Source organism: Leeuwenhoekiella marinoflava DSM 3653, assembly GCF_900129005.1.
In the GTDB taxonomy this organism is placed as follows: Bacteria; Bacteroidota; Bacteroidia; order Flavobacteriales; family Flavobacteriaceae; genus Leeuwenhoekiella; species Leeuwenhoekiella marinoflava.
Genome location: NZ_FQUN01000016.1, coordinates 1 through 57,671, shown reverse-complemented (window position 1 = coordinate 57,671; position 57,671 = coordinate 1). Strand labels below are relative to the sequence as shown.

Below are 57,671 nucleotides of genomic sequence, written 5' to 3'. Positions count from 1 at the left end.
GCATCTGCAGGAATCATAAAAAGCAAGGTTGAATTACGCTCTATGTGTCTAAGAAAACGATAACCAAGCCCTTTACCTTCTGCCGCACCTTCAATAATTCCGGGAATATCTGCAATTACAAAGGTTTGAAAATCTCTGTACTGAACAATTCCTAAATTAGGTTTTAGCGTTGTAAACTCGTAATTGGCAATTTTAGGTTTTGCTGCTGTGATAACTGAAAGCAATGTTGATTTTCCTGCATTAGGAAAGCCAACTAAACCTACATCTGCAAGAACCTTAAGCTCTAACGTAACATCAACTTCTTTACCGCCTACACCAGGTTGCGCATAGCGAGGAGTTTGATTTGTAGAAGTCTTAAAATGTGAATTCCCTAAACCTCCCATACCACCTTCGGCAACAATAAATTCTTGCCCTTCTTCGGTGATCTCTTTAAGTATTTCTTGAGTTTCAGTATCGCGTATCACTGTTCCCAGTGGCACTTCAATATACATATCTTCACCATCTGCACCGGTACTGGTTTGTTTACTACCATTACCTCCGTGCCCGGCTTTAATATGTCTTTTAAATTTGAGATGTAATAACGTCCACAAATTAGGATTTGCACGCGCAATAATATGTCCTCCTCGACCACCATCTCCACCATCAGGACCACCTTTTGTGACGAATTTCTCGCGTCGCAAATGGGCAGATCCTGCACCTCCTTTTCCTGAAGACACATGCATTTTTACGTAATCAACAAAATTTCCTTCGGTCATCTTCTGTTTTTTTGTTTTGGGTTTCCTGTTTTAGTCTACTTTTTTAAACTTTGTCCCCCTGAATTCTGTAGTATTTAAATATTTAATAAAAGATCCTGACTTAGCATTGATATGATCACAGCTTGTTATTAGATCTTCGTAATCGGTTATAGTTATTAAATTCTTATCGTTGAGCGATATAGTTATGATTTCAATTCTGAACAAGAATCTTTAGCATATCCTAAAAAATTTCGAAACTCTAAATTTCCAGATCTTCCAAAACCTTCCGCTATATTATCCATTAATGAGCCAAAGCTTCTATCCATTTGATCCTGCAAAGAATAGCGTTTTGAAAGCTTTCCTGATACAAACTGCCGCTCAAATTTTATACAAAACTCTCGAGACAATTTTCAAACTTCTAAATTCTCAAATTTTTCAGTTGTTGCTAATATTCAATATTTAGAACTATATATTCAAAGCCCGCAAACTTTAAACGCTAAACACTTAAAGCTTATCTATAACGGAGCTTAAACGTGTTGTGATCTCATTAATTTCACCTACACCGTCCACTCCGTAATATTTATCTTGTTTCTGGTAATAGCCTTTTAAGATAGCAGTCTCATCATAATATACTTTAATTCGATTACGTATCACAGCCTCATCTGCGTCATCTTTTCTACCAGAAGTTTTACCGCGCTCTAAAAGACGCTTTACTAGGATCTCATCATCCACTTCAAGTGCAATCATTGCTGCGACCTGAGTTCCTTTTTCTTCTAAAAGTGCATCTAGAGCTTCAGCTTGTGCAGTTGTTCTTGGGAATCCGTCAAAAATGAATCCGTTAGCGTCTGGTGTTTTATCTACTTCGGCGCTAAGCATATCTATGGTAACCGTATCTGGCACTAACTGACCTTTATCAATGTATGATTTTGCCAGAGTACCCAGTTCGGTTGCATTTTTAATATTGTATCTAAAAACATCTCCTGTAGAAATGTGAATTAGGTTGTATTTTTCTTTTAAAAAAGAGGCTTGTGTACCCTTACCTGCTCCCGGAGGGCCGAACAATACCAGATTTGTCATTTTTGTGGTTTTAAGTTTATAAATCGCATTGAGGTTACGCCCCAAACCGTTATAATCTAAGCCATAACCTACGATAAAATCACTAGGAATCTCAAGGCCTACGTAATGTATTTTATATTCTTTTGTATAAGAACCTGGTTTAAAAAACAAACTCGCAATGCGGTATTTGTTAACCCCGGCAGTTACCATCATTTGGGTGATCTTCTCAATAGTATTACCACTATCTACGATATCTTCAATTACAACAACCTCACGCTCCTCAAGATCTGCCTCAAGCGGAATATGCGTTTGTACTTGTCCCGTACTTGCCGTACCATCATAAGAACTCATCTTAATGAATTCTATCTCACAGTCTCCTTCAAAACGGCTTAGAAGTTCGGTTGCAAATTTGTAAGCCCCATTGAGGACTACCAAAAAGACAGGTTGCTTACCTTTAAAGTCCCTATTGATGGCTACCGCAACCTCATCGATTGCATGGAGTAATTCTTTTTCAGAAATATACTCTTGAAATTGGAGTCCGTTTAATGTAATCATGGTTGGTATGATAGTCGTTTAAACTAAGCTGCAAAGATACATATTGTTAATGAATATCATTATGAGCCCCTTTCAATTACATAAGCAAGCTGAAAATAAAAATCTATTGGGTTTTAATCGAAGTATTTCGGTAAGCGCTTCGGCAATCTGTGTGTAAAAAGTTACTTTTGCAAGATAAATTTTAGACGGTAACCCCTTTATTATTTAAATCTCGAATACCGAGTAAAAAAGACACTATTTTAATGACATCTTATTTTTCTTCAGATTTTAAACTTGCCATTCTAGGCGGTGGTCAACTGGGCAAAATGCTCCTTTATGAAACACGCAAATTTGATATTCAAACTCTGGTTTTAGACCCGAATCCTGAAGCTCCTTCTCGACTTGCTGCAAATTATTTTGAGCAGGGAGATTTAATGGATTTTGAGACGGTCTATAATTTTGGAAAACAAGCCGATGTGGTCACTTTTGAGATTGAAGCTGTAAATGTAGATGCGCTTGAAAAGCTGGAAGCAGACGGAATTAAAGTGTATCCCAGCCCACAAACTTTGCGCAAAATTCAGGATAAAGGAATTCAAAAAGATTTTTACACTGAAAAAAATATACCAACTGCTCCCTACAAACATTTTGCTAAACTTGAAGACTTGAAGCTTGCCATTACTGCAAATCAAACGAGTTTTCCATTTGTATGGAAAAGCTGTCGCGGTGGTTACGATGGTAAAGGAGTTCAAGTTGTACGTTCTCAAGGAGACCTAGATAAACTTACAGACACCCCTTGCATTGCAGAGCACATGATTCCGTTTAAGAACGAACTGGCAGTTATTGTAGTTCGTAATACTAAAGGTGAAGTAAAAAGTTATCCGGTTGTAGAAATGGAATTTCATCCCGAAGCCAATCAGGTTGAATATGTGATTTGTCCGGGACGTATAGATGATAAAGTAGCAGCAAAAGCACGAGAAGTTGCCACTCAGGTTTCTGAAGCTTTTGAACACGTAGGTTTGCTGGCTGTTGAGTTGTTTCAGACCGAAGAGGATCAGATTCTGGTTAATGAAGTGGCTCCAAGGCCTCACAACAGTGGTCATTATAGCATAGAAGGAAGTTACACCAATCAGTTTGAGCAACATTTACGTGCGGTTTTAAATCTTCCGTTAGGAGAAACCGAAAGTAAAATTGGTGCAGTAATGGTAAATCTTGTAGGTGAAGAAGGTTTTACTGGAGATGTCTTCTATGAAAAAATAGAAGATATTATGGCGCTTAAAGGCGTTACTCCTCACATCTACGGAAAACGAGAGACTAGACCGTTTAGAAAAATGGGTCACGTTACCATAGTGAATAGTGATCTTAGCGAAGCACGCAAAATCGCTGAAGAAGTTAAAAAAACAATACGAGTAATTACAAAATAAAAAACAATGGTAGGAATCATAATGGGAAGCACCAGTGATATGCCGGTGATGCAAGCTGCAATAGATATTCTTGAAAACTTTGGTATAGCTACTGAGGTAGACATCGTCTCTGCTCACCGCACACCAGACAAACTTTTTGATTACGGCAAAAATGCACACCAGCGCGGTATTCAAGTAATTATTGCAGGTGCGGGTGGCGCAGCTCATCTTCCGGGAATGATCGCTTCGTTATCACCTTTACCGGTTATTGGAGTTCCTGTAAAATCTCGCAATTCTATAGACGGTTGGGATTCTGTACTTTCAATATTACAAATGCCAGGCGGCGTTCCTGTAGCAACTGTTGCTTTAGATGGTGCGCAAAATGCAGGTATTCTTGCTGCTCAGATTCTTGGAGCTTCAGATGCTGTCATTCGCGAGAAAGTGATTCAGTATAAAACCGGCTTAAAAGATAAGGTTATAGAAGGTGCCGCTTCGATTAAGAAATAAAAAAAGAGCAGCTAAAAGTAGCTCAATATAGAAGTGTCAAGGTAAATTAAAGTATTTATTAACCATTCTAAATAGTATTAATCAAACCCTTCTACAAATCTATTCTAGTTTTTCCTATATTAAATATTATAATATTCGACAAAAATAGCATCACTCCAGCTTAAATACTTATTCTTAAAAAAACTATAAGAAATTGAAAGATTCAGAAAATAGATTACTTAAAAATTTTGATATAGCACCTTTTGATGCAATTCAAGATGCTGACTATAAACCGGCTATTGAGCAAGCTATAAGAGAAGCTCGTGAGGAAATTGACCTAATTGCAAATTCTACTGAGCCTGCAACTTTTGAAAATACGATAGCTGCTTTAGACTATGCGGGCTATAAGTTAGATCGTGTCACCAGCGCTTTTTTTAATATAAACAGTGCTGAGACGAATGATACGATTCAAAAAACGGCTCAAGAAGTTTCTCCTTTATTATCAGAGTTTTCTAACGACATTACGTTAAACGAAACTTTATTCAAACGTGTAAAACACGTTTTTGACGCTAAAGATTCACTAAATCTAAACAGAGAACAACAGGTTCTTCTGGAAAAGAAATACAAAGGTTTTTCCCGTAATGGAGCAAATCTTCCTGAAGATAAAAAAGCACGCTTACGCGAAATAGACACTAAACTATCTAAACTGGCGCTTACTTTTGGCGAGAATATTTTAGCCGAAACCAACAAGTTCGAACTGCACATTACAGATGAAACTGATCTTGCAGGGTTGCCGGAAAGCACTGTAGAAAGTGCCGCACAAACTGCTGAAGAAAAGGAAAAAGAGGGTTGGGTTTTCACTCTGGAATACCCCAGCTATATTCCTTTTATGAAGTATGCTGAAAATCGCGAACTGCGTAAAAAAATGGCAATTGCTTTTGGTGCAAAAGGTTTTCATAATGATGAGTTAGACAATCAGGAGCATGTTTTAAATATTGTAAACCTGCGTCACGAACGTGCAAATTTGCTGGATTATAAAACACATGCACATTTTGTACTTGAGGAGCGTATGGCAAAAACTCCTGAGAATGTTGAGCGTTTTTTAGAAGAGCTACTTGAGAAAGCAAAACCTGCAGCAGAGCTAGAATTTAAACAGCTGGAGAACTTTGCTAAAGAACGAGATGGGATAGCGCAGTTGCAGAAATGGGACAGTGCTTTTTATTCTGAAAAGTTGAAACAACAGCTTTTTGAATTGGATGACGAATTGCTGAAACCGTATTTCAAGCTCGAAAATGTAATAAATGGGGTATTTACCGTTGCTAAAAAATTATACGGATTACGTTTTGTCGAGGTCTTTGATGTTCCTAAATATCATAAAGATGTAAAAACCTATCAGGTTTTTGACGAGAAAGACAATTTTGTAGCGCTTTTTTATGCTGATTTTCATCCGCGTGCCGGTAAACGTGGTGGTGCCTGGATGACACAGTTTAAAGGCCAATTTATAAAAGATGGTGTTAACGAAAGACCCCATGTTTCTAATGTGTGTAACTTCACCAAACCTACCCCATCAAAACCTTCTTTACTTACGTTTAATGAGGTAACTACTTTGTTTCACGAGTTTGGTCACGGCTTGCACGGGATGTTAGCAAACACTACGTATCCTAGTTTATCTGGTCCGTCTGTGTTTTGGGATTTTGTAGAATTGCCGAGTCAGGTTTTAGAAAACTGGTGTTATGAGCCTGAAGCCTTAGCGCTTTTTGCAAAGCATTACGAAACCGGAGAAACCATCCCGATGGTTCTGATTGATAAAATTAAAAAGGCTGCCAACTTTCAGGAAGGCATGCAAACCTTGCGTCAATTGAGTTTTGGTCTGCTAGATATGTCTTGGCATGCAACAGACCCTAGCGGAATTACAAATGTGAAAGCTCACGAAGCTGCGGCTTTTGAGGGAACAAAACTATATCCTGATGTAGCTGAAAACTGTATGAGTGTAGCGTTTTCTCACATTTTTCAAGGTGGATACTCTAGCGGGTATTACTCCTATAAATGGGCTGAAGTTCTGGATGCAGACGCATTTGCATACTTTAAAGAAAATGGTATTTTTAATAAAGAAGTTGCAGACCAATTTAAAAACCATATACTTTCTCAAGGTGGCACCGAAGACCCGATGGTCTTATATAAGCGCTTCCGCGGAAAAGAACCCAATCCTGAAGCTTTATTAAAAAGAGCGGGATTGATTAAATCGTAAAGAATGGCTCAATGTCCTAATTGCAATAACAAATTGAACTCAAAAAGCATCTACAAAAGTTTTCTGAGTTATAAAGGTTATCCATATATTGAATGTAAAAGCTGCGGAGCTTCAGTTTTTCATAAGAGCAAAAACAGACTTTACGGCGGTTTAACAGCTGCGATCTCAATACTTGTAGCCTGTCTATACTTTAATTTTAAAAATCCAAGTGTAGAAAATGTATTAATAGGAATTGCTCTGGCTGCTGTTGCACTTTTATTGAGTTCTATTCTTATAATTTCTCTTTTGCAATTTGCAAAAAAACTAAAAAAACCTCCTAAGAGCAATTCTTTTAGGAGGTTTATTTATTCTTCTCTTCAATCCATTTACTCATAAATTTTGAAGCTTGTAGCGATTGATGCCAAAGTATAGCTCCGGTAAAATTCGACTGGCGATTCTGTTCTAAATGCTCCAACAACTCCGTTATTTTTGAATGAAAAACGCGTAGCCAATAACTTTGTTGAAAACGTTTATTTACAATTTCAACTCCATTTTGCTGGGCTTTTGACCAGGCTTCGGGGTCTTTATAAAGGCTGACTGCAGCATCAGCAAAATCACTAAAATCATCAGTTACGTTTCCATTAAATTCTAAATTACCGTGCATGCCCTCAGCTCCCACTTTTGTCGTCACCGCAGGAGTTCCACACTGCATCGCATCAAGCAGTTTTCCTTTTAAACCGGCTCCTGTTAACAATGGAGCTAGTAAAACACGTGCATCTTCAATAACCTTGTGCGCACTTTCGGCTCTACCTAACACGTAGAAATTTTCTTTAGGATTGTGTAATTGGGTATGTTTTTCTGCTGGATACGAACCGTAAATACACATTTCGGCTTCAGGTAGTTGTTTACGAATTAAGGGCCAAATTTCAGTTTTTAAATACCGTACCGAAAGCCAATTGGGTTCATGTCTAAAATTACCAATGGTCACAAAATGCTTTCGTTTCTCAAAAGGCTTCCAATTTGAGACAATCTCATCAGAAATAGGGTAAACTAGAAAAGGCAAATAGAACACTTGTTGATCCGGAACTTTAAAAAACTCCTTCAGCAGCTTCATTTCAAATCCCGAAATAACTAACGTCAAATCACAGCGATAGATACTCGCCAGTTCGCGCTTTGCAAAATCATTGTGCGAATACTTTTCAGAAAAAGGTTTGCCTGCTTTTAAGGCGGCTTCACGACCTTTTCTAAGTCCGTGTAAGTCTATTGTTTCTAAAATTCGTATTGCATCGGGACACTGCTCTTTAACCCGCCAGCCAAATTGTTCTTCTATTACGAACTTATCAAAAACCACAATCTGAGGATTTAAATCCCTTATGTACGCATCAAAACTGCTGTTATTGAGTTGGATAATTTGTTCTGCTACATTATTTTTCGACAGGTCTTCCGATAACGGTGTTTTACGTGCTGCGCAGGCAAAATGTACCTCAGCATTCATATTTTGAAAGGCTTGGATCAATTGCATAATACGGGTTCCTGCTGCAGAAGAAACCGGCTCTGGCCAGAGATTGCCTAAGAAGAGTACTTTCATAACGCAAATATAGCTTTACCTCACGAATTAAAATAAGTTTCAATAAATATTGAAACTTTAAAAATAAATACTATATTTGAAATATGGAATTCAAAGAAGCAAAAGATCAGTTTTTACAAACCTGGGGAGCATTAGGTTCTCAGTGGGGAATTAATAAAACGATGGCTCAGATTCACGCACTTTTGATGATATCACCAGACTCCCTTTCTATGGAAGAGGTAATGGAAGAGCTACAGATATCTCGTGGAAATGCCAGTATGAACTTACGCGGTCTGATAGACTGGGGCATTGTTTACAAAGAGTATAAGCCCGGGGAACGCAAAGAGTATTTTAAAGCAGATCAAGATATTGACTCGCTTGCTCGTAAAATTGCTATCGAACGTAGTAAACGAGAAATTAAACCCGCTTTACGTGTGCTCGCTGATGTAAAAAACTTTGACGACAACCCAAGTAATGAAGCTCAAAAGTTTAAAATGAAAACCGAAGAGCTTTATGAATTTGTTAGTAAGGCAGATACCATGCTTGGTAAAATAGTAAATCAAAAAGAGAATTGGATTACTAAAACCATCATGAAACTCATGAGTTAGTATATTTTTTTAAATATTAATTTCAATATTTTCTGAAAGTTTAAAAATAACAAAATGAATTATAATCTTCTATCCTATAGTATTTACACAATTCTGATGGTGATCATTATCTACAGCATCGGCAAGACGTGCTATACTTACGGTAAAGCTTTCATTTTAAATGCTATTCAAAACGAAGAGCTTACGAACAGAATCAATAAATCGCTTTTGGCAGGTTACTATTTACTAAACATTGGATTTGTAATATTTACTATACAGGGTTGGCCGGAAATTGTGAGCCCTTTAGACATCACAAATAAGATAAGCATATACGTTGGCTCTTTATTATTCGCACTCGCGTTACTTCACTATTTCAACATTTATTTTATAACCCATTTACTCAAAAAAATTATCAATCATTAATTCAATTACTTATGGAAACTTCAAAAATTCTAGTCGGTTATTTTATCTACCTATCACAATTGCGCTAACTCTTTTTGTATCAAACATACTTTTCAAAAATGGCAGCTTGTTTATGATAGATATTTTTAAAGGGAAGGAAGAAATTGCTTTAGCTACAAACAAACTCTTTAAAGTAGGATTCTATCTTTTAAACATAGGTTTTGCTCTGCTAATTATGGAGATTCATGACTATGGCTTTGATGACACCTATCAAAATTTAGCCGAAGTTTTAAGTTCTAAAATTGGCGGATTTACGATCTATTTAGGCTTAATGCTATTCTTCAATATGTTCTTATTCTTTAGAGGAAGAAAAAAATCAAGAAAAACCTTGAAAACTCAACAGTTATGAAACTCCGAGAAAAAGCTGCAAAAGGAGGGATTTTACTGGCTACATTTGGTCTCATATCGTTTTTAGCTATAATGCATTTCTTATTTGATTCTTTCGATTATGTTTTTAAAAAGGAAATTATAGGCTTCTTTTTGATAGCTTGTATAATTAACTACACGGTAAGTATTATTGTAAGTAACTGGTGCTTAACAGCTATATTGAATGGTAAAAATTCAAAATTGATGGGCTTAGCTTTTACATTGTTGTCTTTAGGAATATTTTCTCTGCTATTCAATATTCCTTATTTTATATATGAATGTATTACTAATACCAAATACATTACAGATCACTTAACCATTCTATGGGCCTCTCCTGTCTATTGTTTTATTATGGGTTTTATTCCCGCAGTTATAATTGGAATACCATACGGACTTTATCTTGATGACGATCTGTTATAAAACAAAAAACCCCGCATTTGCGGGGTTTTATCATGCTTATCTTAATAAATTATGCTTCCATATATTCTTCAATAGGAGCACACGTACAAATTAAATTACGATCGCCATACGCATCGTCAACACGACGTACTGTAGGCCAGAATTTATTATCTGCAACGTATTCTAAAGGATACGCAGCTTGCTGACGGCTATATGGGAAATCCCAAGTCTCTGCCGTAAGCATATGCATGGTGTGTGGTGCATTTTTTAGCACATTATTTTCATCATCTGCAGTAGCCTTATCAATCTCTTTTCTGATGCTAATCATCGCATCACAAAAGCGATCTAATTCCTGCTTGCTTTCACTTTCGGTAGGCTCAATCATCATTGTACCTGCAACCGGGAAAGAAACTGTAGGTGAATGGAAACCATAGTCAATTAAACGCTTAGCGATATCAACCACTTCTATTCCATTTTCTTTAAAGGGACGACAGTCTATAATCATCTCGTGAGCTGCACGACCTTTTTCACCAGAATACAATACTTCAAAAGCTCCTTTTAAACGCTCTTTAATATAGTTTGCGTTGAGAATAGCTGCTTCGGTAGACTCTTTTAAACCAGCTGCTCCAAGCATTTTGATATACGCATAACTGATCAAACAAACCAAAGAAGAACCCCAAGGTGCTGCAGAAATCGCAGAAATCGCTTGCTTCCCTCCTGTCTTAATCACCGGGTTTGTAGGTAAGAACGGCACCAATTGTTCTGCCACACAAATAGGCCCTACACCAGGACCACCACCTCCGTGAGGAATAGCAAAAGTCTTGTGTAAATTTAAATGACAAACATCTGCACCAATTTGTCCAGGATTGGTTAAACCTACCTGAGCATTCATATTAGCCCCGTCCATATAAACCTGACCACCGTTATCATGAATGATTCCGGTGATTTCCTGAATTGCACTTTCATAAACTCCGTGAGTTGATGGATAGGTTACCATCAATGCAGCTAAATTAGCTTTATGCTTTTCGGCTTTTTCACGTAAATCAGCTACGTCAATATTACCGGTCTCTGTTGCTTTAGTTACTACAACCTGCATACCCGCCATTACAGCACTTGCAGGATTGGTTCCGTGTGCAGAAGAAGGAATCAAGCAAATGTTACGATGTGCTTCTCCTCTACTTTCGTGATATGCCTTGATCACCATCAAACCGGCATATTCGCCTTGCGCACCCGAGTTAGGTTGCAACGATGTTCCAGCAAAACCAGTGATCTCGGTAAGTTGGTCTTCTAATTTCTTCAGCACTTCCTGATAACCGCCTGCTTGTTCTACCGGTACAAATGGGTGAATACCGCCCCAGCGTGCATCACTTAACGGAAGCATTTCTGCAGCAGCATTCAATTTCATCGTACAAGATCCTAAGGAAATCATACTGTGATTGAGCGATAAATCTTTACGTTCTAAACGCTTGATGTAACGCATCAGTTCCGTTTCTGAATGATAGCTGTTAAACACCGGATTGGTCATAAAATCAGTTTTACGACTTAAAGCTTCCGGGATTGCTTTGTTTTCAGCTAAACCTTCTAAATGCGTAAACTCTTTACCCAAAGCTTCAGCAAAAACAGCAATAATCTTATTCAGATCAGCTAGACTAGTTGTTTCATTTATAGAAACTGAAACCGTATCTGCATCCGGATAATAAAAATTGATCTCATTAGCCTCTGCAAACTTGCGTACATTTTCAGCATCTGTCTTCACTCTGATGGTATCAAAGTAGGCAGAATTCAATTGATATAAACCTAGATTTTCTAAAGCATCTGCAAGTGTTGCTGCTGTTCTATGAATTTTAGTAGCGATATATTCCAAACCTTTAGGACCGTGATATACGGTATACATACCAGCCATAACAGCTAATAAAACCTGTGCGGTGCAAATATTTGATGTTGCTTTATCTCTCTTAATATGTTGTTCACGAGTTTGAAGCGCCATACGCAACGCACGGTTTCCATTACGATCTTTGGTTACCCCAATGATTCGCCCCGGAATGTTTCTTTTAAATTCTTCACGTGTTGCAAAATAAGCTGCGTGTGGCCCACCGTAGCCTAACGGAATACCAAAACGCTGTGTAGTACCAACAACAACATCTGCGCCTAAATGACCCGGTGCTTCTAACAGCACCAAACTCATAATATCTGCAGCAACGGCTACTTTAATATCTGCTTCTTTTGCTTTGGAAATAAATCCTGCGTAATCGGGAATCTCTCCTGAAGCTGAAGGATATTGCACTAAAGCACCAAAAAAGTCAGAACCAAATTCAAACTCTTGCGCATTACCAATAACCAACTCGACACCTACAGGAAGTGCTCTGGTTTCTAACACAGAAAGAGTTTGTGGTAAAACTTCTTTATCTACAAAAAACTTAACAACATCATTCTTTTTTTGATCCCGAGTACGAACTGCTGCCAATAAAGTCATTGCTTCTGCAGCTGCTGTAGACTCATCTAATAAAGATGCGTTTGCAAGCTCCATCCCGGTTAAATCGCTTATCATCGTCTGAAAATTAAGCAAGGCCTCCAGACGCCCCTGAGCAATCTCTGCCTGATAAGGCGTATAAGCGGTATACCAACCTGGATTTTCTAAAATATTACGTTGAATTACCGCAGGAATTTTTGCCTCATGGTAACCCAAACCGATATAGGTTTTAAACAGTTTATTTTTGTTTGCTAAAGCATTTATATGCGTGGCATACTCATACTCACTCAATGCAGGCTCAAGATCTAATGCCTTTTTTAATCTAATTCCGTCAGGGAGCGTTTCATAGATTAATTGGTCCATTGTATCTACGCCCAAAGCTTTCAGCATTTCACCCTTTTCCTCTGGTCTTGGCCCTATATGCCTTAAAGCAAAAACATCTGTTCTCATATACAAATTATCTGTGTTTAGAATGGCGCAAAATTACAATATCAGTTAAGAATATAACCACATGTGATTACGAGTTTTTCAACCACTTATACCACTTATCAACACATAACTTATATTTGCGAGATGAAAGGGCTTAAAAGCATTTTTGACTTTTACATCAACAGCAGTATTCACGTGGCTTTATCTGTTGTTTGTCTTGCTCTTATAAGCCAAAAAGAATTGAATCTTCTTCACGAGCAAAACTTCAATTGGTTCCTTTTTTTTGGAACAATAACCGGCTATAATTTTGTAAAGTATGCAGCATTAGCAGGTTTACATCACCGCAACCTTACAGAGCGCTTAAAGAGCATACAGATTTTCTCTGTTTTTTGCTTTATCGCACTAATCTATCTTGGAGTTCAATTTGAATTTCAATTTTGGATCTTTTGCTTACCACTGGCACTTTTAACCTTACTCTACGCATTACCCTTTTTACCGCATAAAAAAAACTTACGCATGATCCCTACGCTTAAGATTTTTATAATAGCAGCGGTCTGGGCAGGAGTGAGCGTGTATTTACCTGTTGTATATAATTTGACCGACTGGTCTATAGAGGCTACGCTATTAACAACTCAACGGTTTTTACTCGTTTTGGCGCTGATTATTCCGTTTGAGATACGAGATTTTAATTATGATGCTTCGAACTTAGGGACGCTTCCGCAATTATTAGGCATAAAAAAAACCAAACTATTTGGTCTTTTGATGCTTACGGCATGTGTAATCTTAGGAATTTTTAGAGAGAGCTGGTTTAGTTCAACTAGCATTCTTCATTTTATAATGTTAGGAATTACTGGTTTTTCAATAGTAAAAGCCAAAGCCTATCAACCTGCTTATTACGCGTCTTTTTTTGTGGAAGGAATTCCTACGCTATGGTTTCTGCTCTATTTTATCTTTAGCGAGTTCACGTGCTAATTCTCCTTTAAGACGCTCTTTACATTTTTCAGGCATTTGCTGGCATTTAGGATCTTTCAAAAGCTTTGTGAGTTTTGTATTACGCTCTGAATATTCAGAACACGGTTTACAAATAAGCTTATGAAAACGCATATTCAGCCTTTCAAAAAAAGACGCATCTTCATATTGGCACTTATCACAAAGGTGCCCGGCTTTTTTACAATCTACAAATAGTTTCATAATTTATAACCAGTTTTCTTCTAAGCAACTCGCAAGCGCTGTACGGGCTCTGTGTATGATAACCCACAAATTAGACGGTGTAATATCAAATTCTTTACAAATAGTTTCAGTATCCTGACCTTCTATGGTTTTTTTCTTAAATATAGCTGCCTGTTTTTCAGGTAATTTATTTAGACAAGCATAAATAGCTACACCCAATTCGGTGTTTTCTAAGTCATCTTCTGCTGTACGATCAAAAGGATCTGCCACACGTTCTTCTAACCAATCACCGGTTTCGTCATCGCTAGAATAATTCATCCTAACCTCAGCTTTACCTTTATTAGAGTTTATCTTTCGGTAATAATCAATGATCTTACGCTTTAAAATCGAAATCAGCCACGTTCGCTCACTGGCTTCTCCTTTAAAATTTTTCATAGATTTTAACCCGGCTAAAAAAGTCTCTGAAATAATATCTTCAGCAACCTCTTTATCATTCACCTTAACAATTGTATAATTGTAGAGGTAATCTGAATATTTGTCCACCCATTTTTGGGGATCAAGTTGGTGGTTTGCCATAATTGTTAAATCTGTCGTATCAACAAGTGGCAAATTTACACAATTCTCATCAGCAAGCTTCAGCTAATTTGAGATTCACCTTTCTCCCTTTATTATCATTTTAAAATTTCAGCGAAACACTTAGAATCACTTACTTTTGCGAGGTCTTTAAATTAAAAACCGTGTACGAAAAAACGTTTCCCAATAAACGCTACGCCAAAACAGCCCAATTTTTAAACGAAGTTTTACCCCAAAAAAGCTCTGTTTTAGATCTTGGTATTGCCAATCCTTTTTCTGAAATCATGAAAAAAGAGGGCTATACGGTTACAAATACCAGCGGTGAAGATTTGGATTTAAACACAAATGCCGTAAAAAACACGACAGTAGATGCTGTTACTGCATTTGAGATTTTTGAGCATTTACTGGCTCCATTTAATGTTTTAAAAGCTATTGAAGCAGATAAACTGGTTGCCAGCATACCGTTGAAATTATGGTTTTCTCCAGCTTATCAAAGTAAAACAGACAAATGGGATAGGCATTATCACGAGTTTGAAGATTGGCAGTTTGACTGGCTTTTAGAAAAGGCAGGCTGGGAAATCAAAAAGCGAGAAAAATTCACACATCCTGTAAAAAAGCTAGGCTTTAGACCTATACTAAGACTTTTTACACCACGATATTATTTAGTTTACGCTGAGCGAAAATGAGAATTATCATCATCATACCAGCTTATAACGAAGCTGCACTAATAAGCAAAACGCTAGACTCACTACTTGCCCAAACTTTTTCTGCGGAAAAAATTATAGTGGTTGATGATGGTAGCACAGACGAAACGCCACAGGTTGTAGCATCTTACGCAGCAAAACACAACAGCATTCAACTTGTTCAAAAAAATTCTGAAGCGGCACACCTACCCGGAAGCAAAGTCGTGCAAGCCTTCAATTATGGATTAAAACATTTAGATTTCGATTACGACTTGCTTTGCAAATTTGATGCAGACCTTATTTTCCCGGAGAATTATTTAGAGATTGTAGCTGAAGCATTTCAAAACAATGAAAAATTGGGTATGTACGGCGGTTTTTGCTATGTAGATCGTAACGGTTCTTGGGAATTAGAAAATCTTACCAATAAAGATCACATTCGTGGTGCGCTTAAATGCTATCGCAAAACTTGCTTTAACGCCATAAACGGACTAAAAACTGCAATGGGTTGGGATACTTTAGACGAGCTTCTGGCACAATACCATGGCTGGGAAGTTCAAACTAATGAAAACTTACAGGTAAAACATCTAAAACCCACAGGCCACACCTACTCTTCTAAAGCGAAGTACAAACAAGGTGAAGCGTTTTACGGCATGCGTTACGGGTTGTCACTAACAACTATCGCTTCAGCTAAACTGGCTTTTAGAAAGAAAAGCTTAAGTCTTTTTAAAGACTACCTCAACGGTTATTTTAAGGCACAAAAAAAACACCTTCCATTTTTAGTAACTAAAGAAGAAGGTGCTTTTATACGTAAACTCCGTTGGAGTAAAATCAAACAGAAATTATTCTAGAACTTCAGTGATCACGGTTCCTGTGGTTCCGTTAGGATCTTGCAAACCTAAAAGAGCAGCTACCGTAGGAGCTATATCAGTTATAACCGTTTGATTATAAGTATGTCCTTTTTTCACTCCGTTTCCGAAGAATAACAAGGGCACATGCGTGTCGTAGCTATATGGAGTTCCGTGAGAAGAACCTGTATGACCGCCTGTTAAATACCCGGGATCAAGAACAAAAAATACATCTCCACTACGCTCCTGATCAAAACCTTTTTGAACAAGTGCAGCAACACCAGAATCATATGAACCTTGTTCCATCTGAGCTCGTGTATATACCTTGCTTATGCTTTTGTACTGTAGCGCAAAATGCTTGATCTCTTTTTGTAAAGATTCAGCATCAATCGTTTCGTCTGCCAAAACAGTGTATCTAAAAAATACCTGATCGTTAGAAATATCTTCAATCAAATCATCACGTCCGTATTTTTTTGATATAAAATCATTAAGCTCCTCTCTAAAGCTACGAATATCAAAATATCCAGAAGGAATTTTTACATTACTTAAAAATGCCGGAACGTGAACCGCGGCGTGGTCTGCTGTTAAGAACACAGAATAATTCCCTTTACCTACTTTCTTATCAAGCGCTTCAAGAAGTTTAGCAAGCTCTATATCTAAACGCACATAAGTATCTTCAATTTCTTTTGAATTTACACCGAAGTTGTGCCCTACATAATCTGTACAACTATAACTCACAGCAAGAAAGTCTGTATCATCATCCTGACCTAAATCTTCCCCATCAAGCGCAGCAATTGCAAAATCTGTAGTGATAGAATTTCCGTAAGGTGTAGATTTAAGAATGCTGTACCCTCCGTTTTCTTTTCCTAATTTCTTTAGATCATAAGGAAATGTAGCAGTTTCTTTTCCTCTAAAACCACCTTCATAATCATTAAGATCGCTTCCGCTTTCAATATATTCTTTGATCGGTTTATAGGTATCCCAATCTTTCATATAAGCTTTAGCTGGCTTCTTTTTGTTGAAGTTTTTTACCCATTTAGGAAGTTCTTCCATATAATATGTGCTGGTGATAAAAACACCTTCATCTCCTCCTTGAAACCAGTATGCAGCATTAGCTGTATGACCAGCAGGAAGTATTGCACCACGATCTTTAACTGAAATTCCGATGGTTTTACCACGCATCTGAGTGTGTAACCTATTCTGATCAGTTATTGTTGATGTTCGCATACGTCGAGGTGACATTTGCCCAACACCTACATTATCTGTACCCACTGAAGCTACCGTGGTATCCTCGGCACAATACACATCTTTTTTCTCAAACTTGTTATACCAGCTATTTGATATAATACCGTGATTTTGCGGCGTAGTTCCCGTGTAAATTGAAGCATGACCGGGAGCCGTTTTAGTTGGCATATAATTATAATGGTTATTCTGGCAGTTAAAGCCTTCATTCTGCAGACGCTTAAAACCGTCTTCACCATATTGATTATCGAATCTCGTGAGGTAATCATAACGCATTTGATCTACAACAATCCCCACAACAAGCTTGGGTTTTTCTGTATTTTTTTGACCAAAGGACGATGCACTTGCCAAGATAACTAAACCAAATGCGAGTGACTTTAAGAGTGTAAAATTCATTCTATTTATTTTTTAGACACACAAAGCTAAAGCATAACAGGCAAGATGTAAGTTTAAGTTAATCTTAAATATGCATCCCACCTATTTTTGCTATTTTTAGAGCTGAAAAAATAACTATGGGATACCTGAGAGAGATAGGTCTTTATATTATGATGCTTAAAGGTGTTTTTATCAAACCCACCAAAACATCAGTCTTACGTAATTTGATCCTAAAAGAAATAGACGACCTTATAATAGGTTCTTTAGGTATTGTATGTTTTATCTCTTTCTTCGTGGGCGGAGTTGTAGCTATACAAACAGCCTTGAATATGGATAACCCTATTCTTCCTAAATCTTTGATAGGTTTTGCATCAAGACAATCTATAATATTAGAATTTGCTCCTACATTTATTTCCATTATTATGGCCGGTAAAGTAGGTTCATTTATCACTTCAAGTATAGGTACAATGCGGGTTACTGAACAAATTGATGCATTAGAAGTGATGGGGATCAACTCGCTGAATTATTTGGTTTTTCCTAAAATAGTAGCGATGCTTTTTTACCCGTTTGTTATTGCAATCGCAATGTTTCTAGGTATCCTGGGCGGATATACCGCAGCAGTTATGGGCGGATTTGCAACCGGAGATCAATTCATACAAGGGCTTCAGGAAGATTTTGTTCCTTTTCAATTGGTTTACGCATTTATTAAAACTTTTGTTTTTGCGCTTTTATTGGCAACCATTCCTTCTTATTTTGGATATTATATGAAAGGTGGAGCTTTAGAAGTAGGTAAAGCAAGTACCACATCTTTTGTGTGGACCAGTGTATTTATCATTCTCTCAAATTATTTAATAACCCAATTACTCTTAAGTTAATGATTGAAGTAAAAGAATTAAAGAAAGGATTTGGGGGAGATGAATTGGTTTTAAAAGGAATTTCCACAACTTTTGAAAAAGGAAAAACAAACCTCATCATTGGACAAAGTGGCTCGGGTAAAACCGTGTTTTTAAAATGCCTATTAGGACTTTTTAGACCTACTGAAGGAAAAATACTTTATGATGGGCAGGCTTATTCTGAACTTTCTTCTGAAAATCAGCGAACCTTGCGCGAGCAAATGGGAATGGTTTTTCAAGGCAGTGCGCTTTTTGACTCGATGTCTGTTGAAGAAAATATTATGTTTCCGCTTAAAATGTTTACCAAACAACGCAAAGCAGAACGCAGAGAACGTGCTAACGAGGTTATAAAACGGGTGAACCTGATTAATGCAAACAACAAACTACCTTCTGAAATTTCTGGAGGTATGCAAAAACGGGTAGCCATTGCGAGAGCCATTGTAAACAACCCTAAATATTTATTCTGTGATGAGCCTAACTCAGGTTTAGATCCTCGCACAGCAACGCTTATAGACAACTTAATTCAAGAAATTACACACGAGTATGAAATCACAACTATCATCAATACGCATGATATGAACTCGGTGATGGAAATAGGTGAAAAAATTGTTTTCCTTCAAAAAGGACATCTCGCATGGGAAGGTTCTAAAGACACCATTTTTAGAGCAGACAACGATGATGTCACAAACTTTGTATACTCTTCAGATTTATTTAAAAAAGTAAGAGAAGCAGTTATTAAAGATTCTAATTAATAGCGTGCAATTGCCAGCGTATCTAGTTTGTATTTGAGTTTCAACCAAGCTTTAAGTTTTGTTTCTTCTTTACGCTTTGAACTTTCTGACAAAGATGATTTCCAAGCTACCATAAATGTAGGGATGGTGTCAGATTTCTCAAAATTGGTATTTATCGTATTAGAAAAACCGAAACGATCAATATCATCGTAATTTATATGTACTTCCTGACTTAAACTACTAAAAGGTAAAGCCGAAGCCTTAAGTCGCGTGAGTTCTTCTTCTAATAATTTAATCTGTTGATTCTTATCAGAAAGAGCCTGCTGATTATTCACATATAAATCCTCTAAAATCCCAGATTTCACTGCGCTTGATAATTGCTCTGCCATTTGAGAAGATTGGTCAGACCCTTGATGGATTTTAAGTTGTGCTTCACTCAAAAGATTATCTTCTGTTAATTTAGAATACCATTCATTGATTTTATCTTTAGGAACGAGTGCTCCAATCAAATAAACATCTATCCTTTTTGATTTATAGTCTTGCGAAAATTTTACAACCTCTGCCCCTTCATAACGAATTATATTCGTTACATAATCTTTAGTCGCAGAGGTAAATACTTGTTCTTTATATAATTTGTAAAACAAATACAAACTAGGAATCATCACGATAAGCGCTATCAAAGACGCCATTTGTGTAACAAAACGACGACGTCTTGAATTTGCATATTTCACCATCGGAAAACTCAAAAACTTCGCAACGATAAAAGTTGATAAAGCAATAAATACCGCGTTGATAGAAAATAAATAGAAAGCTCCTGCGTAGTATTGCCATTCTCCCATTGCCAGACCATAACCCACAGTACATAATGGAGGCATTAAAGCCGTAGCAATTGCCACACCAAAAATAACACTAGCGATAGTTCCTTTTTTAGTTTTTGCTACAATGAGCGCAAGACCACCAAAGATCGCTACAAGCACATCAAGAATTGTTGGATAGGTTCTTGCCTCAAGCTCTGGGGTTAACTCCGAAATAGGCGAAACCGCAAAATAAAGAGTAGCAGTAAGCACACTTAGAATAATCATCACAGCCAGGTTAATAAGCGAGCGTTTTAAAGTCTCAATATCATTAATCGCTAAAGAAAGTCCGATGCCTACAATAGGCCCCATAAGAGGAGATATAAGCATCGCACCAATAACAACTGCCGTACTGCTTACATTAAGCCCAATAGAAGCCACAAAAATCGAAAATATAAGAATCCAGGCGTTATGCCCTTTAAAGGAAATATCTTTCTTAACAGCTTCAATCGTGGAGTCTCGATCTGTATCGCTACGAATATCTAAAAGCTCTGATAAAAAAGTTCTTCCACTTTTAAAAAGGCTCTTCGCATCTCTGCGAACAGCCTCATTAGATGCAGATCCCTCCGCTTCCGGGTTTTGCGATTTGTTTTCCATCATTATTTATACAAGATCATCTCCATATTTCTCCTGAACAAGCGCTCTCATAATTTTCACATCTTGTTCTTTAGACTTCGGCATAATCACCAAAACCTCTTTACTATCTACTACAATATAATCTTCGAGTCCGTCGACTACTACGACCTTACCCTTTTCAGAACGAATAAGATTACCTTTTGAGTCGCGATTAATAACTTTAGCATTGACGATTACATTATCTTCAGCATCTTTTTCTAAATTATCGTATATAGCTCCCCAAGCACCAAGATCACTCCAATCAAAAGTCGCCGGAATAACTCCCACGTTACCACTTTTCTCTAATATACCGTAATCAATACTGATGTTTTCAGCTTTCTCATAATTCTCCTGAATAAAAGCTTCTTCTTTTTCAGTATTCAAAGCTTCATATCCAGAATTAAAAAGTGTATACATCTCCGGAAGATATTTCTCAAAAGCTTCTATAATCGCTTTTGCGCTCCATATAAAAATACCCGCATTCCAAGAGTAGTTACCTTCTGCAAGAAACTGTTTAGCAGTCGCATAATCTGGCTTTTCTTTAAAAGCCTTTACATTTTTAATAGCAGAATCACTAGACTCATACTGAATATAACCATAACCGGTATGTGGAAATGTAGGCTCAATCCCTAAAGTAACCAACAATTTTTCTTCAGAAATATCGGTTTCACAAGCTTTAAAAGCGGTTTCTAGATCCGTTAAAAACGCCTTCTCATCCTCTATCCAATGATCACTTGGCGCTACTATCATCACCCCTTTCGGGTTAGCCTTATAAATCTTCAGCGCGGCTAGTAGAATACAAGGTGCAGTATTACGCATAGCAGGCTCTAAAACAATATTCTCATCCTTTACCTTTGGCAATTGCTCATTTACTAATGTCTTGTATTTTTCATTAGTTAGAACCAAAACGTTATCTGCAGGAACCGTTTGAGACAAACGACCAAAAGTGCGTTCTATAAGAGTTTCTCCTGCTCCTAAAATATCGTGAAACTGCTTTGGGTAATTAGCTTTACTCAGTGGCCAAAATCGGGAACCAACTCCCCCAGCCATAATGATTGCATAGTAATTTTTGTTCAATGTCATCTGGTATGTTATTGTTAGTTACTTAAGTAATTCAACCTCGGCGTTAGGTTGAAATAAATAAATTTTACCGGTGGCAGTCTCTTTGCACTCATAGCGCTTGATTCTTCGAGTGCCTTTTTGAAAAATTTTACCATTGTAAATTTTAAAAAGACTACCAGTCGGAATTTCAAATATATAGCTTTTATCACTTGGTGGATCAAAACCCTTGAGAGCTAACGATAATTTAGCATCTGTATCACTGCTTGCTTTTGGATTTTTGAAGTGATTTGCAATTACAGGCAATAATTGCTTCGGAAAAATTTCAGGTCGTATAAAAGGGAGCATTAAATTTTGAAAAGTATGTTTCCACTCTTTACCGTGTGGCTTAATCCTATGTCCATACTTTTTAAACGCTACAAGATGTGCTATCTCGTGTATTAATGTAATTAAAAAGCGATATGAGTTGAGATTGGTATTTACCGTAATTTGATGTCCTCCGTCTGCCAATCTTCTATAGTCACCATGACGAGTCACGCGCTCATCAACAATTTTGAGATAAACCCCAAAACTTTTAATGAGTTCAAATACCGGATCTACAGCTTGCTCAGGTATGTATTTACCTAAAATCTCTTTCATAGTTTAGGGTGTAGAAGCCGAAACCTGCAACACTTTACCATTGTAAAATTTATTTCCCGTCAATGCAAAATCAGCGATATAAGCAGCCATCCCCTCAGCTGAAATCGGCGCTTGGTAACCCGGAAAAGCTTCTTCTAACATTTCAGTTTGCACAGCTCCAAGGGCTAATACATTAAAAGCTATCTGATGCTCTTTATATTCTTCTGCAAGCAATTCGCTCAAAGTAATAACCGCACCTTTACTAGAGCTATATGCAGCTAAGCCCGGAAACTTCATACTCCCTTGAATTCCTCCCATACTACTTACCGTAACAACGTGTGCTCCAGCTTTCATAAACGGCAGTATTATTTGGGTAAGAGATGCTACTCCAAAAACATTCACATCGTAAACCGTTTGAAAATCAGTAACGGAAAGATCTGCAAAAGGCTTATTTACCAATGCTCCAGCGTTGTGAATCAAAACATCAACCTCACCCCAATTGTCTTCGACAAAAGCTTCAACTTTCTGAAGGTCTACTGATTGCGTAATATCAAATGAAAAACTTGAAATTCCATCTAAATTTAAGGCATTTACAGAATCGTCTTTTCTAGAAAGCGCTAACACCTGATGACCTTGCTGAGCAAGCTGTTGCGCAAGCTCCAAACCAATTCCTCTACTTGTACCCGTTAGTATAATCTTTTTACTCATTCCAAATAATTTCGTGTTCGCTACTGTTTGTCATCCCTTCAACGCCCGGTATCAGCTGATTAACAACATTTGCAATATGCTCAAAATCCATTATTGATGCCTCATCTCCTACCTGATGGTAATGATCAAAGTTTGTAAAATCAAATGTAGAAACGGTCTGAGCAGGAATTTTAAATTCCTCATAAAATGCATAATTATCGCTTCGCTTAAATAAGCTATACTGTTTTGCCTGAGGTAAAAAGCCCATTACTTTTGCACCTGCATAAGCATTAAACTTCTGCGCCATACTACTATTCTCATAACCGGTTAAATAAACCGTGTAGTCCTTATCATTCATAGGGACTCCTATCATCTCTATATTAAACATCACATAAGGGTTGATATCGGTTGTTTTCAATCTTTCAGCTAAATGCCCCGAACCCAATAAACCTAATTCTTCAGCAGAAAATAAGGCAAAAATTATACTACGCTTATTTGTTTTTGCTTTCGCGAAATATTTAGCCAACTCAATAACCGCTGAAGTTCCTGATGCATTATCATTTGCTCCATTTGCAATCGTATCTCCGTTTACAGCTTCAGCTGTTCCTATGTGGTCATAATGCGCACCAATAACCACAAATTCCTTTTTCAATTTAGAATCTGTTCCCGGAAGCATCGCTACAATGTTATAACCATCAACTCCTTTAGCATTGAATTTATCTCTGTAAGAAGTGAAATAAGATTGTACTCCGGCGTCTTGAAACTGCTTTATAATATAAGTTGCTGCTTCGTCAATACCGGCAGTTCCTGTTTTTCTACCATTTAGAGCATCTGAAGCCAAAAATTCAATATGCTGTTTTATAGCCGAAGCACTCACTTCCTTTTTAAAAGAAACCGTAGCTGGATTGGGAGCAACAGAAGTCTTAATTATCTCTGAAGCATTTTTTGAAACTTCATAAGCCTGCGATGCGTCTGCTGCAGATTTAGCATTCACCTGACGAACATCCGCCTGAGTTCCGCAAGCAACGATTGCAAAACCCAATAAACCATAAATTATTGTTCTCATACGTTCAATATAAAAAAACCCATCATAATTTGACGGGTTTTTAGATTATCTATTTAATAAATAGATTTTTAAGTCAACATCAAAATAGGATTTTCAATATATGTTTTTAATGTCTGTAAAAATTGAGCTCCTGTAGCACCATCAATTGTCCGGTGATCACAAGCCATAGATAAAGTCATCGTGTTACCCACTACAATTTTACCGTCTTTCACAACTGGTTTTTCAATTATAGCACCTACAGATAAGATTGCCGAATTAGGTTGATTTATAATTGAAGTAAAGTTTGTGATACCAAACATCCCTAAGTTTGAAATGGTAAAAGTACTTCCTTGCATTTCTTCAGGCTTCAATTTCTTGTTACGTGCTTTACCTGCAAGTTCTTTTACCTCAGCATTGATTTGCTGTAATGATTTCTCGTTTGCAAATTCAACAACAGGAACTACAAGTCCGTCTGGTACTGCAACTGCAACACCTATATGCACATGATTATTTAAACGCATCTTATCATCAAACCACTGCGAATTAACCTGCGGATGCTGTTTTAAAGCGATAGAAACCGCTTTTATAATCATATCGTTATAAGAAACCTTAGTATCTGGCAACTGGTTAAACTGACCGCGGAATGCGATCATGTTTTCCATATCAAACTCAACATTCAAATAGTAATGCGGAGCCGTAAATTTAGATTTACCTAATGATTTTGCAATCGCCTTACGCATTTGAGAATTGTTTATATCCTCATAACTTTCTTCGCCGGTTGCAACAAATTGCTGAAATCCTGCACCAGAAGCTCCCGGAGTATAGTTCTCAATATCTTTGCGAACCACACGACCGTTTTCTCCACTTCCAGAAACTTTTGCTAGATCAATTCCTTTTTCTTCTGCTAATTTTTTAGCCAATGGTGACGCAAAAATACGACCATCACTAGAAGATGTGTTTTTTGAAGCAAGCTTGCTTTCTTCTTTTTTAGGAGCTTCTTTTTTAGGCTCTTCCTTTTTAGCTTCTTGCTTTTTAGGAGCCTCTTTTTTCGGAGCTTCCTTTTTAGGAGTCTCTTTTTTTGTTCCACCAGACTTCAGCCTGCTGATTACACCAGAAACATCTGTACCTTCTTCTCCAATTATCGCAAGTAATGAATCAACTTTTGCTGTTTCTCCTTCTTGAATACCGATATGTAGTAGCGTACCATTATAGAAAGACTCAAACTCCATTGTAGCTTTGTCTGTTTCTATTTCTGCTAGAATATCTCCCTCTTCTACTTTATCTCCCTCTTTTTTCAACCAAGAAGCAACAGTTCCTTCTTCCATTGTATCGCTAAGACGGGGCATAGTAACCACCTCAACACCATCAGGAATTTCTGAACTACTTGCATCATCAGAAGTTTCCTCTTCCGAAGTTTCCTCCTTAGCTTCAGCAGAAGCCTCTTCAGTTTCCTCAGAACTATCGGCTTCTTTAGAATCAGAATCAGCACTACTTCCGTCTAATAAACCAGAAATATCTTCTCCTTCTTCTCCTATAATTGCAAGAAGTGCATCTACATTAGCAGTTTCACCTTCCTGAATTCCTATATGCAGCAGAGTACCTTCGTAGAACGACTCAAACTCCATTGTAGCTTTGTCAGTTTCTATCTCTGCAAGGATATCTCCTTCTTCTACTTTATCTCCTTCTTTCTTTAGCCAAGATGCAACGGTTCCTTCTTCCATTGTATCACTAAGGCGGGGCATTTTAATTACTTCTGCCATAATTTATTCTGGTTTATGTGCTAAAAATGGATAATCCTCCTGCTCGTAAACTACGTCATACATAATTTCTTTATCAGGGAAGTCACTCTCATCTGCAAATTTTTCGCACTCAGCAACTCGCTTTTTAACGCGTTTGTCTATTTCTTTTAATTCTTCTTCTGTAGCAAATTTCTTTTCTAACAAAATATCTTTAACCTGAGTAATCGGGTCGATCTTTTGGTATTCTGCTACTTCGTCTTTAGTACGGTACTTTTGAGCATCACTCATTGAGTGACCTCTGTAACGGTATGTTTTTAACTCTAAAAATGTAGGACCATCTCCACGACGTGCACGAGCTATAGCTTCATCAAAAGCTTCTGCAACTGCAACAGGATTCATCGCATCTACTGGACCGCAAGGCATCTCGTAACCCAAACCCAGCTTCCAGATATCTTCGTGATTTGCTGTACGTTTAACCGAAGTCCCCATCGCGTATCCATTATTTTCCACACAGAAAACAACAGGAAGTTTCCAATTCATTGCCATATTAAACGTCTCGTGTAAAGACCCTTGACGTGCGGCACCATCACCAAAGAAAGTTAAGGTTACTGCTTCACGCTTAAAGTATTTATCACCAAAGGCTAAACCCGCACCTAGAGGAATCTGACCTCCTACAATACCGTGACCTCCGTAAAAACGGTGCTCTTTAGAAAAGATGTGCATAGAACCACCCAATCCCATAGAAGTACCGGTTTTCTTACCATAAAGTTCTGCCATTACACGTTTAGGATCCTCTCCCATACCTATTGGCTGTACGTGGTTACGATAAGCGGTGATCATTTTATCCTTTGTAAGATCCATCGCGTGAAGGGCTCCTGCAAGAATAGCCTCTTGACCATTATACAAATGCAAAAATCCTCTTACTTTTTGCTGAATATAAACCTGTGCTAGTTTATCTTCAAACTTGCGCCAGAAGGACATTTCCTCATACCAATTCAGGTATACCTCTTTTGTGATTTCTTTCATTTAAATTATAGATTTATCTATACACCAAGCCGTCTTTTTAGACGAACAACAAAAATAGTATATTCAAGACGAAGCGTGAAAGTCTTTCCTAAAAAAATTGAATTGTAAAAAACAGCATTTTCCAAATAAGAATACACGTCTATTTTATTCTGAAAAAACACCTATTCTATAGGTATTCCTGAGTAAAAATAAAGGGAAGTAAATTGCTGAGTGAATCACTTTTAAAAACCGATCCGCGTTCTCCCATAAAATAAATAGCAATCGATTGCCCTTGCTTGACTTCATATTCTGCAATAGCTTGCCTACAAGCCCCACAAGGAGCTATAGGAGTTAGGGTTTCTTTATTTTGAGCTTTAGCCGAAATAGCTATTGCATTTATTTTTTGATCCGTATAATTTGCTCCGGCATAATAAATCGCCGTACGCTCTGCACAAAGCCCTGAAGGATATGCAGCATTTTCCTGATTACTACCTTTCACAACAATTCCATTTTCAAGCTGAATAGCAGCACCTACATGAAATTTTGAATACGGAGCATAAGCAGCGTCACGAGCTTCAAAAGCAGCATGCATCAAATCCTGAATATCTTGAGGCAAATCTTTTAAATCATCATAAGCCTCAAATTCAGATTCAATTTTTATTTTTTTCATAAAGAATTAGTATTCTGTATACTCATTACCAAAACTAAATGTAATCCCAAAACGGAGTGTGTTTTCTAAAGGATTACGCACTTGTGTTGTAGAAAACAAATAGGACACATCAATATCTATAGCGGTGTATTTAAAACCTAAACCGAGTGTCGCAAACTTACGAGCTCCCTTCAAATCGCTCTCATTAAAGTAGCCTGCTCTAAAAGCAAATACATCGTCATACTTATATTCTGCACCTAAAGACCAAGTCACCTCTTTAAGCTCTTCACTAAAACCGTTGGGCGCATCTCCAAAGGACTGAAACATGCCCTCAAAGAAACCAATATTATTATATTCTTCGCTATCAGAACCGTCAATTACACCGTCACCGTTAAAATCTTGAGGTGATGGTACCAGCAATTTATTGAACTCAAGTCCAACAGCTACTACATTATATGCATCTAAAATAAAATCAAAACCGCCACCCAATCGCAAATTTGTAGGGATGAAGTTTTCTTGTCCGGCTTCGTCATATTTGATTTTCGGTCCTATATTAGAAATATTAAAACCTCCACGCCAGCGACCGTTAAAGTCATTATATGTAATTTCTTCAGACTGATAATAACCAGCAATATCAACACCTATAGAACCTGCAGCCGTAGCATCTTCATCATTTATTTGAAGTTTCAAATTACTACGCAGATACCTTCCGGCGACTGCCATAGAAAAACGATCACTCAATTTTAAAGCGTATGATAAATCAAGAGTGAATTCATTCGGACTTAAAATCAACGGATTTTCTAATTCTGCTTGTGAAGGATTACTACTTTGAATAGACTCGATATCCCCAAGACTAAAATAACGCAAACTTCCACCAAAGGCGCTTCGCTCATTAATTCGATTATAATAAGTAATCTGCCCTAAAAATATATCGTCTACAATCTGGCTTAAATACGGAGTGTAGTTAAAACCTACACCCTGCTGCTGCTCGATAAACGCATATTTAGCAGGGTTCCATTGCTGAGAATACGCATCAGGACTTGTTGCAACTCCCTGATCCCCCATACCAGCTGCACGAGCATCTGCCGCAATACTTAAGAAAGGTACACCCGTAGTTATAGGGCGCCCTTCAACCTCTTGAGCTTGCAATTGCTGAAGGGAAATACAACAGATTAAAAAAAGTAACGTTTTTTTCATTAAAGAAGCGTCTTTTGACAAATATAAATTAAAAGCCTACAGGATGACTAATTTCTCAAACTTTTCAACTTTCTTATTCGTTAACGTAGATTTCACGGTAATCTTATACACATAAACGCCTTTTCCTATTTTTTGACCAAAATCATCAAGACCATTCCAAGTGATTTCACGAGATAAAAAACCGGTAGTTGTCACCAACTGATTTATGGTTTTAACCACTTTACCCGTCACCGTAAAAATCTGAACCTGCACTTCTAGCGGCTCGTAAGGGCGGTTGTGATTAAACCAAAACTCGGTATAATTCACAAAGGGGTTAGGATAGTTAAGCACACGCTCCAGCTGCAGCTCCTCATCTCCTGCAACCACAAATTGAAGATCTGCTGTAGACGAATTGTTATACGTATCCCAGGCAATCACAGTCACTGTATGCAAACCCGGATCCAGGTCACGCAGCGTTCGCAAAGCCCTACCCAGATTGAAATTATCTACATCACTCTCATAAAATTCATTAAGAATTATTGGGTTTTCTTCATCTCCATCAATACTAGCAATCAAGTCGTGCCCTATTCCTCCTGCAGTATTAATTCCATTTTCATCTTCGAGCTTCACGAGAAGTGTGGGTGATGTATTGGTTACACCTCCATTTACAAAATTCTCATCGTTCATATATAAATTGATGAGTGGGCCTTCGTTATCATCAGGCGCATTTTCATTCAAACCGCCCACAATAATCTGCTCGTTAGCTCCCGCCTGATCTTCTACACTACCTGTTCGCTTACTGTAAAAATTCACCCTACCATTCCCCAACGGAATTGCGGCATCTTTAGGAACTACAAATTCAAGATCAAAAACCCCATTCGTAACACTTGCCTGCCCTCGATATAAAATTGCGCCTAGTGCCTTAAAATTAAGAACCAGCAAATTTCCGTTAACATCTGTTGTGCCGTCATTCCCCAGTGTTTGCCGCTCTATATATTTATCATAAACCGTCGCGGAAAGTTCACCGTTATAATTTGAAATGCGCTGACCATTAAGATCAACAACCTCACCGCTCATCTTAATTCGACTTAAAGCTTTTAACGTATCTACATTCTGGGTAATAGGCACGTCATTAAGTGCTGTTAATTTAATATCAGGCTCGGCAAATGCCAGTTTCATCGCAGGGTCTCCGATAAAAAAGATGACGCGACGATTATCATCATTGATTTGATTTTTTGTTTCTCTTAGATTTTCAGCAACACTTTTAATTTCATTAGTTCCAAAAGAAAAAAGATTTGACACCAGCTGCCTATTAAAACGCACTCCCAACCTCACTGAAATCTCACGAGTTGTCGCAACAAGTCCAACAGCACCTCCGTTTGCATTCCAAAATAATTCTTCTCCAGCAGCAGTACGATTCGGATTATCAAAACGAGTAAACTCACAAGTAACCGTCACAATCACGGGCAACTTATCTTTATTATTAAGATTTCGGGCGTTTTCTCTTGTAAAAATAAACTCTGAAGCCAACGTGTTCTCACCACCGTGACCCAGATATGTCATAACCAAAGAACCTGCTTCAAGCGCATTTATGATAGCTTCATTCACTTCTGGATAACGATCTCCGCCCGCAGAAGACTGCTGCTGATAGCTATCACTGTGTATTTTCTTCACATTTATAAATGGCTTTTCTTCCTGAATTTGATCACCAAGTGCATTAATAGTAGATTGTAATTCATCAAACTCCCAAGGAAGATCCACATCATCAGAAACCAAAACAAAGTCATTATGCCAACGACCTAAAGAAGCCTGACTGTCATAATTGATGATTTTTGAAATCACTTCATTAGCAAGCTGTGGCGTATCTGCTAAAATTCTACCTACCGCAACATCAAGACGATCAGAACCACCACTACCGGCCGGACTGTTATTTTCGATTATTCCTTCTCTCGGATCCAAAGATCCAAAATAGTCATCACTCATATATGATTGAGACTGCGAAAAGCTATAATATGTATTAAAGGTAGGCACAATATTATTACTACCAGCAATACGATCTTTATAGTCAAAAGAAGTATCCCCCATGAGGCACAAATATTTCAGACGATTTTCTGAAGAGGAAGCATTTTCATAAACATAACGCACTAAATTGCGAATCGCACCTATATCCTGCTTCCCAGAACTGAACTCATTATAAATCTCATTGAGCGTTAAAACCTGAACCCGAAGCCCGCGATAGGTTCTGTTATGCTGTGCAAGTCTCTCTGCCTGAGCACGCAATTCTGCTGAAGTCACAATCAGATAATCTACATCCTGAAAGCTTCCGTTTTGCTGAAAAACACTTCCTTTGATATTCTGATTCGCAACAGAAGCATTTCCATTTTCGCGCTTTGGAATATAAAAATCATCAGGATTTATAGCCACATATTTTCTTTCAGCCCCCAGTTGAGCTTTGAATGAAAAATCTGCAGAGCTATTTTCATTCTCTACTGAAGTAACAGCATTTATATTTGTGACATCCCACACTTCTGAGAATTCAGTAGCATTAGAAAACTGATACAACCCCACTCCGGAAACAGTTGCTGCTTCAGCATTAGAAAAACCAAATTGAGCACCATAGCCCGAAAGCCTACACCTTGCTCCAAGCGCTATAAAATCTAGATACCCTACACTTGAAGGGTTCCCATTATTGTTATAATTGAGTGAAACTGTGAGTCGATCTCCAGAAACTGCAACAGCAGTGTTTGACGAACTTCTATCAAAGCTGTCGTAAGAAGCATCCTGCGCTAAAATCGACTCGTTAATAGGTAACATACTAAGATCTACTACAGATGCTCCATTCAAACCAACAGAAAAAGAAGTTTGCGATTCTGAAATTGCCGCTACATAAACGCGTAATGAAACAGGATCACTAGCTATACGATTGGGAAAATCAAAAACAAACTGCTGCTCATTTTCAATATCAAAATGCTCACCAAACCAACGTCGCCCAAGATTGAGTAGATTCTCCTGATCAAGCTCATGAAATTGATACGCATCATAGGTAGTGATAATCTGAGATGCGGCAGCTTCAGGTTGCTGCATAGACTGCACGCGTAAACCAGCACCTCCATCTGCCGTGATAAAATAATATGACCGATCGTCGTATGCATTAATATGTGTCAAACTCTCTGCGTTAAACTTCCGGGTACCTTCACCATAAAAAAGTATATAATCACCGGTATCAAAACTACCGTCATCGCCTCCCATTACCTTAATAGCATTCTCTTGAGGATCAAAAACGGTATTGTCCCTATTTAATAGAGGTAACATCGCACCACCATCACCGTAGATTTTCAAATTCTGCGGGTTGACGGAATTAACACCCATGCCAAGATCGCGTAAAAAATCACGATCAATCTTAAAGACCCCAGTGGTATCAACATAAAATTTATAATACTTACCTGATGCAAAAATAGAGTTGGTAATAACAGGAGATTTTGATTGGCTTGATCTAAGCGCTTGCGTAGTATTGTATGAGACCGCAAATGAAGTAACACGCTTTACAACACCATTAGACCTTATAATTGGTGCAAAATTGAATTCAAAAAAATCAGTTCCCCGAGCACTTGAATTACTCGCGGTCAAATTGTGTTCTTCAGGTATTAATCCTGGCTTCAAACTTAAAAGCGTTTGAGAATTTACATTCTCATAAACTACATTTTGCAACCTAACAGAGTTTAAATCTACGGTTCCATCAACCTTCAATCTATTTCCATATTTAATACCTGTGACCGGAGAGAAACTAAAGTTCGCTTCATTAAAACCAGGCACAAGTAATGGTTTTTTAATAGTCGAAACATTTACGCTTTCGCTCCAGCTTACAGCAAACTTTTTTTGCTGCGCGACAAGCACAAACATATTTAAAACAGAAAAAACAAACACTAATAAACGTTTCATTCTCTATAAAATTCCTTTAACTCTGATTAGAAAATAAAACTAACATAAACCTTTTAAATCAGATAGATATACTAAAACGAATTGCATTCCGTTTAAAAACCGTGTAACCTCCTGAATCAACAGGATTAACAAGTTGCAAAAGTTATTATTTTGTTGCAAATTGGGCTCTTTATAGTATATTGCAGTCCCAAATCTTCTTAAGAATTTATACCTATGAACAGGAATCTAGTGTTTAAAACGCTTGCTTTCAGCCTCTCAACAATGCTATTGGTAAGCTGTAGTCGCAACGGAAAAGACTACAAAAATAGCTCTCGAGCTACCGGCTGGAGCATTAATGACAAAGACGGAGGTTTTCAAGCTAATACAGATTATAAAGAACAAGAAGCAGCTCCTGGTCTTATTTTTATTGAAGGTGGAACTTTTACTATGGGACGCGTTCAAGATGACGTGATGCACGATTGGAACAACACTCCTACTCAGCAGCACGTACAATCCTTTTACATGGACGAGACAGAGGTTACAAACCTTATGTATTTAGAGTACTTGGATTACCTCAAAAAAGTATTCCCTCCCGAAGAAGCAAACTATAGAAACATATATTACGGCGCATTACCAGATACATTGGTATGGAGAAACCGCTTAGGTTTTAACGAAACAATGACTGAAAACTACTTGCGTCACCCAGCCTATGCTCGTTACCCTGTGGTAGGTGTGAGCTGGATTCAGGCTGTAGAATTCAGCACTTGGAGAACAAACCGCTATAATGAGTATGTTCTAGAAGAAGAAGGTTACACACAAAAAGATGCTAAATACAATGTAGATGCTCAATCTACTTTTGATACCGATACGTATTTACAGGCTCCTAGCCTCACTTATGGTGGTCAGGATGATGTTATTCGTGGTGGTAGATCTTCAGTTCAGCGAGAAAAAAACAATACCCCGAGAGCCAACCCTAATAATCCAGGTGGAAATCCAGAAGCAAAAGATATTTACGTTCAGATGAAAGACGGAATTATTTCTACTACCAAATACCGCTTACCTACCGAAGCTGAATGGGAATATGCAGCTTTAGGACTAGTAGGACTTAGAGAATACAACGTATATCGCGGAAGAAAGAAATATCCCTGGGATGGTGCTTACACCCGCTCTGGAAACAGAAAAACACGTGGTGATCAATTGGCTAACTTTAAACAAGGTGATGGTGATTACGGCGGTATCGCAGGCTGGTCTGATGATAATGCAGATATTACAGCAGAGATCAAATCTTATGCCCCTAACGATCATGGCTTATACGATATGGCCGGTAACGTTTCAGAATGGGTTGCCGATGTGTACAGACCTATCGTAGATGACGAGTTTAACGACTTTAATTACTATAGAGGAAACGTATATACCAAAAACGCAATCAATGAAGATGGTACAGTAAAAGTATTAACTACAGAAGATATCATTTATGATACTTTACAGAATGGAAAGATAGTTGCTCGTAACTTACCGGGTGAAATCCTACAGGTACCAGTTGATGATGAGGAAACTTACTTAAGAACTCAATTCTCTGATAGTGACAACCGTAACTTTAGAGATGGAGATAAGCAATCTTCTAGATATTATCAAAGCTTCTCTGACACAGATTCTGAAAGTGATCGCATGTATGATTCACCAATCAACAGAATTTCTGCTGGGGAAGATGGCTTAAATAAAGAATATGACAAAGCTAACGACCGTACAACGCTTATTGACGATGAAGTACGTGTTTACAAGGGTGGCTCTTGGAGAGACCGTGAATACTGGTTAGATCCCGCGCAGCGCAGATACTTACCTCAAACTATGGCTACTGACGATATTGGTTTTAGAAATGCAATGTCTCGTGTAGGTTCTAAGTCTACAAAAAACAAAACTCCTCGCAACTAAAGAGAATAATATTTTATAATATTGAAACGCCCTTAGTATTAAGCTTCGGGCGTTTTTTTATTCCTTGCAATTATGACTATTCAAGATTTACACGCACTGTTTTTAAAAAGTGAAGGGGTAATTACAGATACCCGTAAGATTGAACTCAACACTATTTTTTTCGCCTTAAAAGGAGAAAATTTTAACGGCAATAAATATGCTTCAGAAGCCTTGAAGCTAGGCTCTAGTTATGCCGTAGTTGACGAGGAAATCTATCAAACAGACAAACGTATAATTTTGGTTAATGATGTTTTAAAAGCTCTTCAAAACCTGGCTTATACACACCGTAAATTTTTAGACATTCCAATAATTGCATTAACCGGAAGTAATGGAAAAACCACAACAAAAGAATTGATTAATGCAGTTTTATCTAAAAAGTTTAAGACTGTTGCGACCACCGGAAACCTCAACAACCATATAGGCGTTCCTCTCACTTTATTAGCGATGAATTCAGAAACTGAAGTGGGTATCGTTGAAATGGGCGCCAATCATATCGGAGAAATCGCAGAGTTGGCCAGCATTGCAGCCCCAAATTTTGGTTACATCACAAACTTTGGCAAAGCTCACTTAGAGGGATTTGGCAGTATACAAGGGGTAATTAAAGGTAAAAGTGAATTATACAACTATTTAATAGATCACAAAGGCTTACTTTTTTTAAACATAGATGATCCAGTTCAAAGGTATCAAATTGATAAGACTCACACGTTCACCTTCAGTACTAAAACAGGCGCCGATATTCTAATAGACTACAAGGCAGCTCAACCTTTTGCAGAAATTCAGTTTAACCATCTTGATGTAAAGAGTCAACTTATTGGCCAGTACAATGCCGTAAATCTTGCTGCAGCAGCTACAATTGGTACTTTTTTTAAAGTAAATAATGAGCAAATCATAAGCGCTTTAGAAAACTACATACCTTCTAACAACAGATCTCAAATTATAAAGAAACAAAATCAAACAATCATTCTTGATGCCTATAATGCCAACCCCACAAGCATGGAGGCTGCATTATTAAATTTTGCCAATCTTGAAGCTAAAAATAAAATCGCTTTTTTAGGAGATATGTTTGAATTGGGTAACACTGCTGCTACTGAACATCAGAAAATTGTAGATCTAACTTCAGAACTTAGCCTGGAAAATATAGTTTTTCTGGGAGAAAATTTTCAAAACACCTCAATCCAAAACTACCAGTTCAAAAACCTCAAAATACTTCAGGAGAATGGTTTTCCACAAACCATTAAAGAAGTTCTAGAACAAGAAGTGACCATCTTAATAAAAGGCTCCAGAGGGATGCGTTTGGAAGGAATTCTAGAAATGCTTACTATATAAATAAAAATGAGCCTATAAAGCCCCTAATTCTTTATAAGCCCATTTTAAACAAAATCTAAATTCTAACGAATTCAATAAAATCAAACCCTCACCCTTGACAATGATTTTTAATTTCATTTGCAATATAGAATTGAATAAGTCTACATAAAATACCCGATAATGGGTATTTTTATAAATAGACCATAAAAAAGCTACTTTCAATTTCTGAAAGGAGCTTTTTGTGGGACATACTGGATTCGAACCAGTGACTTCCACGTTGTCGACGTGACACTCTGAACCAACTGAGTTAATATCCCAAACAGCCGACAAATCTAATCAAGTAATTGCATAGCTCCAAGATAATAGCCAATCTATATTATCATTTAATTCGTTAATTTTTCAAGCTGAATTCTTTAATTCACTAAAATTTAAATATTAAAATCAATAAATCGCAATCTAAGGTAACCGGAAAAACTTATTTTTAGGTAGTTAATTAAACACACATTTATGAAAACCCCTCTTTTAAAAATTAGAAGTTTAAAATTTGCAGGTGCATTCATGGCTTCGGCTTTGCTTTTTTCTTGTGGAGAACAAAAGAAAAAAGACTCGGAAACCACAGAAGGAATTACTCAGGATACAATAAGCGAGCCGGCTAATTTTGGCGGTCTTGCATTATACACGTTGCGAGATGCGATGACAGAAGATCCTAAAGAAACATTAGAAACTGTTGCGACAGACGGTTACTTAAATATTGAAGCTGCAGGTTACGACAACGGTCTTTTTTACAATATGACTCCGAGTGATTTTAAATCATTTGCTGAAGAAATTAATTTACACCCGGTAAGCACACATCAAGGCTCTGTAACACTAGAAAATGCTGATGAAATGATTGCTGATGTAAAAGCTGCAGGATTTGAATACTTTGTAATACCTGTTCCTCCTATGGGAATGTTCACGTTTGATGCTGAATCTATGACAATGGGGATGGACGGAACTGCTGAAAAACTCGCTGGCGTTTTAACCACTTTAGGTGAAAAGTGTAATGAAGCAGGTTTAAAATTGCTATATCATAATCATGATTTTGAGTTTAAAAAAGGAGAAAATGGAGTTACTTTAATTGATTACCTATTAGAAAATACAGATCCGGAGCTTGTAAACTTTCAGATGGATTTATATTGGGTGATAAAAGCAGGTGCCGATCCGGTTGCTTACTTTGAGAAATACCCGGGAAGATTTAAGCTTTGGCATGTAAAAGATATGGATGACGAAGGAAGATTTGCTCCTGTAGGAAAAGGAACTATTGACTTTGCCCGCATCTTAGCTGAGAAAGAAAAGTCTGGGATGCAATACTACTTCGTAGAACAAGATCAAACCTTTAATCACACGCCACTAGAGGCGATTAAAATAAGTCATAAGGGTTTAAAAGAAATAGGTTTTAATTAATCTGATCATCACTATTTTTAAAAGGAGCTTTTTTTTCAAAGAAGAAAGCTCCTTTTTTTATACCTGAAATTCCAATAGAAAACAGCTTTAGCATTGCCGCAACAGAATAAGTTGTTTTGCGATGCAGAATAATTGAAAAATACGGCATACCGGTACCCTGGTACCCTACTCTCTTAGAAACACACTCCCCCAAAAACGCAACATACAACCAGAACTAAATCTAGGTAAGTCCACACTGAATCCACACTAAATCCACACTGCAACCACACTTTTCCACATAATCTGTGGGTGAATATGGTTTTACTATGCTTGTAATATAGTACCACCTCTTTGCATCTAACCTTAACAAAAACATCGTTTGTGGTGAAGATTGTCTATATGATTTATCGCAATACAATAGGAGTACTACGTACCATTCTCAAAAGCTGTGTGTGAATTGAAATAATAGTTTGATTTTGTTATCTAAACACGCTCTAATAGCATCTGGAGCAGTAAAAGGAGATATCAAAGATTTGGCTACCGCTTTTGAAAAGGTTCTTGATATTGACTTAGAAAATTACTACTGTAGTTTTCTGAAAATACGTGGACGTAAAGAGGATTTCGCTAGATTTTTGGATTTATTGAAAACAAGTCTCATCAAAAAAATCAAGGAAGAATTGCTTTGTTCTTTCCTTTAGGTAGTTTAGTAGAAAAAAGAGAAAGTCTACCACCGAGACTCTTCTCTCAGAACCGCATAAATTCAATTGTACTGGTTTCTTCATTAATATTTCTTATTACAAAATAATATCATTTGAAATCAAGAGAAATGTCAAATCGAAAACGGATTTATTCTGTACCTATTCTGTACCCATTGCAAAAAAGAAAGGCTTCACATTTCTGTGAAGCCTTGTCATTGCTAGTAGCGGGAACTGGACTCGAACCAGTGACCTTCGGGTTATGAGTTTTTAACCGTATAGGACCAATAAAACACAATTATACTGATATTCAATGTTTTAATTAAATTTTAATAGAACTTGTAGTCAAATAATATCAATTAAAAGCATTAAATGTTGTACCTATGTTGTACCTCTTTTTATTATCTTTATAATCTAAAGTTTTTATTATGGCAACAGTTAAGGCAGTACTCCGCAAAAAAAAGAATCCGGAAGGTCGTTATCCGATAGCTATCAGGATTACTAAAGACAGAAAAAGTTCTTATTTGGGAACCGGGCAACATATTGAAGAAAAGTACTGGGATGAGAAAAATAGATGTGTTAGAAAATCCCACCCCAATGCCAATATCATCAACAACTTTATACTTGCTAAAGTTGCTGAGGCAAATAAAAAAGTCTTAGAAGCCGAAAACAATGCGGACTATCAAACAGTCAAAGCGATAAAAAAAAATATAAGGCAAAATAAAAAAGTTGATTTTTTTGCAGTGGCAAATATGCATCTTGAAAATCTAAAGAACAGAGAAAAGCATCATCAGTACGATACTGAGCTTGGTCGCCTTAAAAAGTTCAAAGGTTTTCTTAAAAAAAATGAGTTATCTTTTAATGAGCTCAATGTCCCACTTCTCAAACGATTTGAGGCTTACTTACTTCACAATAAAAAACGCTCGCCGAGAACGGTAGTGAACTATCTGATTCTAATACGCACCATTTATAACCTTGCCATATCCGAATCATTAGTTGACCGGGGTAGATATCCTTTTGGAAAAGGGAAGGTTCAGATTAAAATTCCTGAATCACAAAAAATTGGACTGAATCGAAAGGAAATTCAAAAATTAGAGAATGCCACAGACTTAACTGAGGCTCAAAAGAAAGCAGTTCACGTCTGGCTCATTAGTTTTTATTTCGCTGGCATAAGGGTTGGTGATGTTTTAAAATTAAAATGGTCTGACTTCAATGATGGTAGATTAATGTACCGTATGAACAAAAACAGCAAACTGGTTACCCTTAAAACACCCGACAAGGCGAGTGCTATACTTGATAGATATCGAGAAAATTATAGTCTTGATAACGATTTAATTTTCCATTATCTTAAAGATACTGATTTAAATGATTCACAAAGGGTTTCTGTAAGAACACAAGGTATAACACGAAACCTAAATAGACACTTGAAAAAAATTGCTTACAAACTGGGTATAACAAAAAAAATGAGTATGCACATTGCAAGGCATAGTTTTGGCAATATCTCGGGCGATAAAATCCCCATTCAGATGCTTCAAAAACTATATCGACACTCCTCTGTTACTACCACCATAAACTATCAGGCCAACTTCATCCACAAAGATGCTGACGATGCGTTGGATAGCGTGATTAATTTTTGACGATTGTTTTTACTTACGGCAATGCATTGATAAAATATTGTGGCAGAACTAACTTGCCACTTGACAATATTTTAATAACCAGACACTTAGTCTATTTCAATAAATCGAGGTAACCGAATAGGTAACCTTTGCACCGATTTTATCCGTGAGAACAAAGATATATGAATATCTTAAACTAAAAAACAATAAAAAGATTCAAATTTTATTTGTTGTCTTTTTTTGTGTGCTAATCCTTTAGCATCTGAATACTTTCTGTATAATTATGAAAAAACTAAAAGCTTGGGCAAAAAAGTTAAAGCAACAATTGGTGCTACTGCATTTGGCCTATAAGTATAAAAGAACACCTTGGTATGCCAAGGCATTGATATTTAATCATTGCCTATGCCCTGAGCCCCATAGACCTTATTCCAGATTTTATCCCGATAATTGGCTATTTGGACGATCTAATTTTGTTGCCGATAGGCATTTATTTCGCTTTCAGGCTTATCCGTGATGATGTGAAAGCGGAGTGTTTGACAAGGGCAAAGGACTATAATTGGAACAAAAAGAACAATTGGGTAATCGGGGGCATAATCATTTTGATTTGGGCGTTTATCGGTTTTTGGATTTTTAAAAGCGTATCCCCAATCAAATAGTTCAGAATAAAAGCTAAATGTGTTAATTCCAATTTTCAAGAAACCATCATTACCGGAATATTGGAATGGCGCATCACCCGTTCTGCAACACTCCCCATCAAAAGATGTTTTAACCCTGTCCTTCCGTGAGTTCCCAGTACAAGTAGATCGGCCTTCCAGTTTTGTGCGGTTTTTAGGATATCCTCTTCCGGATTGCCCTCGGGCATAAATTTTAAAAGCTCATTCCCATTGTACATTTGGGCCAATTCATCCAAGGTTTGCTCGGCCTCTTTCTTTAATACGATCAAGGCCTGTTCGTGTGTGATCCCGGCATCTACATTGCCAAGTGCTTTCGATTTTTCGATTACAAAAAGCAATGCTGCTTTAGCCCCTAATTGATGAGCGAGTTCCAAGCCTTTTTTAGCGGCTTTCATTGAATACTCACTGCTATCCACGGCAATTAAAATTTTCTTGTACGCCATATCTATTTATTTTTGAATTAAAAAAGTTATTGTGGATGTTCCATTTTATTTTTGGTTTTGGGAACAAAAAACAACATAAACAGAAATACTAAGATACTCATTATTGCGGTAAGCAGAAAGGTGGCCGATGCCCCGTAAAATGTCCATAACAATCCTGCAAATGCACTTGCAACCATTAAAGCGATGCTTTGCAATGCAACAAAAAGCCCCATTGCCGTGCCCACTTCCTCATTCTTGACCAGGCCGGCCACCCACGCTTTTGAGATGCCCTCGGTGGCTGCCATATAAATTCCATAAATCCCGAAAAGAACATAAAAAAGGGTATTGTTTCCCGCTTCTGCCATTCCGAAGTAAATCCCCGAAAAAAGGATCAGTCCAAAAAGGAAAATCTTTTTTATACCGATACGGTCTGCCAATAAACCAAGCGGAAATGCGGCAAGGGCATAGACCAGGTTATAAAAGATATAGACCATAAGGACATTGTTTTCGCTTCCCGTGGCCTCGTTTACCTTGAGCAATAACAACATATCCGAACTATTGAAAAGGGAAAAAGTAATAAGCCCCACAATTAACCTTTTGTAGGTGGGGCTTGCAATTTTCCAATACTTAAAAAATGAAAAGAACCCTGGGGAACTTTTTTGCTTTTTTGTTGGCAATGGTTTCTCCTTTCTAAAATAGGTAATGCCTACCGAAATAATCCCCGGAACAAAAGCAATATAAAAAAGCCACCTAAGTTGGCCCGGATAAAAATATAAAAACAGTAGTGCGAGTGCAGGGCCGAATACCGCGCCCAAGGTGTCCCAGCCCCGATGAAAACTAAATACCTGCCCTTTGGTCTTTAATGTGGCCTCTCCCGAAAGCAGCGCGTCCCTTGGGGCGGTACGAAAACCTTTCCCGAGGCGGTCAATAGTCCTTGAAAAAAATATCCAGATCGGATAAACGAAAACGGCCATCATCGGTTTGGAGAGCGCGCTCAAAAAATAGCCCACCCGTACAAAGGGCATCCGTTTTCCTATCCTGTCGCTCCAGTTTCCAAAATAGCCTTTGCTAAGTCCTGCGGTCGCTTCGGCTAGTCCTTCCAGAACACCTATTAAAAATATGGAAAACCCAATATTTTGAAGATAAACGGGAATAATGGGATACAGCATTTCGCTTGCGATATCGGCAAACATACTTACCAGGGAAAGTATCCAGACCAGACGGGTTATATTTTTAAACATTTGAAAACTGTTTTTCTGCTTTACTCTTATAGAAAAAATACAATTTACTCATTAAATAGCCTAAACCTATTCCTACCAAAGCCGCTATTATTACATCACCCGGATAGTGGACACCATTATATATCCGACTGTAGGAAACCAATAATGCCCAAAAGCCCAATATCCATTTTAACCAATTGAATTTCTTTGGTAAAATGAAAAATAAAAATGCAGCAAGGGCAAAAGCATTGGCCGCGTGGGACGACACAAAACCATATTGGCCTCCCGGCCCGGCTTTGCTCAAATGTATCAATCCTTCCAATGCCGAATTATGAGATGGCCGCAAGCGTTTTACCGTATGCTTTATAAGGTGCGAGGCTATTTGATCTGCCAAAGTAATAAGAATCCCAATGGCAAGGAAAATCGGGATACTTCTTTTTTTGTAGTGCCAAATCAAAAGAGCTGCGATTGCAGTGTAAAAGGGTATCCAAAACAGTTTATCACTTGCCCAATACATAATCGGATCAAAAAAAGCATTGTGCTTTCCGTTAAGATAAAGGAAAAGCTTGGTGTCCAATGAATTTAAATTTTCTATCATATCTTAAAGGGGTTTGAAATCAGAGCTTAAAAGCAACTTTTTTTTATTAATGAGATTTTGCCTCATTTTATAACAAAGCAAAGCAGATGATACCCCAATAATAATTCCGCCCAATACATCACTCGGATAATGCAAACCTAAATGCAATCGGGAATAGCCTACCAATATTGCCCAGATAAATAAAATCAATTTTAAAAACCATTTTTTATATACATTAACCAGGGCAGCCACCATAGCAAATGTTAGCGTTGTATGACCAGAGGGAAATGAAGGGCTTAAACTTTCTTTGGTTTTTTCTAAATAATCATAGATAATGAATGGCCTTGTTCTGTTGAAGCCATACTTAAACAACGTAACAATAACGACTGCAACAAAAATTGAAATGATGACATACAGCATATTTTGGATTGTGATTATTTCCTTTTTTATCAATCCCTTTATTAATACAAAAACAGGAATACTAAAGACTATCGGGTACGCCAAATTTGTAATAATCCTAAAGGTTTCGTCCAAAGATTGATCCCTGTTAAGATAGATTACCTTAAGTGTGTTGATATCCAGGTTTGGAATAAAAAAGAAGGCAAGAATGGAAAGAAAAATGCCTATCCCAATGCTTATTTTTATGTTCTTTCTATTTAATGGGTTAATTGCCATAATTTTTCTTAGATCGTATATTGATAAAGCTTGACCTATTCAATTCTTTATTTTTTCAATTCAATTTCACTTTTTACCACTACGATTTTTGTTTCCTCAAGCAATAGCTTTTGATGTTGTAAAAATTCATTGATTTTTTCTTCTGTATCAGTGAGTTCTACCACGTGCGGATGCTTATAATGCCTTGTTTCACTAATTCCCCAGTGAATTTTTCCTTTTTCAAAATACCCTTTGCTCACGTTAAAATTCAACGCCTGATCTAAATCAAAAGCTTTGGCTTTTTTTATCAATTCTGAAGCAAAATCGCCGGCCTTCAATCTGTTCCAAAAAGAAAGGTTTTTTATTTTTTGACCGTATTCAAAGTAAATCCTGATGGTTATGTGGTTTTTCATTTATTATTGTTTTTATTTCGTCTATGTTTAATTTCAGCTAATTGAAGACCTTTTTCGCGGGTATAAACCGGATGCTTTGGGCTTCCTATAATTTGGGAGGAATAAACCCCGGAATGGCCGGAGAATAAATAAGCAGTACTACAAGCTAACGCTATAAAGACACCTGATTCTATTCCGAAAAGTTCTATTCCCATTACCGTACAGGCAATGGGCGTATTGGTTGCCCCGGCAAAAACGGCCACAAATCCCATACCCGCCAACAAACCCATTGGCAAAGGAATAAACCAAATCAAAACGTTGCCCAATGTAGCCCCGATATAGAACAAAGGGGTTACTTCACCTCCCTTAAAGCCTGCGCCAAGGGTAAACGAGGTGAACAAAACTTTTAATAAAAAATCATAAGAATTGAGATGAATATTAAAAGAATCGACAATAGTTGGAATGCCAAGCCCTATATATTTGGTGGTTCCCATAAAATAGATAGCGATTGCCAAAATAACCCCACCAATTACCGGTCGTAAAGGCGGATAATTGATGTATTTTTTAAACAAATCGCTCCAGAAATGGGTCGATTTGGAAAACAGCATCCCTACCAGGCCAAAAATAATCCCTGCCAATAATGCCCATAACAAATTTGCCGGGTTCATATTAGCTACTTCGGTTATATGATATTGGGTATGGGAAACGCCCCAAATCCTGCAAAAATAATCAGCAAAAACAGCCGCCATAAAACTTGGGATAATAGCATCCAATCTTATACGCCCCAATACCAAAACTTCAAGGGCAAAGATTCCCCCGGCCAAGGGTGTTCCAAACACCGAAGCAAAACCGGCACTTATCCCGGCAATCAACATAATTTTACGGTTTCGTCTTGAAAGTTTGAACAGCTTCGTAAACCTGTCGGCCACTGCGCCACCTACCTGAACTGCCGTCCCTTCACGACCAGCTGACCCCCCGAAGAAATGGGTGAGAACAGTTCCGAACAGCACTAAAGGTGCCATCCGGAAAGGAATGATCTTTTTTGGGGAGTGAAATTCCTCCAATAATAAATTATTGCCCTTAACGACACTATTTCCATATAGATGATAAGAAAGACCAATTATAAAACCACCTACGGGCAATAAGGCAATAATCCATAAATGGGATTCCCGCCAGGCAGTTGCCCATTCCAGGCTTAAAAGAAAAAACGCAGAAATACTTCCGGCAATGGCACCTATTAACAAGCAGATCAAGATCCACTTTAAAAGATATAGAAGGGAGGGTATTTGTTCTATTGAGGCTAAAGATTCTTTAATTTTTTTCAGATTCATACGGCCTAATTAATTATTTTTAAAGGCTTTTATCCCCGTAAACACAGCTTCTTTGCCCAATTCCTGTTCTATCCTGATGAGTTGATTGAACTTGGCAATGCGCTCGCCACGGCTACCGCTTCCCGTTTTTATTTTTCCGGCTGCCGTTGCCACGGCCAAATCTGCGATAAAAGTATCCTCGGTCTCCCCGCTTCGATGGGAAATGAAAAAACTGTATTTGTTCTTCTTTGCCAATGCTATTGTTTCCAAGGTTTCGGTAACTGTACCTATTTGGTTCAACTTGATGAGAATGGAATTACAGGCGTTTTTATCAATGGCTTCCTGTAAAAGTCTTTTGTTGGTACACAGCAGATCATCCCCGATCAATTCGATCTTGCTCCCCAGTTCATTTGTCAGGGTCTGCCATCCTTCCCAGTCGTTTTCCGCCATTCCATCTTCCAACGAAATAATGGGATATTGATCTACCCAGCTTTTCCAAAGATCAATGAGCTGGTTGCTTGAATATTTTTTTTGAGTGCTTTTAAATAAAACATAGTTCCCTTCCTGCCATAGTTCGCTCGCTGCGGGATCTAGGCAAATGGAAATATCGGTGCCCGGTTTATAGCCTGCTTTTTCAATAGCTTCAAGAATTACTTCAATCGCTTCTTCGTTTGATTTTAAATTAGGTGCAAACCCGCCTTCATCGCCAACCCCGGTAAAGTAATTTTTATTTTTCAGGATACTTTTCAAGGCGTGGAAAGTTTCTTCTCCCATTCGGATAGCTTCATAAAAAGCGGGGGCGTTATGGGGGGCAATCATAAATTCCTGAAAATCCACATTGTTATCGGCGTGAGCCCCGCCATTTATCACGTTCATACAGGGCACCGGCATTGTGAATTTTCCATCGGTATTCAAATAACGGTATAAAGGCTCTTTCGAAAATGCTGCTGCCGCTCTGGCAAATGCCATAGAAATGGGCAGTATGGCATTGGCGCCAAGATTTGATTTGTTGGAGGTGCCGTCCAGTTCCATTAGAAAATTGTCCAACTCCTGTTGGTTATCGAACACCTTATTGGAAAGGGCCGGTGCGATAATTTGGTTAATGTTGTTTACCGCCTTTAATACCCCTTTGCCATTGTATCGCGTTTTGCCCCCGTCCCGGAGTTCAACAGCTTCCTTTTCCCCAGTACTTGCAACGGAAGGGCAGATGGCACGGCCAAAAAATCCTTTTTCTAAAGTAATTTCTGCTTCCACAGTTGGATTTCCACGGGAGTCCAAAACTTCCCTTGCAATGAGTTTTTGAATTTTCATAATTTTAGTTTTTAAATTCTTGTTGATAATCGGTGATTGCTTGTTGAATAATTTCTTTCGCCATTGCCGCATTTTGAAATTCTTCCACCCGGACGGTTTTATTTTCCAGCTTTTTGTAATCCTCAAAAAAGTTTTTGAGCTCCAGGGCAAAGTGTTTGGGCAGTTCTGAAACATCGTTGATATGGTTTACGCTCATATCATTTTTCGCGACCGCGATTATTTTATCGTCGGCTTCGTCATTATCGATCATCCGCATTACCCCGATTACTTTGGCCTCCAAAATACAGAGCGGTTGCACATCGATTTGCGAAAGCACCAAAATATCAAGCGGGTCGTGGTCTTCCCCCAAAGTCTGGGGGATAAACCCATAATTTTCGGGATAGTTTACCGACGAAAACAGCACCCGGTCCAGGCGGAGCATCCCAGTTTCTTTATCCAGTTCATATTTAGCCTTACTCCCCTTGGGGATTTCAATAATTGCCTGAACCATTTCAGGTTGTCCGTTTCCGATGGGCACGTGGTGCCAAGGATTAAAGTTTTTCATATTCATATTTTTGTTAAAGTTATTCCCCCAAATACAGCTAATAAGCCAAGCGTGAAACTACTTATTGCGTAGATGGCAAAAGTGAGGTAGTTGGAATTCTGAAGTAAAATTGTGTTTTCTAAAGTAAAGGAGGAAAAAGTGGTGAAGCCCCCGCAAAAACCGGTGGCAAGGAAAAGGCGTACTTCCGGCGTGAGCCATTCAAAGCGTTGCCCAAGGCCAAATACCAGCCCGATCAACAGACAGCCCAAAATATTTGCGGCAAATGTTCCATAAGGAAACGCGGATGGGAAGTGTTTGGTCAGCCATATTGCAATGAGATACCTTGCAATACTGCCCAAAAAACCCCCTGCGCCCACCAATAAAAAAATCCTACCCATAATCGTTTTAGATTAAATTGAGCAGGAGTCATTAGCTTTTTGGGCGGTTTTGGCGAACTCCATCGCCTTTGTATGTTAAGTGTGCAAAATTAAGATTATTATTTACAAATCCCCTATTTTATTTCCAATTTCTGAAACGGATAAAATTAGTCCAGACCTGCTGATTGTTCAACAGTATTCCCGGCCAAAATGGATTTTTATTTTTTAAAAAATAAAATAGACTGCTGGGACTAAAGCCTTTCCAGACTATTTGATTACAGGTATCACTGTATCCTTTTGGACCTTATGTTGCCGGGAGGGAATGGCCTTGAGCTCCTTGAAGCCTTCAAGAGGGAAAATAAAAAGGATGGCGTCATCATTATTTCCGCCAAGGACAGGGTCGAAGACAAGATCAAAGGCCTACAGCTTGGGGCGGATGATTATCTGTCCAAACCTTTTCATCTTTCGGAACTTAATGCACGTATTTATTCGTTGATGCGCAGGAAAAATTTTGAGAATACAAATATTATTCAGTTCAATGAATTGCAGATAGACCTTATGGCCAAGTCGGTATCCGTTAATAAAAAACCCATAAAAATCACTAAAAAAGAATATCGCCTTTTGCTCTTCCTCATCGGCAATGAAAGCAGATTCATCTCAAAAGGGTCGATCGCCGAACATTTATCCGGGGATATGGCCGATATGCTGGACAACCACGATTTTGTCTACGCACACATCAATAATTTGAAAAAAAAGCTTTCCCGTGCCGGTTGTGAAGATTATATAAAAAGCATTTATGGAATGGGTTATAAATGGGGATTATGAAGAGGCTCGCCACCAAAAGTTTGATCTACTATTCGATAGGGCCGTTGCCCTGACCGAGATCGAAAATGCCTTTGTAAAGGCTGATCGCGCAACATTATCCCGCACCATTATGACTTTTGAAACGAGCGGAATCGTACATCAAATACACGATGGAACGAGAATACCAAAATATGCACTTTGTGAAGTAGGGTACAATTGTGAAATTGACCAAGATCTGCACATCCATTTTCATTGTACCCATTGTGATGAGACGGTTTGTTATGGACATTTTACGGGGCATCGCTTACCTTTCTGCTTACCGCAATAATGAGTATGTTAGTATTTCTCTTTATGCTGTTTTTTCGTTCCTAAACCTTCATTGAAAAGGCCTTAAAAAATATAAAATTTTTTCATTTTGTTTTTACCAGCTGGTATCTTTCCTTATAATATTTAATAATTGGCGGAAAAGGCCCCAAGGCGTGTTGAGAAGGTGGGAATGGATCTGTCCAGGGCCCGTAAGGAGTAGAAACTGGTTTTTGCTTTTTATCGGGATAGTCTGACTGGGTGTTTTCTTTTAGAGGTCGGCTAAAGCTATTGATGTAACCTGCCAAATTATAGGCCTCTAAATCGGTTAATTTTGGATGGTTCCAGGTAGCCTGTCCGAAAGGCATATTTCCTTTAATAAATTCTGCCGAAGTTATAACCCGGTGCATTCCGGCCCCGTTATTATAGCTGTCGGCCCCCCACAATGGTGGATATTGATAGCCTTTGGTGCTATCGGTCAGTTTTACCCCCTCTCCATTTTGCCCATGGCAGACCATGCATTCCTTTGCAAATAGCGATTTTCCCTCCGCCAGGTTTACGGCAGTATCCGGAAGGCTGATTTCTGCATATCCTTTATATTCCTTTTCTTTTTCCTTGGGCATATCTTTTCCTAACCATTCCATATAGGCTACTATAGCTTTCATAGCCCGGGAACCGGTTGGAAGTTTTTTACCATTCATACTACGTTCCATGCAGCCGTTTATCCTGTTTTCTATTGTACTCATTTTATTGGAACGACCGCTAAATTTCGGATATCTGTTAGTCACCCCAATCCAGGAAGCAGATCCTGCCTGTGTACCAGCCTTTAAATGGCAGTTCATACATGCCAGATTATTGCCGGCATACTTCATAGAAGTGTCTTTTGCCATGGGCCCCATATATTTTGGGGTTTCGGAGATAAGTTGATACCCGTATTTTACATTATTCGGCATATTCCCCGAACTGAATTCGGCCTCCACATCTTTAGGTTTCCAAACTGTGGCGATAGTTGGTTTTTGTGCAAACAACGAGGGATTCGAATTATAAAGGTAAGCGCCGGCAAATAATACAATTATTAATGCTGTACAGGTACCAAACAAATAGGTAATGGCTTTAACGACCGATTTTAAATCTTCCATAATTATTTCATGAGTGGTTTAATTCCCTCTTCCCGAATTAAATACCTGGAGATTATAAAATCCGGGATTGAGCTCGAATTATTGAGCTTGAGAGGCCAAAAGTGGGTATTCAGGAAAAATTGCTTCGTTTTTAGAACATTATTACATAGCCCTGCATTTGATAGGTAGGAATATCTATAAGCGCAGAAAGGGTGAAATCAGTATATTTATTTAATTCTGAATAAGGGTCTATATTGTGTTCGGCAGCTGCCTGCCCGCAAACTTCGATTTTTACCCCGTAATCAGTTAACTTTTTCATTAAATCGAGGTTGGGATTTTTCTTTTGGTACCTTTTCATATAGGCATCATCAGACATTACAATATCGGTATCGGGGCCGCTAATTACAGCAACTATTTTAACATTTTGTGAAGGCACCCCGGTTACTCCAAATAAATTTACCTGTCGCGCAATATGCCACAGACCGGCATTTACCCCTTCCTTTTCATTTTTTGAAGTTAAATGATAAAGGATTTTATACTCCTTATCTTTCTCGGGTTGAATTCCCGCATCTTTAAAGTATTTCACCTTTCCGTAACCGTCGATAACGGGAGTTTGCCATTCTTGTGCCGCAGCAAAATTTAAGGTTAGAATTGTAAGGAAAAAAACGAGCAATAAGTTTTTAATTTTCATATTATGCGTGGGTTATACTAATTAATTTAAAAGCCTTAATTTACAGAACTAAATCCGTATTTTTTATAAATCTGCACTGCTTCCTGCGAAGTTAAAAATTCCATAAATGCACTGGCCGCTTCCGGATGGGGAGCTGTTTTTAATTGACCCGCCATATATGTGGCTTCTACATTAATAGCATCTGGAATCGCAACCATATCTATTGGATGGTTGGTAAGTGAAGATTGATAATAGGCTTCACTATACCAAACCGGGCCGGCATCAGACTCCCCGTACATAATCCTTAAGGGAGTTTGGCGATGATGGATCGTGGTAAGATAAGTGGTATTTTTACTTAACTTCTCGTTCATTATATGGGTTTTAAGATCATTTCCGCCCGCATTTTCATAAGCTTTAATAATTCGGGTGGCGATACCTTCCCATTCTGGGTTGGGCATGCTTATTTTTACGTCGGCTCTACCCAGGTCGTATAAGCTTTTAATATTTTTAGGATTGTCTTTCGCAACCATAATGGCTAATTTATTTTTTGCGTAAGCCAGGGTTTTTATAAACCTGCCTTCTTTTTCCCCTTGTTCAATTTTTCCTTTTCCGGCGGTAACAATATCTGGTTTAAGGCTTATCCGCATATTCCCCAAAATAAGGTTTCCGCTTTCCAGTTGTTGCCCTTCTATTCCGGGAGGGATTGTTTCGGCAAATACCCGGCTGTATTTAGGATACTTTTTTCTGAAAGCTTCCAGAAGCTCCGGAACGGCCATATATTGATTACCCGCAAAGAAAACCACAAGATCGGGGTTATTTACATCGCCATGAAAATCTGGCGCATTATCGATCCCATATCCTGTAAATACAGTCCCTGCAAGCGGGGAAGTCTCCCAGGGGGCATCGTAACGATGTTCGTAATCTTTCGCGTTTTGTGCAAACACCGAATGTGCCAGCAAAAAAAGCAGTATCGTTGATAAATTTACACAGGTTTTCATGATATAAATAATTTAATGGATATATAGAATTGGTATTAAAATCGTTTAATGGATCCAGCCTTCAGATTTAAAAATTTCTTCCGCAGGTGGACTTTTTAGAAATTTTATAAACTCTTTAGCTTCAGCATCTGCTTTATTATTCGTTACCACGGTAAGATCTCTATAAATAGCCCTATCTGGTTCGATCTCTACTAAATCGGCCTGCTCTGGATGTGTGATTACCCAATAATTCCAAGTAATCCAGGCATCGGCATTTTCTTCTTTAAAAGCTTTAAACCCGGCACCGCTTCCCATAGCATAATTGATAATGTTTTTACGAAATTCCTTCAAATCTTCTAAATTCCCAGTTCGGCCCACGACATCTTCCCAGACCCCGGTTCCAGAAGTGTTATAAACTCCAGCCCCTTCTACCACCACAATCCGCATTCCTGGTTTTAAAAGATCCTTAATCCCTCTAATATGCTTAGGATTTCCCTTTTGAACTGCAATTGCCGCAGGACGGAGGTAAATGGGCTCCACATTTTCACTTTTAAACTCGGTATAGGTCTGTAAAAATGCCGTCATAGATTGTTCCGCAGTACCCCAAATAATGTCTGCATCAGCCTGAGCTTCGGCCGTCCATTTAGATTCGGGACCAAATTTAACCACAACTTTATTCCCGGTTTCCTTTTCAAAGACCTTAGCAGCTCGAATTATGGCCGTTTGTGGACCGCCGGCGCCGTAAATTCGAATTATTCCATCCTTGGGAGAATATTTTATTTTGGGTTGTAACAATTCACTTTTCGAAGAAGATTCCTCTTTTTTATTAACATCTTTCTTAACCGAAGTATTACAACTAAGGTTAAATAAGACCAATACTAATGCCCAGATCTTTACTGACATTTTTAGTTTTAAAAATTTCATAATTATTTTTGTGTTAAGGTTACGGAATCATTAATAAAAATGCTTGCCGTTTTAATTTATAGTATGCAATATCACCATTAAAGAGCCTATCGAAATAAAACCCCATATAATAACAGCTTGTAAAAGTGGTTTTAAACCTACAACTTTCAACGACTTAGCGGTAAGACTGGTACCAATTAGAAAAAGGGTTAGGGTTAAGGCCATCTTTGCGCCTTGCACTATATAACCTGAAACATGCTGAACCGCAGGCACATAGGTGTTTATAGCGATTGCCAATATAAACAACCCAATAAAATAGGGCACTTTTATCTTTTTGGTGCTTCCTTTAGAAAATACCGCAAAAAGCAAGGATACCGGTAAAATCCATAAAGCCCTTGCCAGTTTCACGGTAGTGGCAATTTGCAGGGCCTTTGGGCCATACACATCTGCAGCACCTACTACCGAACTTGTATCATGAATAGCAATAGCACACCAAATTCCAAACTGGTGTTGCGTAAGGTGCAGGTAATGCCCAATAGAAGGAAAGATAAACAGCGCGATAGAATTCAGTAAAAACACAATTCCCATAGATACAGAAATTTGCTTGGCATCGGCTTTTATTATAGGAGAAATGGCCGCGATGGCACTTCCCCCACAAATTGCCGTTCCAGACGAAATAAGTTTGGATATTTTTTTATCGATGCCGAACAACTTTCCTAAAAGTAAGCCCAAAGTTAACGTAAGGCTAATCGATGCGACCGTAAATAAAAAACCTTCCTTCCCGGCTTGTAGGGCGCTCGATACACTCATTCCAAAACCCAATCCCACTACAGCAACTTTCAATAACCAATTTACGGCTTTATGGCTCAGGCTGCTAAAGGGGTTTCCTATTAATTGAGCAACCACCAATCCTATCGCCAGGGCAATAGGTGGCGAAATGAGTGGAGTTAAGCATAGGGAAGCTATAAGAAGGAAAGCTATTTTTGAACCGGTAAAGTCTTTTCCAAAAAGACTGATTTTTTTAAAATTCATAGAGTTACATTTTAAGGCATAAAAACAATACATTAATGCTTAATCCGATGTAAATGTAGCCGGGATTTAGAGGGAACGCAAATGATAAAAAGTTATCTATTATAACTTAGTGTTATAATGGTGTTGCAGGAAATTTAGAAACAAGGTAGATAATGCCGACTGATGGCCTTGCTTAAAGATAAAATGAAAAGGCCGCTCTATCGAAAAATCCTGTATATCGATAATTCCCAGTTCTCCCGATTTTAGTTCTTTTAAAATGGTATTAACGCTCAAAAAAGCCATGCTATACTTATCGCTTAAATAAGTTTTAATGCTTTCGGAACTACCCAGGCGCATTTCGATAGTTAAATCTTGCAAGCTTACGCTTTGTTTTTGCAGTGCTTCCAGGATAATCTCCAAACTTCCGGATCCTTCTTCCCTTAACACTAAAGGCTTATCAACCAATTCTTTTACACTCATAGCAGGCGTGTTAAACAAGGAATGACCATTGGCCACTACCAATACAATTTCATCTTTTAAAAATGGATGATAGGCAATTTCCCGATTTTTGGAATAGCCTTCAATAAATCCCAATTCTACCGTGTCGGTCAAGATCGCCTTTTCCACATTTTCGGTATTGGCATTTAGTAAGGTTAAACTTACCTTGGGGAATTTTTTATGAAATTTAGCAAGAGCTTCCGGAAGCACATATTGCGCTACCGTAGTGCTGGCGGCTATTCTTAAAACACCTTCCGTTTGATCTATAAGCGCGTTCATGTCGAACTGCAGCGCCTTATATTGGCCAAAAATCGTTTTGGTGTGCTGCAAAAGGGTTATCCCAGCCGGAGTAAGGTTTATGCTGTTACCTTTTCGTTCAAATAAGCGTTGTTTAAAATGAAGTTCAATGTTTTTGATGTGTTTGGTAACCGCCGGCTGGGTAATATGAAGTTCTTCCGCAGCTTTCGAAAAGCTTAAACGGGTAGCTACCGAATAAAATACCTGAAGTTTGTAATCGAACATTATAAACAAAAGTAATATTTATTGCAGAAAAAGCATCTTCGCAATAATTATTTTTGAAATCTTAGAAAGAAATCCCATCGCCAATTTCATATAAAGTCAGAAATTGGATCCCTTCATCTTTAAAATAAGGGAGATAAGTATTATAGCGTTGCTTTAAAAAATAAGGTTTGGCAAATCCATCGTGGACCGGAAATATAATTTCGGGCTTCATTTTTAACGCAAAATGATAAACATCCAGTTCAGTTAAAAAAGGAGCCATCACGGGTAAAATCAAGCAATGGATACCTTTAAACCTAAGGAGCTTGTTGCTGAAGGAATCGCCGGGATTTAAAATTTTATCATTAATTAGGTAAGCGGTATTTTTAGGACATTTTTCAGATAATATTTCCTGATGGGGTGTAACTAAAGCATCCACTTTAAAGGAACCCAGGATTTTCTGTCCTTCTTCAAACAGATGAACTTTTAGACCTTGGGCGCTTAATGCCTCCGTCACTTCTGAATTCCCATAAATATCGGCTCCCGATAATTTGGAGATTAGGGTTAACGCATCAATATCTATATGATCGAGATGATCATGGGTTAAAATTATAAAATCTACATCTTTAAAGGTTTCAGGAGCTACCAGCTTGTCCTGAAAGGTGAACTTTCCCGGATCGAAAAGCAACTTTTTATCACCTTCAGAAATTAAAATGCAAGAATGTACATATTTTTGAATACGCATAATTTTAGGTTACGGTGTTATAAAATTAGAATCTTTTTTTTGTAACTAATCAGTTTGTACTTCTGTACCTAATTCTGCTATAAAAATAAGACTATTTAAGACATTTGCCCCACTTTTAATGGTTGTATCTATTACCGATCTTATTTTAGCAAAATTCTGTGCTGCTTGTTCTTTTTTGAACTGTCATGATATTTTTTGTTTGACCTTTACATTGCGTATGGCCCGCTCCGAGGCGTTATTATCTGGCGGCACGTTTTTGAAGTAGAGAAAGGTAAAGAGGCTATGCCTTTCTTTGCGCATTCTTTTGTAAAAAGTGTAAAGCTCTTTATGTTTTTTATCAGGAGGCCGTTCCAGTAAGTCAGGTGCTTTACAATGGAGGTTCTTTCAATTTGATGTTCCCGGTTTTGAAGGTCCAATTTGTTTTTAAGTTTTAGGAACCGTGCAAGAAGTTTTTTAAAATCTTTGCTCCATTTATTCTTAGGATACCGCTGGTTAAGGTAGTTCAGCGTACGGCTCAAATGCGCCAAACAGCTTTGATGGTTTTAGGAAGCGGTTTTAAGCTGTGCTTTCCATCCATCGTGTACCAAAGTGCTTTGGGGAAATCCCAAGAGGAATTCCCTGTCGATAGTTTGGCCCCCTCTGTTATCTGAATGAGCAATAAAAGTAAGTTTGGAGGTTTGCCAGGTCCAGAACCAATGCTTCTTGCCATTGACCTTGACCCCGGTCTCATCCGTGCCTACTTCCGGGCTTTGCTGCACCCGTTGTTTTATGATTTGGTACATCGGAGTGGTTTTTTGGGCAAACTTCCCGAGTAGATAATGGATGCCCCCTTCGCTAATATTGACTCCAAAAACATTGTTGAAAGTTACTTTCATCCTGGCAAAGGGCAAGTGTTGGCGAGCATGGAAATAAGCAATAAGTGCTTCGATATTTTCTCCATAACTTATAGGGGCATTCACGCGTTGTGGAAAGCCCGAAGTAGTTTGACATCCACAACCGCATATTTTGCTGAATGTCCGGTATTCTGTATAGACTGCTTTTATGGGTGGGAGATCTATTATTTGCCTGGAGTTTTCTTTGATAGGGGACCTATCCTGCAAGGATGCACCACAGACATTGCAATACTCCGGTTGTAACTCAATAACCACATCCGTAAAGCTTATCATTTCAAGGGCATTGCCCTGTCTCCCCTTTTGTCCACCCGGCTTTTTACCAGTAGGGACTCGCAAGCTTTGATTCTTTAGAGGTCGGTTCTCATCCTTAGAAGGTGGTATAGAACTGTTACGGCTGTTCTTGGTATATTCATATTTAGCCAGGCGATCCTTTAGAAAAGTATTCTCCTTTTCAAGGGATTCCACTTTTTTCTCCAATGCTTCAAGATGCCTTATAAGTGCTTCGATATTCACACCATGAAAGTACAAAAGCAAAAATATTGAACTAATATTCTTGCCGACTATGGCATGAAGCAAAAATTTTTCAAGGTCTTTTTGTCATGCCAAAAACAACTATATTAGATACTGATTAGTTACTCAAATTTTAATAAAAACATAAAAATTAATTCCTGCAAAGACACTAATAATATATAACAAACTATGACTAAAATTGATTGTATAAATAACAAAGTTTATCATGGCAATTTTTTAGGCTAGTAGCCACTCATTTAAATATAATGCTTCAAAAACTATATCGGCACTCTTATATTACTACCACCATAAACTATCAAGCTAACTTTATTCATAAAGATGCTGACGATGCATTGGATAGTGTAATTAATTTTTGATTTCCAGTAATGAATTTGGAGTGATAAAAAATATACTAAACCCTTAAACGTTCGTTGATGCTCTATTTTTGCATAATACTTTATATCATTTACGTTTACAGGCCGCCCATTGATTTCGCGATTGAACGATTGCACATAATCCTTCATCAGCTCACGGGTGTACTTTTTCAGATCATCGCTACTGTTCTGCAATCGGTTCAATTCGTATTTAGAAGGGCTGACGGTAATCGAATAGAATTTCGGTTCTTTCTTTTTCAGTTTGGCACCGTTTCCATCAATATCTTTTACCACTTCCTCGGCCGATATTTCATCGCCATATTGATTGAAAAAATGCTCCATATCCTCCTGCTCCAGACCTTGATTTTCCTTTTCCAGATAGCCCACAAAATCGACCGAACTTTGGGAGTAATTACCGCCAAGTTTTTGAGGTGTGATCGTAATATACATAGCTCAAAAATTTACAGTTCGTTCTTTTGATTTCGTTTTTCGCGGAAGCGTACTTCCTTCTTTTCTTCCACAAATTTCTTCTCTAAGATCAAGGGTTTCTTTTTGGGTTCTTCGGTCTGAAAAAGGGATTCGATCATCGCCACGGTGGGTTTCGTCTGGGTCTTTTCCATATCCCTCATTATGGCAATTACCGCATTGATCCGTTTCTTTAAATTGGCCTCGATCGTCCTTCCGGTCGGGCCCAGTTTTTCCCGTGGGGATATCTCGTTGTAGTGGAAAAAATCGAGCATCGTGGCCATTGCCTCGGTATGAGATTTGAAGTGTGCTTTTGAAAATTGCTGGAAACGTTTCGCCGTTTCCTTTTTGAACCTAATGCCGGTAAATGAGTCCATAATTCGCCGATTTGTCGCAAATCCTTCCCTAAAAATGGGCGCTTTCGGGGCATTTGTCGCAAATTGTAGAAATTCAAATAATCGATTGATTTTTAAGTGTTTTAAAATCAGATGATTAACAAGGAAAAGGAGTACTTAACATCGCATCGCGTGTTACCCTCTTGCTACTCCCCTTAGTTTTGCGAACGCACTTTATTTAGGGATTATTTATATGTTAGTGAGTTTCCGTAATTGTTAACTTTCTATCGGGGAATAGCCCCAATAATAATAAACTGTGACCAAACTGATGGGGGCGAATTATACGCTACTCAAAGCTGTGGGCTTATACTTTATTTGATAAAAGCCCCCGTCAGTTATCTCCAGAACGGCATCAGATGGAAATTCAGGTTTTTAGACCTATTATCAGGGGTTCGATGGTTATCTGGATACTGGTTAGTTATCTAAAATCCTATCTATTATGAA

54 protein-coding genes, 1 tRNA gene, 4 pseudogenes and 1 riboswitch (1 of these 60 running past the window's edge) are annotated in these 57,671 nt (G+C 38.0%); of the genes and pseudogenes, 21 read left to right on the top strand and 38 right to left on the bottom strand.

Annotation, left to right across the window (positions count from 1 at the left end):
• The 3 genes from obgE to BUB91_RS14745 form a co-directional block, all read right to left on the bottom strand.
• Positions 1-755, bottom strand: the 5' portion of a protein-coding gene (obgE, locus tag BUB91_RS14755) for a GTPase ObgE (protein WP_073100059.1). The gene continues 259 nt to the left of window position 1, outside the view; only the first 755 of its 1,014 coding nucleotides appear in the window; it begins with the start codon at positions 753-755; its stop codon lies off the left edge, out of view.
• Between the two features lie 182 nt (positions 756-937).
• Complete coding sequence (locus BUB91_RS21340) at positions 938-1,141, bottom strand: four helix bundle protein (RefSeq protein WP_241652626.1); 204 nt, start codon at positions 1,139-1,141, stop codon at positions 938-940.
• Positions 1,142-1,238: 97 nt separating this feature from the next.
• Positions 1,239-2,345 (bottom strand): adenylate kinase, encoded by a 1,107-nt coding sequence (locus BUB91_RS14745; RefSeq protein ID WP_073100058.1) that lies wholly within the window; start codon positions 2,343-2,345, stop codon positions 1,239-1,241.
• Positions 2,346-2,587: 242 nt separating this feature from the next.
• Between BUB91_RS14745 and BUB91_RS14740 the strand changes: the two genes are divergently transcribed.
• From BUB91_RS14740 to BUB91_RS21650, 4 genes are all read left to right on the top strand, one after another.
• Positions 2,588-3,745 carry a 5-(carboxyamino)imidazole ribonucleotide synthase gene (locus tag BUB91_RS14740; RefSeq protein ID WP_073100057.1) on the top strand — a complete coding sequence of 386 codons (1,158 nt, stop codon included), beginning with the start codon at positions 2,588-2,590 and terminating at the stop codon, positions 3,743-3,745.
• Positions 3,746-3,751: 6 nt separating this feature from the next.
• Positions 3,752-4,231, top strand: a complete 480-nt coding sequence (gene purE, locus BUB91_RS14735) for a 5-(carboxyamino)imidazole ribonucleotide mutase (protein ID WP_073100056.1) — start codon at positions 3,752-3,754, stop codon at positions 4,229-4,231.
• Between the two features lie 193 nt (positions 4,232-4,424).
• On the top strand, positions 4,425-6,458 hold the full coding sequence (locus tag BUB91_RS14730) for a M3 family metallopeptidase (RefSeq protein ID WP_073100055.1): 2,034 nt from the start codon (positions 4,425-4,427) through the stop codon (positions 6,456-6,458).
• A 3-nt stretch (positions 6,459-6,461) separates the two neighbouring features.
• Positions 6,462-6,833, top strand: a complete 372-nt coding sequence (locus BUB91_RS21650; RefSeq protein ID WP_073100054.1) for a TIGR04104 family putative zinc finger protein — start codon at positions 6,462-6,464, stop codon at positions 6,831-6,833.
• Here BUB91_RS21650 and BUB91_RS14720 read toward each other — a convergent pair.
• Positions 6,799-8,025, bottom strand: a complete 1,227-nt coding sequence (locus tag BUB91_RS14720) for a glycosyltransferase family 4 protein (protein ID WP_073100053.1) — start codon at positions 8,023-8,025, stop codon at positions 6,799-6,801. The two genes, BUB91_RS21650 and BUB91_RS14720, sit on opposite strands and share 35 nt — an antisense overlap.
• 83 nt (positions 8,026-8,108) lie before the next feature.
• Here BUB91_RS14720 and BUB91_RS14715 point away from each other — a divergent pair, with 83 nt between their 5' ends.
• The 3 genes and pseudogenes from BUB91_RS14715 (at position 8,109) to BUB91_RS14700 (ending at position 9,839) form a co-directional block, all read left to right on the top strand.
• Positions 8,109-8,612 (top strand): GbsR/MarR family transcriptional regulator, encoded by a 504-nt coding sequence (locus BUB91_RS14715; protein WP_073100052.1) that lies wholly within the window; start codon positions 8,109-8,111, stop codon positions 8,610-8,612.
• A gap of 413 nt (positions 8,613-9,025) precedes the next feature.
• Positions 9,026-9,402, top strand: a pseudogene (locus BUB91_RS14705) (hypothetical protein).
• Positions 9,399-9,839 (top strand): hypothetical protein, encoded by a 441-nt coding sequence (locus BUB91_RS14700; RefSeq protein WP_073100050.1) that lies wholly within the window; start codon positions 9,399-9,401, stop codon positions 9,837-9,839. Before BUB91_RS14705 ends, BUB91_RS14700 begins: the two are co-directional and overlap by 4 nt.
• 49 nt (positions 9,840-9,888) lie before the next feature.
• Here BUB91_RS14700 and gcvP read toward each other — a convergent pair whose 3' ends face one another.
• Positions 9,889-12,738, bottom strand: coding sequence for an aminomethyl-transferring glycine dehydrogenase (gcvP, locus tag BUB91_RS14695; protein ID WP_073100049.1), 2,850 nt, complete (start codon positions 12,736-12,738; stop codon positions 9,889-9,891).
• A 123-nt stretch (positions 12,739-12,861) separates the two neighbouring features.
• Between gcvP and BUB91_RS14690 the strand changes: the two genes are divergently transcribed.
• The gene (locus BUB91_RS14690) at positions 12,862-13,689 is read left to right on the top strand and encodes a UbiA prenyltransferase family protein (RefSeq protein ID WP_073100048.1); all 828 of its coding nucleotides are present in this window, start codon (positions 12,862-12,864) and stop codon (positions 13,687-13,689) included.
• On the opposite strand, the gene BUB91_RS14685 is transcribed toward BUB91_RS14690, so the two are convergent.
• Together BUB91_RS14685 and BUB91_RS14680 are read right to left on the bottom strand one after the other, a co-directional pair.
• Complete coding sequence (locus tag BUB91_RS14685; protein WP_073100047.1) at positions 13,645-13,908, bottom strand: hypothetical protein; 264 nt, start codon at positions 13,906-13,908, stop codon at positions 13,645-13,647. The genes BUB91_RS14690 and BUB91_RS14685 overlap by 45 nt on opposite strands.
• Before the next feature lie 3 nt (positions 13,909-13,911).
• Positions 13,912-14,463 (bottom strand): sigma-70 family RNA polymerase sigma factor, encoded by a 552-nt coding sequence (locus BUB91_RS14680; RefSeq protein ID WP_073100046.1) that lies wholly within the window; start codon positions 14,461-14,463, stop codon positions 13,912-13,914.
• Positions 14,464-14,624: 161 nt separating this feature from the next.
• Between BUB91_RS14680 and BUB91_RS14675 the strand changes: the two genes are divergently transcribed.
• The gene (locus BUB91_RS14675) at positions 14,625-15,146 is read left to right on the top strand and encodes a class I SAM-dependent methyltransferase (protein WP_073100045.1); all 522 of its coding nucleotides are present in this window, start codon (positions 14,625-14,627) and stop codon (positions 15,144-15,146) included.
• The gene (locus tag BUB91_RS14670; RefSeq protein ID WP_073100044.1) at positions 15,143-15,991 is read left to right on the top strand and encodes a glycosyltransferase family 2 protein; all 849 of its coding nucleotides are present in this window, start codon (positions 15,143-15,145) and stop codon (positions 15,989-15,991) included. Before BUB91_RS14675 ends, BUB91_RS14670 begins: the two co-directional genes overlap by 4 nt.
• Here BUB91_RS14670 and pafA read toward each other — a convergent pair.
• Positions 15,983-17,626 carry an alkaline phosphatase PafA gene (gene pafA, locus BUB91_RS14665; protein ID WP_073100043.1) on the bottom strand — a complete coding sequence of 548 codons (1,644 nt, stop codon included), beginning with the start codon at positions 17,624-17,626 and terminating at the stop codon, positions 15,983-15,985. The two genes, BUB91_RS14670 and pafA, sit on opposite strands and share 9 nt — an antisense overlap.
• Positions 17,627-17,742: 116 nt before the next feature.
• Here pafA and BUB91_RS14660 point away from each other — a divergent pair, with 116 nt between their 5' ends.
• Both BUB91_RS14660 and BUB91_RS14655 read left to right on the top strand, forming a co-directional pair.
• Positions 17,743-18,480, top strand: coding sequence for an MlaE family ABC transporter permease (locus BUB91_RS14660; RefSeq protein WP_073100042.1), 738 nt, complete (start codon positions 17,743-17,745; stop codon positions 18,478-18,480).
• Positions 18,480-19,250: an ABC transporter ATP-binding protein gene (locus tag BUB91_RS14655; protein ID WP_073100041.1), complete on the top strand. Its 771-nt coding sequence runs from the start codon at positions 18,480-18,482 to the stop codon at positions 19,248-19,250. Before BUB91_RS14660 ends, BUB91_RS14655 begins: the two co-directional genes overlap by 1 nt.
• Here BUB91_RS14655 and BUB91_RS14650 read toward each other — a convergent pair.
• The 10 genes from BUB91_RS14650 to porU all read right to left on the bottom strand — a co-directional run bounded on the left by BUB91_RS14650 (position 19,247) and on the right by porU (position 32,615).
• The gene (locus tag BUB91_RS14650; protein WP_073100040.1) at positions 19,247-20,680 is read right to left on the bottom strand and encodes a DUF389 domain-containing protein; all 1,434 of its coding nucleotides are present in this window, start codon (positions 20,678-20,680) and stop codon (positions 19,247-19,249) included. The two genes, BUB91_RS14655 and BUB91_RS14650, sit on opposite strands and share 4 nt — an antisense overlap.
• Positions 20,681-20,686: 6 nt before the next feature.
• Positions 20,687-21,781 (bottom strand): mannose-1-phosphate guanylyltransferase, encoded by a 1,095-nt coding sequence (locus BUB91_RS14645; RefSeq protein WP_073100039.1) that lies wholly within the window; start codon positions 21,779-21,781, stop codon positions 20,687-20,689.
• 18 nt (positions 21,782-21,799) lie between these two features.
• Complete coding sequence (locus BUB91_RS14640) at positions 21,800-22,396, bottom strand: SprT-like domain-containing protein (RefSeq protein ID WP_073100038.1); 597 nt, start codon at positions 22,394-22,396, stop codon at positions 21,800-21,802.
• Between the two features lie 3 nt (positions 22,397-22,399).
• Positions 22,400-23,083: an SDR family NAD(P)-dependent oxidoreductase gene (locus BUB91_RS14635; RefSeq protein WP_073100037.1), complete on the bottom strand. Its 684-nt coding sequence runs from the start codon at positions 23,081-23,083 to the stop codon at positions 22,400-22,402.
• Positions 23,076-24,128 carry a M28 family metallopeptidase gene (locus BUB91_RS14630; RefSeq protein WP_073100036.1) on the bottom strand — a complete coding sequence of 351 codons (1,053 nt, stop codon included), beginning with the start codon at positions 24,126-24,128 and terminating at the stop codon, positions 23,076-23,078. Before BUB91_RS14630 ends, BUB91_RS14635 begins: the two co-directional genes overlap by 8 nt.
• Before the next feature lie 68 nt (positions 24,129-24,196).
• A complete protein-coding gene (locus BUB91_RS14625) occupies positions 24,197-25,867 on the bottom strand; it encodes a pyruvate dehydrogenase complex dihydrolipoamide acetyltransferase (protein WP_073100035.1) in 1,671 nt (556 codons plus the stop codon).
• Between the two features lie 3 nt (positions 25,868-25,870).
• Positions 25,871-26,872, bottom strand: a complete 1,002-nt coding sequence (gene pdhA, locus BUB91_RS14620) for a pyruvate dehydrogenase (acetyl-transferring) E1 component subunit alpha (RefSeq protein ID WP_073100034.1) — start codon at positions 26,870-26,872, stop codon at positions 25,871-25,873.
• A gap of 166 nt (positions 26,873-27,038) precedes the next feature.
• Positions 27,039-27,521 carry a cytidine deaminase gene (cdd, locus tag BUB91_RS14615; RefSeq protein WP_073100033.1) on the bottom strand — a complete coding sequence of 161 codons (483 nt, stop codon included), beginning with the start codon at positions 27,519-27,521 and terminating at the stop codon, positions 27,039-27,041.
• Between the two features lie 6 nt (positions 27,522-27,527).
• Positions 27,528-28,697 carry a type IX secretion system outer membrane channel protein PorV gene (porV, locus tag BUB91_RS14610; RefSeq protein ID WP_073100032.1) on the bottom strand — a complete coding sequence of 390 codons (1,170 nt, stop codon included), beginning with the start codon at positions 28,695-28,697 and terminating at the stop codon, positions 27,528-27,530.
• Positions 28,698-28,733: 36 nt separating this feature from the next.
• Positions 28,734-32,615 carry a type IX secretion system sortase PorU gene (gene porU, locus BUB91_RS14605; RefSeq protein WP_073100031.1) on the bottom strand — a complete coding sequence of 1,294 codons (3,882 nt, stop codon included), beginning with the start codon at positions 32,613-32,615 and terminating at the stop codon, positions 28,734-28,736.
• 213 nt (positions 32,616-32,828) lie between these two features.
• Here porU and gldJ point away from each other — a divergent pair, with 213 nt between their 5' ends.
• The gene (gldJ, locus tag BUB91_RS14600) at positions 32,829-34,526 is read left to right on the top strand and encodes a gliding motility lipoprotein GldJ (protein WP_073100030.1); all 1,698 of its coding nucleotides are present in this window, start codon (positions 32,829-32,831) and stop codon (positions 34,524-34,526) included.
• A gap of 72 nt (positions 34,527-34,598) precedes the next feature.
• Positions 34,599-35,891, top strand: coding sequence for a UDP-N-acetylmuramoyl-tripeptide--D-alanyl-D-alanine ligase (locus tag BUB91_RS14595; RefSeq protein ID WP_073100029.1), 1,293 nt, complete (start codon positions 34,599-34,601; stop codon positions 35,889-35,891).
• A 221-nt stretch (positions 35,892-36,112) separates the two neighbouring features.
• On the opposite strand, the gene BUB91_RS14585 is transcribed toward BUB91_RS14595, so the two are convergent.
• Positions 36,113-36,187 (bottom strand) — tRNA-Val (locus BUB91_RS14585).
• 190 nt (positions 36,188-36,377) lie between these two features.
• On the opposite strand from BUB91_RS14585, the gene BUB91_RS14580 reads away from it, so the two are divergent.
• The 4 genes from BUB91_RS14580 (at position 36,378) to BUB91_RS21575 (ending at position 40,259) form a co-directional block, all read left to right on the top strand.
• Positions 36,378-37,313, top strand: a complete 936-nt coding sequence (locus tag BUB91_RS14580; RefSeq protein ID WP_073100027.1) for a sugar phosphate isomerase/epimerase family protein — start codon at positions 36,378-36,380, stop codon at positions 37,311-37,313.
• 455 nt (positions 37,314-37,768) lie between these two features.
• The gene (locus BUB91_RS14570; RefSeq protein WP_164917868.1) at positions 37,769-37,990 is read left to right on the top strand and encodes an RteC domain-containing protein; all 222 of its coding nucleotides are present in this window, start codon (positions 37,769-37,771) and stop codon (positions 37,988-37,990) included.
• A gap of 425 nt (positions 37,991-38,415) precedes the next feature.
• Positions 38,416-39,624, top strand: a complete 1,209-nt coding sequence (locus BUB91_RS14565) for a site-specific integrase (RefSeq protein ID WP_073100024.1) — start codon at positions 38,416-38,418, stop codon at positions 39,622-39,624.
• A gap of 371 nt (positions 39,625-39,995) precedes the next feature.
• The gene (locus BUB91_RS21575) at positions 39,996-40,259 is read left to right on the top strand and encodes a YkvA family protein (protein ID WP_317041351.1); all 264 of its coding nucleotides are present in this window, start codon (positions 39,996-39,998) and stop codon (positions 40,257-40,259) included.
• 35 nt (positions 40,260-40,294) lie between these two features.
• Here the strand turns inward: BUB91_RS21575 and BUB91_RS14555 are convergent, their stop codons facing one another.
• The 9 genes from BUB91_RS14555 to crcB are packed head-to-tail and all read right to left on the bottom strand — an operon-like array spanning position 40,295 to position 47,084.
• Positions 40,295-40,720 carry a universal stress protein gene (locus tag BUB91_RS14555; protein ID WP_073100023.1) on the bottom strand — a complete coding sequence of 142 codons (426 nt, stop codon included), beginning with the start codon at positions 40,718-40,720 and terminating at the stop codon, positions 40,295-40,297.
• Between the two features lie 26 nt (positions 40,721-40,746).
• Positions 40,747-41,940, bottom strand: coding sequence for an MFS transporter (locus BUB91_RS14550; protein ID WP_073100022.1), 1,194 nt, complete (start codon positions 41,938-41,940; stop codon positions 40,747-40,749).
• Complete coding sequence (locus tag BUB91_RS14545; protein WP_073100021.1) at positions 41,933-42,517, bottom strand: phosphatase PAP2 family protein; 585 nt, start codon at positions 42,515-42,517, stop codon at positions 41,933-41,935. The genes BUB91_RS14550 and BUB91_RS14545 overlap by 8 nt, the downstream gene beginning before the upstream one ends.
• 3 nt (positions 42,518-42,520) lie before the next feature.
• Positions 42,521-43,171: a phosphatase PAP2 family protein gene (locus BUB91_RS14540; RefSeq protein ID WP_073100020.1), complete on the bottom strand. Its 651-nt coding sequence runs from the start codon at positions 43,169-43,171 to the stop codon at positions 42,521-42,523.
• Between the two features lie 47 nt (positions 43,172-43,218).
• A complete protein-coding gene (locus tag BUB91_RS14535; protein ID WP_008612696.1) occupies positions 43,219-43,563 on the bottom strand; it encodes a DUF190 domain-containing protein in 345 nt (114 codons plus the stop codon).
• Positions 43,560-44,873, bottom strand: a complete 1,314-nt coding sequence (locus BUB91_RS14530) for a voltage-gated chloride channel family protein (protein WP_073100019.1) — start codon at positions 44,871-44,873, stop codon at positions 43,560-43,562. The genes BUB91_RS14535 and BUB91_RS14530 overlap by 4 nt, the downstream gene beginning before the upstream one ends.
• A 9-nt stretch (positions 44,874-44,882) precedes the next feature.
• Complete coding sequence (gene eno, locus BUB91_RS14525) at positions 44,883-46,163, bottom strand: phosphopyruvate hydratase (protein ID WP_073100018.1); 1,281 nt, start codon at positions 46,161-46,163, stop codon at positions 44,883-44,885.
• Between the two features lie 4 nt (positions 46,164-46,167).
• Positions 46,168-46,707 carry an inorganic diphosphatase gene (locus tag BUB91_RS14520; RefSeq protein ID WP_073100017.1) on the bottom strand — a complete coding sequence of 180 codons (540 nt, stop codon included), beginning with the start codon at positions 46,705-46,707 and terminating at the stop codon, positions 46,168-46,170.
• A 2-nt stretch (positions 46,708-46,709) separates the two neighbouring features.
• Positions 46,710-47,084, bottom strand: coding sequence for a fluoride efflux transporter CrcB (gene crcB / locus BUB91_RS14515; protein WP_073100016.1), 375 nt, complete (start codon positions 47,082-47,084; stop codon positions 46,710-46,712).
• A gap of 15 nt (positions 47,085-47,099) precedes the next feature.
• Positions 47,100-47,160: riboswitch (Fluoride riboswitch) on the bottom strand.
• A gap of 191 nt (positions 47,161-47,351) precedes the next feature.
• Between crcB and BUB91_RS21500 the strand changes: the two are divergent.
• From BUB91_RS21500 to BUB91_RS20655, 3 genes and pseudogenes are all read left to right on the top strand, one after another.
• Positions 47,352-47,537 (top strand): annotated as a pseudogene (locus BUB91_RS21500) (response regulator); the annotation flags it as partial.
• Between the two features lie 21 nt (positions 47,538-47,558).
• Positions 47,559-47,888 (top strand): winged helix-turn-helix domain-containing protein, encoded by a 330-nt coding sequence (locus BUB91_RS21495; protein WP_317041350.1) that lies wholly within the window; start codon positions 47,559-47,561, stop codon positions 47,886-47,888.
• A complete protein-coding gene (locus tag BUB91_RS20655; protein WP_254796108.1) occupies positions 47,860-48,195 on the top strand; it encodes a hypothetical protein in 336 nt (111 codons plus the stop codon). The genes BUB91_RS21495 and BUB91_RS20655 overlap by 29 nt, the downstream gene beginning before the upstream one ends.
• Before the next feature lie 82 nt (positions 48,196-48,277).
• On the opposite strand, the gene BUB91_RS14505 is transcribed toward BUB91_RS20655, so the two are convergent.
• From BUB91_RS14505 to BUB91_RS14455, 10 genes and pseudogenes are all read right to left on the bottom strand, one after another.
• The gene (locus BUB91_RS14505) at positions 48,278-49,270 is read right to left on the bottom strand and encodes a c-type cytochrome (RefSeq protein WP_254796107.1); all 993 of its coding nucleotides are present in this window, start codon (positions 49,268-49,270) and stop codon (positions 48,278-48,280) included.
• 169 nt (positions 49,271-49,439) lie between these two features.
• Positions 49,440-49,979: a DsrE family protein gene (locus BUB91_RS14500; RefSeq protein WP_083557958.1), complete on the bottom strand. Its 540-nt coding sequence runs from the start codon at positions 49,977-49,979 to the stop codon at positions 49,440-49,442.
• 35 nt (positions 49,980-50,014) lie between these two features.
• Positions 50,015-50,956, bottom strand: a complete 942-nt coding sequence (locus BUB91_RS14495) for a molybdate ABC transporter substrate-binding protein (protein ID WP_073100013.1) — start codon at positions 50,954-50,956, stop codon at positions 50,015-50,017.
• A 45-nt stretch (positions 50,957-51,001) separates the two neighbouring features.
• Positions 51,002-51,838 (bottom strand): extracellular solute-binding protein, encoded by an 837-nt coding sequence (locus tag BUB91_RS14490; protein WP_073100012.1) that lies wholly within the window; start codon positions 51,836-51,838, stop codon positions 51,002-51,004.
• 72 nt (positions 51,839-51,910) lie between these two features.
• Positions 51,911-52,870 (bottom strand): YeiH family protein, encoded by a 960-nt coding sequence (locus BUB91_RS14485; protein ID WP_073100011.1) that lies wholly within the window; start codon positions 52,868-52,870, stop codon positions 51,911-51,913.
• A gap of 99 nt (positions 52,871-52,969) precedes the next feature.
• On the bottom strand, positions 52,970-53,869 hold the full coding sequence (locus BUB91_RS14480) for a LysR family transcriptional regulator (RefSeq protein WP_073100010.1): 900 nt from the start codon (positions 53,867-53,869) through the stop codon (positions 52,970-52,972).
• A gap of 61 nt (positions 53,870-53,930) precedes the next feature.
• Positions 53,931-54,590 carry an MBL fold metallo-hydrolase gene (locus BUB91_RS14475; protein ID WP_073100009.1) on the bottom strand — a complete coding sequence of 220 codons (660 nt, stop codon included), beginning with the start codon at positions 54,588-54,590 and terminating at the stop codon, positions 53,931-53,933.
• 45 nt (positions 54,591-54,635) lie between these two features.
• Positions 54,636-55,939: pseudogene (gene tnpC, locus BUB91_RS21335) on the bottom strand (IS66 family transposase); the annotation flags it as partial.
• Positions 55,940-56,409: 470 nt separating this feature from the next.
• Positions 56,410-56,817, bottom strand: a pseudogene (mobB, locus tag BUB91_RS14460) (MobB family relaxase); the annotation flags it as partial.
• 11 nt (positions 56,818-56,828) lie between these two features.
• A complete protein-coding gene (locus tag BUB91_RS14455) occupies positions 56,829-57,209 on the bottom strand; it encodes a BfmA/BtgA family mobilization protein (protein WP_073100007.1) in 381 nt (126 codons plus the stop codon).
• Positions 57,210-57,671 lie beyond the last annotated feature (462 nt).

What these genes read in the sequence shown, in the direction of transcription:
- BUB91_RS14650 (WP_073100040.1), bottom strand. Translation starts at nt 20,680, where the DNA reads ATGGAAAACAAATCGCAAAACCCGGAAGCGGAGGGATCTGCATCTAAT.
- BUB91_RS14630 (WP_073100036.1), bottom strand. Translation starts at nt 24,128, where the DNA reads ATGAGAACAATAATTTATGGTTTATTGGGTTTTGCAATCGTTGCTTGC.
- BUB91_RS14690 (WP_073100048.1), top strand. Translation starts at nt 12,862, where the DNA reads ATGAAAGGGCTTAAAAGCATTTTTGACTTTTACATCAACAGCAGTATT.
- BUB91_RS14540 (WP_073100020.1), bottom strand. Translation starts at nt 43,171, where the DNA reads ATGGCAATTAACCCATTAAATAGAAAGAACATAAAAATAAGCATTGGG.
- BUB91_RS14660 (WP_073100042.1), top strand. Translation starts at nt 17,743, where the DNA reads ATGGGATACCTGAGAGAGATAGGTCTTTATATTATGATGCTTAAAGGT.
- BUB91_RS14640 (WP_073100038.1), bottom strand. Translation starts at nt 22,396, where the DNA reads ATGAAAGAGATTTTAGGTAAATACATACCTGAGCAAGCTGTAGATCCG.
- BUB91_RS14535 (WP_008612696.1), bottom strand. Translation starts at nt 43,563, where the DNA reads ATGAAAAACCACATAACCATCAGGATTTACTTTGAATACGGTCAAAAA.
- BUB91_RS14740 (WP_073100057.1), top strand. Translation starts at nt 2,588, where the DNA reads ATGACATCTTATTTTTCTTCAGATTTTAAACTTGCCATTCTAGGCGGT.
- BUB91_RS14455 (WP_073100007.1), bottom strand. Translation starts at nt 57,209, where the DNA reads ATGGACTCATTTACCGGCATTAGGTTCAAAAAGGAAACGGCGAAACGT.
- BUB91_RS14550 (WP_073100022.1), bottom strand. Translation starts at nt 41,940, where the DNA reads ATGTTTAAAAATATAACCCGTCTGGTCTGGATACTTTCCCTGGTAAGT.
- eno (WP_073100018.1), bottom strand. Translation starts at nt 46,163, where the DNA reads ATGAAAATTCAAAAACTCATTGCAAGGGAAGTTTTGGACTCCCGTGGA.
- BUB91_RS14595 (WP_073100029.1), top strand. Translation starts at nt 34,599, where the DNA reads ATGACTATTCAAGATTTACACGCACTGTTTTTAAAAAGTGAAGGGGTA.
- BUB91_RS14625 (WP_073100035.1), bottom strand. Translation starts at nt 25,867, where the DNA reads ATGGCAGAAGTAATTAAAATGCCCCGCCTTAGTGATACAATGGAAGAA.
- BUB91_RS14580 (WP_073100027.1), top strand. Translation starts at nt 36,378, where the DNA reads ATGAAAACCCCTCTTTTAAAAATTAGAAGTTTAAAATTTGCAGGTGCA.
- BUB91_RS20655 (WP_254796108.1), top strand. Translation starts at nt 47,860, where the DNA reads ATGGAATGGGTTATAAATGGGGATTATGAAGAGGCTCGCCACCAAAAG.
- BUB91_RS14720 (WP_073100053.1), bottom strand. Translation starts at nt 8,025, where the DNA reads ATGAAAGTACTCTTCTTAGGCAATCTCTGGCCAGAGCCGGTTTCTTCT.
- BUB91_RS14485 (WP_073100011.1), bottom strand. Translation starts at nt 52,870, where the DNA reads ATGAATTTTAAAAAAATCAGTCTTTTTGGAAAAGACTTTACCGGTTCA.
- BUB91_RS14480 (WP_073100010.1), bottom strand. Translation starts at nt 53,869, where the DNA reads ATGTTCGATTACAAACTTCAGGTATTTTATTCGGTAGCTACCCGTTTA.
- BUB91_RS21495 (WP_317041350.1), top strand. Translation starts at nt 47,559, where the DNA reads ATGCGCAGGAAAAATTTTGAGAATACAAATATTATTCAGTTCAATGAA.
- BUB91_RS14555 (WP_073100023.1), bottom strand. Translation starts at nt 40,720, where the DNA reads ATGGCGTACAAGAAAATTTTAATTGCCGTGGATAGCAGTGAGTATTCA.
- BUB91_RS14645 (WP_073100039.1), bottom strand. Translation starts at nt 21,781, where the DNA reads ATGACATTGAACAAAAATTACTATGCAATCATTATGGCTGGGGGAGTT.
- BUB91_RS14475 (WP_073100009.1), bottom strand. Translation starts at nt 54,590, where the DNA reads ATGCGTATTCAAAAATATGTACATTCTTGCATTTTAATTTCTGAAGGT.
- BUB91_RS14495 (WP_073100013.1), bottom strand. Translation starts at nt 50,956, where the DNA reads ATGAAAACCTGTGTAAATTTATCAACGATACTGCTTTTTTTGCTGGCA.
- BUB91_RS14635 (WP_073100037.1), bottom strand. Translation starts at nt 23,083, where the DNA reads ATGAGTAAAAAGATTATACTAACGGGTACAAGTAGAGGAATTGGTTTG.
- BUB91_RS14670 (WP_073100044.1), top strand. Translation starts at nt 15,143, where the DNA reads ATGAGAATTATCATCATCATACCAGCTTATAACGAAGCTGCACTAATA.
- BUB91_RS14745 (WP_073100058.1), bottom strand. Translation starts at nt 2,345, where the DNA reads ATGATTACATTAAACGGACTCCAATTTCAAGAGTATATTTCTGAAAAA.
- BUB91_RS14530 (WP_073100019.1), bottom strand. Translation starts at nt 44,873, where the DNA reads ATGAATCTGAAAAAAATTAAAGAATCTTTAGCCTCAATAGAACAAATA.
- BUB91_RS14655 (WP_073100041.1), top strand. Translation starts at nt 18,480, where the DNA reads ATGATTGAAGTAAAAGAATTAAAGAAAGGATTTGGGGGAGATGAATTG.
- gcvP (WP_073100049.1), bottom strand. Translation starts at nt 12,738, where the DNA reads ATGAGAACAGATGTTTTTGCTTTAAGGCATATAGGGCCAAGACCAGAG.
- BUB91_RS14565 (WP_073100024.1), top strand. Translation starts at nt 38,416, where the DNA reads ATGGCAACAGTTAAGGCAGTACTCCGCAAAAAAAAGAATCCGGAAGGT.
- BUB91_RS14715 (WP_073100052.1), top strand. Translation starts at nt 8,109, where the DNA reads ATGGAATTCAAAGAAGCAAAAGATCAGTTTTTACAAACCTGGGGAGCA.
- BUB91_RS14490 (WP_073100012.1), bottom strand. Translation starts at nt 51,838, where the DNA reads ATGTCAGTAAAGATCTGGGCATTAGTATTGGTCTTATTTAACCTTAGT.
- gldJ (WP_073100030.1), top strand. Translation starts at nt 32,829, where the DNA reads ATGAACAGGAATCTAGTGTTTAAAACGCTTGCTTTCAGCCTCTCAACA.
- BUB91_RS14685 (WP_073100047.1), bottom strand. Translation starts at nt 13,908, where the DNA reads ATGAAACTATTTGTAGATTGTAAAAAAGCCGGGCACCTTTGTGATAAG.
- BUB91_RS14520 (WP_073100017.1), bottom strand. Translation starts at nt 46,707, where the DNA reads ATGAAAAACTTTAATCCTTGGCACCACGTGCCCATCGGAAACGGACAA.
- pafA (WP_073100043.1), bottom strand. Translation starts at nt 17,626, where the DNA reads ATGAATTTTACACTCTTAAAGTCACTCGCATTTGGTTTAGTTATCTTG.
- cdd (WP_073100033.1), bottom strand. Translation starts at nt 27,521, where the DNA reads ATGAAAAAAATAAAAATTGAATCTGAATTTGAGGCTTATGATGATTTA.
- BUB91_RS14680 (WP_073100046.1), bottom strand. Translation starts at nt 14,463, where the DNA reads ATGGCAAACCACCAACTTGATCCCCAAAAATGGGTGGACAAATATTCA.
- pdhA (WP_073100034.1), bottom strand. Translation starts at nt 26,872, where the DNA reads ATGAAAGAAATCACAAAAGAGGTATACCTGAATTGGTATGAGGAAATG.
- BUB91_RS14500 (WP_083557958.1), bottom strand. Translation starts at nt 49,979, where the DNA reads ATGAAAATTAAAAACTTATTGCTCGTTTTTTTCCTTACAATTCTAACC.
- porU (WP_073100031.1), bottom strand. Translation starts at nt 32,615, where the DNA reads ATGAAACGTTTATTAGTGTTTGTTTTTTCTGTTTTAAATATGTTTGTG.
- BUB91_RS14700 (WP_073100050.1), top strand. Translation starts at nt 9,399, where the DNA reads ATGAAACTCCGAGAAAAAGCTGCAAAAGGAGGGATTTTACTGGCTACA.
- BUB91_RS14545 (WP_073100021.1), bottom strand. Translation starts at nt 42,517, where the DNA reads ATGATAGAAAATTTAAATTCATTGGACACCAAGCTTTTCCTTTATCTT.
- crcB (WP_073100016.1), bottom strand. Translation starts at nt 47,084, where the DNA reads ATGGGTAGGATTTTTTTATTGGTGGGCGCAGGGGGTTTTTTGGGCAGT.
- purE (WP_073100056.1), top strand. Translation starts at nt 3,752, where the DNA reads ATGGTAGGAATCATAATGGGAAGCACCAGTGATATGCCGGTGATGCAA.
- BUB91_RS21650 (WP_073100054.1), top strand. Translation starts at nt 6,462, where the DNA reads ATGGCTCAATGTCCTAATTGCAATAACAAATTGAACTCAAAAAGCATC.
- porV (WP_073100032.1), bottom strand. Translation starts at nt 28,697, where the DNA reads ATGAAAAAAACGTTACTTTTTTTAATCTGTTGTATTTCCCTTCAGCAA.